Origin of the sequence: Modestobacter marinus (genome assembly GCF_011758655.1) — a bacterium.
GTDB lineage: Bacteria > Actinomycetota > Actinomycetes > Mycobacteriales > Geodermatophilaceae > Modestobacter > Modestobacter marinus.
In genome coordinates this window covers 1823613-1880001 of record NZ_JAAMPA010000001.1, presented here as the reverse complement: position 1 = coordinate 1880001, position 56389 = coordinate 1823613, and the positions used below count along the sequence as shown (strand labels likewise).

The 56389-nt window shown below is 74.2% G+C and carries 52 protein-coding genes (2 of these 52 only partly in view); 22 read left to right on the top strand and 30 right to left on the bottom strand.

The annotated features are described in order from the left end of the window. The 3 genes in view from purL to purS are tightly spaced (at most 42 nt apart) and all read right to left on the bottom strand, a layout consistent with a single transcriptional unit that may run on beyond the window. On the bottom strand, positions 1 to 1493 hold the 5' portion of the coding sequence (gene purL, locus FB380_RS08880) for a phosphoribosylformylglycinamidine synthase subunit PurL (protein WP_229681836.1). It extends 847 nt beyond the left edge of the window; the window shows 1493 of its 2340 coding nt (coding positions 1-1493); it begins with the start codon at positions 1491 to 1493; the stop codon falls past the left edge of the window. Next, positions 1490 to 2161, bottom strand: a complete 672-nt coding sequence (purQ, locus tag FB380_RS08875) for a phosphoribosylformylglycinamidine synthase subunit PurQ (protein ID WP_166754754.1) — start codon at positions 2159 to 2161, stop codon at positions 1490 to 1492. The genes purL and purQ overlap by 4 nt, the downstream gene beginning before the upstream one ends. A 42-nt stretch (positions 2162 to 2203) precedes the next feature. Beyond that, positions 2204 to 2452 (bottom strand): phosphoribosylformylglycinamidine synthase subunit PurS, encoded by a 249-nt coding sequence (gene purS, locus FB380_RS25940; protein ID WP_166754753.1) that lies wholly within the window; start codon positions 2450 to 2452, stop codon positions 2204 to 2206. Between the two features lie 221 nt (positions 2453 to 2673). On the opposite strand from purS, the gene FB380_RS08865 reads away from it, so the two are divergent. Further along, complete coding sequence (locus tag FB380_RS08865) at positions 2674 to 3339, top strand: PilZ domain-containing protein (RefSeq protein WP_166754752.1); 666 nt, start codon at positions 2674 to 2676, stop codon at positions 3337 to 3339. A gap of 255 nt (positions 3340 to 3594) precedes the next feature. After that, the gene (locus FB380_RS08860) at positions 3595 to 4260 is read left to right on the top strand and encodes a PilZ domain-containing protein (protein WP_166754751.1); all 666 of its coding nucleotides are present in this window, start codon (positions 3595 to 3597) and stop codon (positions 4258 to 4260) included. Between the two features lie 16 nt (positions 4261 to 4276). Here the strand turns inward: FB380_RS08860 and FB380_RS08855 are convergent, their stop codons facing one another. Together FB380_RS08855 and purB are read right to left on the bottom strand one after the other, a co-directional pair. Next, a complete protein-coding gene (locus FB380_RS08855; protein ID WP_166754750.1) occupies positions 4277 to 5155 on the bottom strand; it encodes a phosphoribosylaminoimidazolesuccinocarboxamide synthase in 879 nt (292 codons plus the stop codon). Beyond that, positions 5152 to 6459: an adenylosuccinate lyase gene (gene purB, locus FB380_RS08850; RefSeq protein WP_166754749.1), complete on the bottom strand. Its 1308-nt coding sequence runs from the start codon at positions 6457 to 6459 to the stop codon at positions 5152 to 5154. The genes FB380_RS08855 and purB overlap by 4 nt, the downstream gene beginning before the upstream one ends. Positions 6460 to 6551: 92 nt before the next feature. On the opposite strand from purB, the gene FB380_RS08845 reads away from it, so the two are divergent. Next, positions 6552 to 7979, top strand: coding sequence for an AI-2E family transporter (locus FB380_RS08845; protein ID WP_166754748.1), 1428 nt, complete (start codon positions 6552 to 6554; stop codon positions 7977 to 7979). 28 nt (positions 7980 to 8007) lie between these two features. Here FB380_RS08845 and purD read toward each other — a convergent pair whose 3' ends face one another. Beyond that, positions 8008 to 9264 (bottom strand): phosphoribosylamine--glycine ligase, encoded by a 1257-nt coding sequence (gene purD / locus FB380_RS08840; RefSeq protein WP_166754747.1) that lies wholly within the window; start codon positions 9262 to 9264, stop codon positions 8008 to 8010. Between the two features lie 59 nt (positions 9265 to 9323). Next, positions 9324 to 10262: a ribosome small subunit-dependent GTPase A gene (rsgA, locus tag FB380_RS08835; protein WP_229681835.1), complete on the bottom strand. Its 939-nt coding sequence runs from the start codon at positions 10260 to 10262 to the stop codon at positions 9324 to 9326. A 170-nt stretch (positions 10263 to 10432) separates the two neighbouring features. Between rsgA and FB380_RS08830 the strand changes: the two genes are divergently transcribed. Both FB380_RS08830 and FB380_RS08825 read left to right on the top strand, forming a co-directional pair. Further along, the gene (locus FB380_RS08830; RefSeq protein ID WP_166754745.1) at positions 10433 to 11479 is read left to right on the top strand and encodes a glycerophosphodiester phosphodiesterase family protein; all 1047 of its coding nucleotides are present in this window, start codon (positions 10433 to 10435) and stop codon (positions 11477 to 11479) included. A gap of 71 nt (positions 11480 to 11550) precedes the next feature. After that, complete coding sequence (locus tag FB380_RS08825; protein WP_166754744.1) at positions 11551 to 11718, top strand: hypothetical protein; 168 nt, start codon at positions 11551 to 11553, stop codon at positions 11716 to 11718. A gap of 543 nt (positions 11719 to 12261) precedes the next feature. Here FB380_RS08825 and FB380_RS08820 read toward each other — a convergent pair. Then, positions 12262 to 13548, bottom strand: coding sequence for an adenylosuccinate synthase (locus tag FB380_RS08820; RefSeq protein WP_166754743.1), 1287 nt, complete (start codon positions 13546 to 13548; stop codon positions 12262 to 12264). A gap of 76 nt (positions 13549 to 13624) precedes the next feature. Between FB380_RS08820 and FB380_RS08815 the strand changes: the two genes are divergently transcribed. From FB380_RS08815 to FB380_RS08805, 3 genes are all read left to right on the top strand, one after another. Beyond that, on the top strand, positions 13625 to 14242 hold the full coding sequence (locus tag FB380_RS08815; protein ID WP_166754742.1) for a hypothetical protein: 618 nt from the start codon (positions 13625 to 13627) through the stop codon (positions 14240 to 14242). Between the two features lie 72 nt (positions 14243 to 14314). Next, positions 14315 to 15415 carry an ABC transporter permease gene (locus FB380_RS08810; RefSeq protein ID WP_229681834.1) on the top strand — a complete coding sequence of 367 codons (1101 nt, stop codon included), beginning with the start codon at positions 14315 to 14317 and terminating at the stop codon, positions 15413 to 15415. Beyond that, the gene (locus tag FB380_RS08805; RefSeq protein WP_166754741.1) at positions 15412 to 16254 is read left to right on the top strand and encodes an ATP-binding cassette domain-containing protein; all 843 of its coding nucleotides are present in this window, start codon (positions 15412 to 15414) and stop codon (positions 16252 to 16254) included. The genes FB380_RS08810 and FB380_RS08805 overlap by 4 nt, the downstream gene beginning before the upstream one ends. Here the strand turns inward: FB380_RS08805 and FB380_RS25935 are convergent. Continuing rightward, positions 16244 to 17716 (bottom strand): AAA-type ATPase lid domain-containing protein, encoded by a 1473-nt coding sequence (locus FB380_RS25935; RefSeq protein WP_229681833.1) that lies wholly within the window; start codon positions 17714 to 17716, stop codon positions 16244 to 16246. The two genes, FB380_RS08805 and FB380_RS25935, sit on opposite strands and share 11 nt — an antisense overlap. Positions 17717 to 17929: 213 nt before the next feature. Here FB380_RS25935 and FB380_RS08795 point away from each other — a divergent pair, with 213 nt between their 5' ends. The 3 genes from FB380_RS08795 to FB380_RS08785 are packed head-to-tail and all read left to right on the top strand — an operon-like array spanning position 17930 to position 20792. Then, positions 17930 to 18973 carry an amidohydrolase family protein gene (locus FB380_RS08795; RefSeq protein WP_166754740.1) on the top strand — a complete coding sequence of 348 codons (1044 nt, stop codon included), beginning with the start codon at positions 17930 to 17932 and terminating at the stop codon, positions 18971 to 18973. Beyond that, the gene (locus FB380_RS08790) at positions 18973 to 19770 is read left to right on the top strand and encodes an iron-sulfur cluster assembly protein (RefSeq protein ID WP_166754739.1); all 798 of its coding nucleotides are present in this window, start codon (positions 18973 to 18975) and stop codon (positions 19768 to 19770) included. The genes FB380_RS08795 and FB380_RS08790 overlap by 1 nt, the downstream gene beginning before the upstream one ends. Next, entirely contained in the window at positions 19767 to 20792 is a 1026-nt protein-coding gene (locus FB380_RS08785; RefSeq protein ID WP_166754738.1) for an NAD(P)-dependent alcohol dehydrogenase, read from the top strand. Before FB380_RS08790 ends, FB380_RS08785 begins: the two co-directional genes overlap by 4 nt. A gap of 43 nt (positions 20793 to 20835) precedes the next feature. Here FB380_RS08785 and FB380_RS08780 read toward each other — a convergent pair whose 3' ends face one another. The 9 genes from FB380_RS08780 to FB380_RS25410 form a co-directional block, all read right to left on the bottom strand. After that, complete coding sequence (locus FB380_RS08780) at positions 20836 to 20979, bottom strand: GPGG-motif small membrane protein (protein ID WP_166754737.1); 144 nt, start codon at positions 20977 to 20979, stop codon at positions 20836 to 20838. A gap of 104 nt (positions 20980 to 21083) precedes the next feature. Continuing rightward, on the bottom strand, positions 21084 to 21491 hold the full coding sequence (locus FB380_RS08775; protein WP_166754736.1) for a DUF3151 domain-containing protein: 408 nt from the start codon (positions 21489 to 21491) through the stop codon (positions 21084 to 21086). Positions 21492 to 21494: 3 nt separating this feature from the next. Then, entirely contained in the window at positions 21495 to 22529 is a 1035-nt protein-coding gene (gene fbaA / locus FB380_RS08770; RefSeq protein ID WP_166754735.1) for a class II fructose-bisphosphate aldolase, read from the bottom strand. A gap of 86 nt (positions 22530 to 22615) precedes the next feature. Continuing rightward, a complete protein-coding gene (locus FB380_RS08765) occupies positions 22616 to 23977 on the bottom strand; it encodes an FAD-dependent oxidoreductase (protein WP_166754734.1) in 1362 nt (453 codons plus the stop codon). Between the two features lie 28 nt (positions 23978 to 24005). After that, positions 24006 to 25442 (bottom strand): FAD-binding oxidoreductase, encoded by a 1437-nt coding sequence (locus tag FB380_RS08760; RefSeq protein ID WP_166754733.1) that lies wholly within the window; start codon positions 25440 to 25442, stop codon positions 24006 to 24008. A gap of 66 nt (positions 25443 to 25508) precedes the next feature. After that, positions 25509 to 26066 carry an orotate phosphoribosyltransferase gene (gene pyrE, locus FB380_RS08755; RefSeq protein ID WP_166754732.1) on the bottom strand — a complete coding sequence of 186 codons (558 nt, stop codon included), beginning with the start codon at positions 26064 to 26066 and terminating at the stop codon, positions 25509 to 25511. Between the two features lie 48 nt (positions 26067 to 26114). Continuing rightward, the gene (locus FB380_RS08750; protein WP_166754731.1) at positions 26115 to 26804 is read right to left on the bottom strand and encodes a fasciclin domain-containing protein; all 690 of its coding nucleotides are present in this window, start codon (positions 26802 to 26804) and stop codon (positions 26115 to 26117) included. A gap of 310 nt (positions 26805 to 27114) precedes the next feature. After that, positions 27115 to 27807: a fasciclin domain-containing protein gene (locus tag FB380_RS08745; RefSeq protein WP_229681832.1), complete on the bottom strand. Its 693-nt coding sequence runs from the start codon at positions 27805 to 27807 to the stop codon at positions 27115 to 27117. A 123-nt stretch (positions 27808 to 27930) separates the two neighbouring features. Beyond that, the gene (locus FB380_RS25410; RefSeq protein ID WP_208382803.1) at positions 27931 to 29622 is read right to left on the bottom strand and encodes a molybdopterin-dependent oxidoreductase; all 1692 of its coding nucleotides are present in this window, start codon (positions 29620 to 29622) and stop codon (positions 27931 to 27933) included. Between the two features lie 172 nt (positions 29623 to 29794). Here FB380_RS25410 and FB380_RS08735 point away from each other — a divergent pair, with 172 nt between their 5' ends. Further along, positions 29795 to 30283, top strand: a complete 489-nt coding sequence (locus tag FB380_RS08735) for a hypothetical protein (RefSeq protein ID WP_166754729.1) — start codon at positions 29795 to 29797, stop codon at positions 30281 to 30283. Between the two features lie 6 nt (positions 30284 to 30289). On the opposite strand, the gene FB380_RS08730 is transcribed toward FB380_RS08735, so the two are convergent. Next, entirely contained in the window at positions 30290 to 30916 is a 627-nt protein-coding gene (locus FB380_RS08730; protein ID WP_166754728.1) for a hypothetical protein, read from the bottom strand. Positions 30917 to 31095: 179 nt separating this feature from the next. Between FB380_RS08730 and FB380_RS25405 the strand changes: the two genes are divergently transcribed. Continuing rightward, positions 31096 to 31629, top strand: coding sequence for a DUF4190 domain-containing protein (locus FB380_RS25405; protein WP_166754727.1), 534 nt, complete (start codon positions 31096 to 31098; stop codon positions 31627 to 31629). A 45-nt stretch (positions 31630 to 31674) separates the two neighbouring features. Here FB380_RS25405 and clpB read toward each other — a convergent pair whose 3' ends face one another. Continuing rightward, positions 31675 to 34335 (bottom strand): ATP-dependent chaperone ClpB, encoded by a 2661-nt coding sequence (gene clpB, locus FB380_RS08720; protein ID WP_166754726.1) that lies wholly within the window; start codon positions 34333 to 34335, stop codon positions 31675 to 31677. A gap of 230 nt (positions 34336 to 34565) precedes the next feature. Here clpB and FB380_RS08715 point away from each other — a divergent pair, with 230 nt between their 5' ends. Together FB380_RS08715 and FB380_RS08710 are read left to right on the top strand one after the other, a co-directional pair. Continuing rightward, positions 34566 to 35027 carry a MarR family winged helix-turn-helix transcriptional regulator gene (locus FB380_RS08715; protein WP_166754725.1) on the top strand — a complete coding sequence of 154 codons (462 nt, stop codon included), beginning with the start codon at positions 34566 to 34568 and terminating at the stop codon, positions 35025 to 35027. 184 nt (positions 35028 to 35211) lie between these two features. Continuing rightward, positions 35212 to 35646, top strand: coding sequence for an OsmC family protein (locus FB380_RS08710; protein WP_166754724.1), 435 nt, complete (start codon positions 35212 to 35214; stop codon positions 35644 to 35646). A 123-nt stretch (positions 35647 to 35769) separates the two neighbouring features. On the opposite strand, the gene FB380_RS08705 is transcribed toward FB380_RS08710, so the two are convergent. The 4 genes from FB380_RS08705 to FB380_RS08690 form a co-directional block, all read right to left on the bottom strand. Then, on the bottom strand, positions 35770 to 37431 hold the full coding sequence (locus FB380_RS08705) for an MFS transporter (RefSeq protein ID WP_166754723.1): 1662 nt from the start codon (positions 37429 to 37431) through the stop codon (positions 35770 to 35772). A 67-nt stretch (positions 37432 to 37498) separates the two neighbouring features. After that, complete coding sequence (locus FB380_RS08700; protein ID WP_166754722.1) at positions 37499 to 37978, bottom strand: MarR family winged helix-turn-helix transcriptional regulator; 480 nt, start codon at positions 37976 to 37978, stop codon at positions 37499 to 37501. Positions 37979 to 38159: 181 nt separating this feature from the next. Next, positions 38160 to 41078 (bottom strand): FAD-binding and (Fe-S)-binding domain-containing protein, encoded by a 2919-nt coding sequence (locus FB380_RS08695; RefSeq protein ID WP_208382802.1) that lies wholly within the window; start codon positions 41076 to 41078, stop codon positions 38160 to 38162. Further along, a complete protein-coding gene (locus FB380_RS08690; protein ID WP_166754721.1) occupies positions 41075 to 42247 on the bottom strand; it encodes a pyridoxal-phosphate-dependent aminotransferase family protein in 1173 nt (390 codons plus the stop codon). The genes FB380_RS08695 and FB380_RS08690 overlap by 4 nt, the downstream gene beginning before the upstream one ends. A 240-nt stretch (positions 42248 to 42487) precedes the next feature. On the opposite strand from FB380_RS08690, the gene FB380_RS08685 reads away from it, so the two are divergent. From FB380_RS08685 to FB380_RS08675, 3 genes are all read left to right on the top strand, one after another. After that, entirely contained in the window at positions 42488 to 44002 is a 1515-nt protein-coding gene (locus FB380_RS08685) for an SLC13 family permease (RefSeq protein ID WP_166754720.1), read from the top strand. Between the two features lie 169 nt (positions 44003 to 44171). After that, positions 44172 to 45398 (top strand): CaiB/BaiF CoA transferase family protein, encoded by a 1227-nt coding sequence (locus FB380_RS08680; RefSeq protein ID WP_166754719.1) that lies wholly within the window; start codon positions 44172 to 44174, stop codon positions 45396 to 45398. Next, on the top strand, positions 45395 to 46165 hold the full coding sequence (locus FB380_RS08675) for an enoyl-CoA hydratase/isomerase family protein (RefSeq protein ID WP_166754718.1): 771 nt from the start codon (positions 45395 to 45397) through the stop codon (positions 46163 to 46165). The genes FB380_RS08680 and FB380_RS08675 overlap by 4 nt, the downstream gene beginning before the upstream one ends. On the opposite strand, the gene FB380_RS08670 is transcribed toward FB380_RS08675, so the two are convergent. Then, positions 46146 to 46949 carry an IclR family transcriptional regulator gene (locus FB380_RS08670; RefSeq protein WP_166754717.1) on the bottom strand — a complete coding sequence of 268 codons (804 nt, stop codon included), beginning with the start codon at positions 46947 to 46949 and terminating at the stop codon, positions 46146 to 46148. The two genes, FB380_RS08675 and FB380_RS08670, sit on opposite strands and share 20 nt — an antisense overlap. Before the next feature lie 254 nt (positions 46950 to 47203). Between FB380_RS08670 and aceB the strand changes: the two genes are divergently transcribed. The 4 genes from aceB to FB380_RS08650 all read left to right on the top strand — a co-directional run bounded on the left by aceB (position 47204) and on the right by FB380_RS08650 (position 53124). Next, entirely contained in the window at positions 47204 to 48805 is a 1602-nt protein-coding gene (gene aceB / locus FB380_RS08665) for a malate synthase A (protein ID WP_166754716.1), read from the top strand. A gap of 97 nt (positions 48806 to 48902) precedes the next feature. Further along, on the top strand, positions 48903 to 50459 hold the full coding sequence (locus FB380_RS08660; RefSeq protein WP_208382801.1) for an FAD-linked oxidase C-terminal domain-containing protein: 1557 nt from the start codon (positions 48903 to 48905) through the stop codon (positions 50457 to 50459). Continuing rightward, positions 50459 to 51721, top strand: a complete 1263-nt coding sequence (locus FB380_RS08655; protein WP_166754715.1) for an FAD-binding oxidoreductase — start codon at positions 50459 to 50461, stop codon at positions 51719 to 51721. Before FB380_RS08660 ends, FB380_RS08655 begins: the two co-directional genes overlap by 1 nt. Next, positions 51721 to 53124, top strand: a complete 1404-nt coding sequence (locus tag FB380_RS08650) for a (Fe-S)-binding protein (RefSeq protein ID WP_229681831.1) — start codon at positions 51721 to 51723, stop codon at positions 53122 to 53124. The genes FB380_RS08655 and FB380_RS08650 overlap by 1 nt, the downstream gene beginning before the upstream one ends. 77 nt (positions 53125 to 53201) lie before the next feature. On the opposite strand, the gene FB380_RS08645 is transcribed toward FB380_RS08650, so the two are convergent. The 5 genes from FB380_RS08645 to dnaK all read right to left on the bottom strand — a co-directional run. After that, the gene (locus FB380_RS08645) at positions 53202 to 53729 is read right to left on the bottom strand and encodes a MarR family winged helix-turn-helix transcriptional regulator (protein WP_229681830.1); all 528 of its coding nucleotides are present in this window, start codon (positions 53727 to 53729) and stop codon (positions 53202 to 53204) included. Between the two features lie 44 nt (positions 53730 to 53773). Further along, the gene (locus FB380_RS08640; RefSeq protein WP_166754713.1) at positions 53774 to 54205 is read right to left on the bottom strand and encodes a heat shock protein transcriptional repressor HspR; all 432 of its coding nucleotides are present in this window, start codon (positions 54203 to 54205) and stop codon (positions 53774 to 53776) included. Next, positions 54202 to 55443, bottom strand: coding sequence for a molecular chaperone DnaJ (dnaJ, locus tag FB380_RS08635; protein WP_166754712.1), 1242 nt, complete (start codon positions 55441 to 55443; stop codon positions 54202 to 54204). Before dnaJ ends, FB380_RS08640 begins: the two co-directional genes overlap by 4 nt. Before the next feature lie 82 nt (positions 55444 to 55525). Further along, on the bottom strand, positions 55526 to 56290 hold the full coding sequence (gene grpE, locus FB380_RS08630; protein ID WP_166754711.1) for a nucleotide exchange factor GrpE: 765 nt from the start codon (positions 56288 to 56290) through the stop codon (positions 55526 to 55528). Positions 56291 to 56354: 64 nt separating this feature from the next. Next, a protein-coding gene (gene dnaK / locus FB380_RS08625; RefSeq protein ID WP_166754710.1) for a molecular chaperone DnaK crosses the window boundary here: on the bottom strand, positions 56355 to 56389 show its 3' portion. 1852 nt of this gene lie beyond the right edge of the window; the window shows 35 of its 1887 coding nt (coding positions 1853-1887); its start codon lies beyond the right edge, outside the window — the gene reads right to left on this strand; it ends in the stop codon at positions 56355 to 56357.

The following is a 56389-nucleotide window of genomic DNA, read 5'->3' as shown; positions in this document are numbered from 1 at the left end:
AGCCGGGCGTAGCGGGCGTTGCCGTCCAGCGACAGCGCGATGCCCAGGTTGCTGGACTCGTCGATCCGCAGCACACCGGCGTCCTCGGGCTGGGCGAGCACGGTGTTGCCCCGCACGTAGCGGTCGTACTGCTCGGTGACCCAGCTCTTGTCCGCGCCGTCCGGGCTCGACACCACAGCCAGCCAGTCGGCCCGCAGGTCGGCCGAGGACGACGGCGGGGCGTCGGCCTGCAGCGCGTCCAGGTCGGCCGGGCGGGCCATCGGCCGCTCGTAGCGCGGGCCCTCCAGGGCGACCGTGCGCGGCGGGACGTCGACGATCCGCTCGCCGTGCCAGTCGATGGTGAGCCGGTCGCCGTCGGTGACCTCACCGATGACGGTGGCCAGCACGTCCCACTTGGCGCAGACGGCGAGGAACTCCTCGACCTTGGCCGGCTCGACGATCGCGCACATCCGCTCCTGCGACTCGCTCATCAGGATCTCGGCGGGGGTGAGCGTCGAGTCCCGCAGCGGGACGGCGTCCAGGTCGATCGCCATGCCGCCGGAGCCGGCCGCGGCCAGCTCGCTGGTCGCGCAGGAGATGCCGGCGCCGCCGAGGTCCTGGATGCCGGTGACCAGGCCGGCGGCGAAGATCTCCAGGCAGGCCTCGATCAGCAGCTTCTCGGTGAACGGGTCACCGACCTGCACGGCCGGCCGCTTGGCCGGGCCCTCCGCGTCGAAGGTCTCCGACGCCAGGACCGAGACCCCACCGATGCCGTCGCCGCCGGTGCGCGCCCCGAAGAGCACCACCTTGTTGCCGACGCCCTCGGCCTTGGCCAGCTGCAGCTCCTCGTGCCGCAGCACGCCCACGCACAGGGCGTTGACCAGCGGGTTGCCGGCGTAGGTCTCGTCGAAGAGCAGCTCGCCGCCGATGTTGGGCAGGCCCAGGCAGTTGCCGTAGCCGCCGACGCCGGCGACCACGCCGGGCAGCACCCGGGCGGTGTCCGGGGCGTCGGCCGCACCGAAGCGCAGCGAGTCCATGACGGCGATCGGCCGGGCGCCCATGGTCAGGATGTCGCGGACGATGCCGCCGACCCCGGTGGCCGCGCCCTGGTAGGGCTCCACGTAGCTGGGGTGGTTGTGCGACTCGACCTTGAAGGTGACCGCGTACCCCTCGCCGACGTCGACGACGCCGGCGTTCTCGCCCATGCCGACCAGCAGCGCGTCGCTCTTCGGCAGGTCACCGAAGCGGCGCAGGTGCACCTTGGAGGACTTGTAGGAGCAGTGCTCGCTCCACATGACCGAGTACATCGCCAGCTCGGCCGTGGTGGGGCGGCGGCCCAGGATCTCCCGGATCGAGGCGTACTCGTCGTCCTCGAGGCCCAGCTCGGCGAAGGGCTGCGCGGTGTCCGGGGTGCGCCCGGCCCGGTCGACGGTGTCCAGGTCGGGCATCGCACGGACGGCGGCGTCGGCCGGGCCGTCGGCGGGGTGCGGGGTCGCGGTCACGTCGGCGCTCACGCGGCGACCAGCGCGGTCAGCACGGAGGTGAAGAAGCCCAGGCCGTCGGTGCTCGGGCCGGTCAGGCTCTCGACCGCGTGCTCCGGGTGCGGCATCAGCCCGACCACCCGGCCGTCGGCGCTGGTGACGCCGGCGATGTCGCGGGAGCTGCCGTTCGGGTTGCCCCCGACGTAGCGCACCACCACCCGACCCTCGCCCTCGAGCCGGTCCAGGTCGGCGGGTGCGGCCACGTAGCGACCCTCACCGTTCTTCACCGGGACGACGATCCGCTGCCCCTGGGTGAACGACGTCGTCCACGCGGTGTCGGCCCGCTCGACCAGCAGCCCCTGGTCACGGTTGCGGAAGTGCAGGTGGCTGTTGCGGGTCAGCGCCCCGGGCAGCAGCCCGGCCTCGCACAGCACCTGGAAGCCGTTGCAGATGCCGAGCACCGGCAGACCGCCGTGCGCCGCGGCCACGACGTCGGCCATGAGCGGCGAGCGCGCGGCGATGGCCCCGGCGCGCAGGTAGTCGCCGTAGGAGAACCCACCGGGCAGGACGACGGCGTCGACGTCCTTCAGGTCGTGGTCGCCGTGCCAGAGGGAGACGGGCTCGGCGCCGGCCAGCCGCACGGCGCGTGCGGCGTCGACGTCGTCCAGGGAGCCCGGGAAGGTGATGACACCGATGCGCACTGTTCTTCTCTCCGTGGTGGTGCGGCCAGGACGGCGTCCGGCCTAGTCGGCGGTGCGAGCGGGGAGGTGCAGTTCGACGTCCTCGATGACGGGGTTGGCCAGCAGCGTCTCGGCGATCTGGCGCAGCTCGGCCTCGTCGGGGTCGCCGTCGACCTCGAGCACGAAGTGCTTCCCCTGGCGGACGCTGCGCACGCCGGTGTGGCCGAGGCGCCCGAGGGCGCCGAGCACCGCCTGCCCCTGGGGATCGGAGATCTCTGGCTTCAGGACGACGTCGACGACCACCTGGGACACGCCGCTGAGGGTACCGGCTGGGCGATCGGCGCCGACACCACGCCGGTCGAGGGACCGGTCGTGCACAACCGATTCCCGTTGACCAGGGTCCACCGACCTGCGCTCATCCCAACGGGTCACCGACCTGCACCGTTGCGCTGGACGACCCGCCCCGTCCGCAGATGATGGGCCCGGACGCGATCGCCACCGGGCGGTCGGCAGGGCGGACGGAGGAGCTCGGGATGGTCGCGGGAGTGCCGAACGTGGACCACCCGGCCGCCGCCACCGCGCTCGGCGTCCTCCCGCTCGGGCAGGACGACCCGCTCACCGCGCGGGTCCGCCGGGAGGGCGAGTCGTACCTCTACCTCAGCGCACCGCGCAACGCGGTCGGGGAGGCGATCCCCTTCGTCGAGCGCGACGTGCTCGAGCTGTCCTGGCAGGCCGACGACGGGCTCCGGTCCGTCCCTGCCGACGCGGTCGCGCTCGCCGGCGACGGCCTGTGGAAGGTCAGGGTCACCGGCCCGGCCAGCAGGCTCCAGCGCCGCGACGCCGTCCGCGCCCCCCTCGGGCTGTCGGTGACCCTCTCCTGGGACCGGGCGACCCTGACCGGGAGCACCCTCGACCTCAGCGAGGGCGGGCTGCTCGCCGTCTTCCGCCCGCACGGCGACCTGGGCGTCAGCGTCCCGTTCCCGAAGCGGGGACAGCCGCTGGTGCTCTCGCTCGACCTGTGGTCCGACGAGCTCGTCACCGAGGTCGCGCTGGTCCGCCGCCGGCCCCGGCAGGACAACCTGCACGAGTGGTCGCTGCGCTTCGTCGACCTGCCCGACCCGGCCGCCGACCTGATCCGTTCGCACGTCTTCACCGCGCTGCGCCACGCCCGCGCCCGCGGCCTCTCCGCGCTCTACTAGCTGCGCCCGGACCCCCGGGACCTCCGGCTCCGGACGACGTCGAGGGCCACCGGGAGCGCGCCGAGCAGGCGCCCCAGGGATCGTTCCCACCACGGCGATCCGCTCCCGGCGGGTTGCGACACGCCGGTGGTCGCATGACATATCGGCCGAGGCGGTGCCGCTATACCTGTCGCCGACGCCTGTCGGCCCGCCGGGTCGAGCGTCCGCCGCGCGACGCTCCCCGGTCCGGTTCGCGGCACGCCCGAGGAGCGCCGGATGACCACCAGCACCGTGCCCGGTACCGACCACCCCGAGGAACGGGGGATCGTGGACCTGCTCGTCGCCGACCGCGGCGAGGCCCTGATCAGCTGGGTGGAGCGGGTGGAGGGCCGCGAGCTGGTGGTCACCGCCGGACAGGACCGGTCCCAGCGGCGGGTGCGGTTGGAGCCCGGCCAGCGCGTCGAGCTGGTGTGGCGGGGCCCCACCGAGCTCCGGTCCCTGCCGGCCGAACTCGTCGCCAGCGAGGGCGGCTGCTGGCGGCTGCGCCCGACCGGACCGGCCGCCCGCGGCCAGCGCCGTGCCGCGGTCCGCGCCCCGCTCTCCCTGGCCGTGCGGGCCACCGTGGGCTCGACCACGCTGAGCGGCACCACCGTGGACGTCAGCGAGGGCGGCTTCCGGGCCGTCTTCCCCGGGTCACCGACGGGTGCGGAGAGCCGGCGCCCGGGAGGTGACTGGCAGGTCGGGGACGTGGTCGACGTGGTCGTCGAGCTCGACACCGGACAGTTCGGCGCCAAGGTCGAGGTCATCCGCCGTCACCAGCGCACGGACGACCACCACGAGGTCTCCGCCCGCTTCGTCGGGTTGCCCGAACGGGTGGAGGACCGGATCCGGGCCACGGTCTTCGCCGGGCTCCGCGACCTCCGCCGGCGCGGGCTGGTCTGAGCCGCGACCGGCCCGGTCAGCGCCAGGGCAGGCCGGTGAGCTGCTCGTAGGCCTTCACGTAGCGGTCGCGGGTGGCGGCGACGACGTCCTCGGGAAGCTCCGGGGGCGGGGAGACCCGGTCCCAGCCGGACGTGGTCAGCCAGTCCCGGACGTACTGCTTGTCGAAGGAGGGCTGCGGCGCGCCCGGAGACCAGGTCATGGCCGGCCAGAACCGTGACGAGTCCGGGGTCAGCACCTCGTCGGCCAGCACGAGCCGGTCCGCGGCCGTGCCGAACTCGAACTTGGTGTCGGCCAGCACGATCCCGGCCTGCTCGGCGATCTCGGCGCCCCGGCGGTAGAGCGCCAGGGTGAGCGACCGCAGCGCCTCGGCCCGGTCGGCACCGACGGCCTCGACCACCTGGGCGAAGCCGATCGCCTCGTCGTGCTCGCCCACCTCGGCCTTCGTCGAGGGGGTGAACACCGGCTCGGGCAGCCGGGAGCCCTCGACCAGCCCGGCCGGGAGCGGGACGTCGACGATCGCGCCGGTCCGCTGGTACTCGACCGTGCCGGACCCGGACAGGAAGCCCCGGGCCACGCACTCCACCGGCAGCATCTCCAGCCGGCGGACCAGCATCGACCGGCCGGCCAGCTCGGCCGGCACACCGGAGGCGAGCAGCTCGTCGCCGGCGGCCAGCAGGTGGTGCTCCGCGCCGTGCTCGGCCAGCACCGGCGCCAGCTGCTCGAACCACCACACCGACAGCGCGGTGAGCACCCGGCCCTTGTCCGGGATCAGGGTGGGGAGCACGGAGTCGTAGGCGGAGACCCGGTCGCTGGCGACCAGCAGCAGCCGGTCGTCGCCGACCGCGTAGACCTCGCGGACCTTGCCCCGGGCGACGAGGTCGAAGGGGAGGGTCACGAGAGCGCGGCCAGCCGGTCGAACAGCGGGCCCAGGTTGGCCACGTACTGCTCGGGGCGGCAGATCTCGTCCAGCCGGGCCTCGTCGAGCGTCACGCCGTCCTCGGTCGCACGCTCCCGCAGGGTCTGCCGGAACGGGGTGCCGTCGGACCAGGTGCGCATGGCCGCGGACTGCACCAGCGCGTAGGACTGCTCGCGGCTCATCCCGCCCTCGACCAGCTCCAGCAGGACCGAGGAGGTGTAGATCAGCCCGCCGGTGGACTCGAGGTTGGCCCGCATCCGGTCGGCGTCCACGACCAGGTTCTCCACCAGGCCCGCGGTCAGGTCCAGCAGGTAGTCGGTGGTGATCGCCGCGTCGGGCAGGAAGACCCGCTCGGTGGAGGAGTGCGAGATGTCCCGCTCGTGCCACAGCGGGATGCCCTCCATGACCGGGACGATCGCCGCGCGCACCACCCGGGCCAGCCCGGCGATCCGCTCGGAGCGGATCGGGTTCTTCTTGTGCGGCATGGCGGACGAGCCCTTCTGGCCCGCGCCGAACGCCTCCGACAGCTCCCGCACCTCGGTGCGCTGGCCGTGCCGCACCTCCAGGGCGATCGCCTCGCAGACGGTGGCGATGATGCCCAGTGCCGACACCCACTCGCTGATCCCGTCCCGCAGCACCACCTGGGTGGACGCGTCGGCGGCACGCAGGTCCAGCGCCTCGGCCACGGCGACCTCGACCGAGGGGTCGATCAGGGAGTACGTGCCGACGGCACCGGAGATCGCCACCACGCCGACGGCGGCGCGGGCGCGGCGCAGCCGGTCCCGGGACCGGGCCATCGCGAAGGCCAGGTCGGCGACCCGGTGGCCCCAGACGTCGGGCTCGGCGTGCACCCCGTGCGTGCGCCCCACCTTGATCGTGTCCCGGTGGGCGAGCCCGTGGTCGCGCAGCGCGACCACCAGGCGGTCGGCCTTGGCCAGCAGCACGTCGGTGGCGTCGGTGAGCTGCACCGCGAGCGCGGTGTCCAGCAGGTCCGAGGAGGTCATGCCGTGGTGCACGTAGGCCGCGGCCGAGCGCGGCTCGGTGTTGTCGGCCCAGGCGGTGAGGAAGGCGATGACGTCGTGCTGCGTCGTCTCCTCGATCTCCGCGACCCGCTCGGGGGTGGGCGGCGGCGCGTTGCGCACCGGCTCGACGACGTCGGCGGGCACCCGCCCGGCGGCCGCGTGCGCCTCGAGCACCAGCGTCTCGACCCGGCACCACAGGTCGTACTTGTGCTGGTCACTCCAGACCCGGCCCATCTCGGGCAGGGTGTACCTGTCGATCATGCGGGCACCGCTTCGGACCGGTCTGCTCGTCGCACCACGGCCTCATCCTCTCGCACCGCTGGGAGCGGGCCGCCATCAGCTCGGAGGACCGGATGTTGCAGGGCGCCAGGCGCGTGGTCGACCGGGCGCGGGAGCGCATCCGGGCAGCGGCCGAGCACGATCCGCACGGCTGGCCCGACGGCACCGTGCTGGTCCTGGAGGACGGCAGCCGGGCGGTCGTCGACCACGTCGAGGAGCCGCACCCCGGCGAGCCCCACCCCGCCCACGGCCACCCAGCTCCCGGCGTCCCCCACCCCGCCGCCGGGGACGTCGACGCCCCCGGCGGGATCGGTGGCCCCCCGGCACCGGCCGGTCCCCCGCCGGCGCCCGACCGGGACCGCCGCCGGGGCAGCCTGCTGGCCCCGGCCGCCGCTCCCGGGCCCGCCGAGCGGGAGGTGCCCTACGGGCTGCGGGTCGCCGCGGCCTGGTCCTGGCGGGCGGTGGCCGTCGTGGTCGCGCTCTACCTGCTGCTGCGGGCCGCCGGCTACGTCGCCGTCGTCATCGTGCCGGTCATCGTGGCGCTGCTGCTCGCCGCGCTGCTGCAGCCCGGCGCCGCGATGCTGCGGCGCAGCGGCTGGCCGACCTCGCTGGCCGCGCTGACCATGCTCGTCGTCGGCGTGGGCGTGGTCGCCGGGATCGTCACCCTGGTGGTGGAGGAGTTCGCCGCCGGCTACGCCGACCTGGTGTCGCAGGTCGACGAGGGCCTCACCCAGATCCAGGACTTCGCGACCCGCACCTTCCCGGTCACCGACGGGCAGATCACCGACGCGCTGGAGAACGCGAGCCAGACCATCGCGGACAACCGGGACGTGCTGACCTCCGGCGCGCTGACCACCGCCGCGACCGTGGGCGAGGTGCTCACCGGCGCCCTGCTGACCCTGTTCGTCCTCTTCTTCTTCCTGATGGACGGCCGGCAGATCTGGCTGTGGGTGGTCGGGCTGGCCCCGGTGGACTCGCAGGGCTACCTGGACGAGGCGGCCCGCCGCTCGTGGCGGACGCTGATCTCCTACGTGCGGGCGACCGTGGGGGTCGCCGCCTTCGACGCCGTCTTCATCGGCATCGGCCTGGTCTTCCTCGGGACGCCGCTGGTCGTGCCGCTGGCCGCACTGGTCTTCCTCGGCGCCTTCATCCCGATCATCGGGTCGTTCCTGGCCGGCACGGTGTCGGTGCTGGTCACCCTGGTCGCCGTCGGACCGGTCCGGGCGCTGATCGCCCTGGGGATCATCGTGCTGATCATGCAGCTGGAGAGCCACGTGCTGCAGCCGCTGCTGCTGGGCCGCGCGGTCTCGGTGCACCCGCTGGCCGTCGTCCTGGGCATCGCCGCCGGGCTGCTGATCGGCGGGGTCTTCGGCGCGCTCATCGCCGTCCCGGTCATCGCCTGCGGCAACGTGGCGGGCACCTACCTGTCCCGGCGGAACGAGGGCCCCCGGCCGCCCCGACCCGACACCCGCCGAGCCCGCCGGATGGTCGCGGCCGGCTGAGCCGGCCGGTCCTGCCCCACCCGGGGCCTCAGGGGGCGGTGATGCGCCCCTCGACGGCGGCCAGGGCGATGTCGGTGCGCCAGTGCGCGCCGGCCAGCCGGACGGCCGCCAGCCGCTCGTAGACGGTCTGCCGGGCCGCGGCCAGGTCGTCGCCGACCGCGGTGACCGCGAGCACCCGTCCCCCCGCGGAGTGCACGAGTCCGTCGGCGCCCAGCGCCGTGCCGGCGTGCAGCACGCCCTCGCCGTCGGCGCCGGTGACCGGGTCACCCAGCCGCGGCCGCTCCGGGTAGCCCGAGGCCGCGACGACGACGGTGACCGCCGCGCCGTCCCGCCAGCGCAGTGGCGGCTGCTCGGCCAGCGTCCCGGTGGCCGCGGCGTGCAGCAGCCCGGCGAGCGGGGTCTCCAGCAGCGGCAGCACGACCTGGGTCTCCGGGTCGCCGAACCGGGCGTTGAACTCGACCACCCGGACGCCGCGCGAGGTCAGCGCGAGCCCGGCGTAGAGCAGGCCGCTGAACGGCTCGCCGCGGCGGGCCATCTCGTCGATCGTGGGCTGCAGGACGGTCGCGCGGACCTCCTCGACCAGTCCCTCGGGCGCCCAGGGCAGCGGGGCGTAGGCGCCCATGCCGCCGGTGTTGGGGCCGCCGTCGCCGTCGTCCCGGCGCTTGTGGTCCTGGGCGGGCAGCAGCGGCACCACCGTCGTCCCGTCGGACAGCGCGAACAGCGACACCTCCGGGCCGTCGAGGAACTCCTCGATGACCACCGAGTGCCCGGCGTCCAGCACGGCGTGCCCGTGCGCGACGGCCGCCGCGCGGTCGGTGGTGACCAGCACGCCCTTGCCGGCCGCCAGACCGTCGTCCTTGACGACGTAGGGGGCGCCGGCCTCGTCGAGCGCGGTCTCCAGCTCGGCTGCGCCGCCGACGGCCCAGAACTGCGCCGTCGGGACGCCGGCGGCGACCATCACGTGCTTGGCGAAGGCCTTGGAGCCCTCGATCTGCGCGGCCTGGGCCGAGGGGCCGAAGCAGGCGATCCCCGCCTCGCGCACGGCGTCGGCGGCACCGGCGACCAGGGGCACCTCCGGGCCGACAACCACCAGGTCGGCCTGCCACTCGACGGCGAGGGCGCTGACCGCGACCGGGTCGGCGGCGTCCAGCGGGAAGGCCTGGGCCAGGGTGACCGTGCCGGCGTTCCCCGGCGCGCAGGCCAGCGCCGTGACGGCGGGGTCGGACTGCAGAGCCACGCACAGGGCGTGCTCCCGGGCACCGGAACCGATCACGAGGACGCGCACCGGGCGAACCTACCCACCGCCCTCCCGCCACCAAAATGGCCATTTCGGTGGTGGGGCGGTCACCGGTCGGGCCGGGCGCGGAACTGCCGGTGCAGCGCCCGCAGCCGGGCCGACTCCGCCGCGCGGAGCCGGGCGTCGGCGCGCAGCTCCTGCCGGTGCGCCTCGGCCTGCAGCTTGCGCCAGGCGAGGAAGCGCGCCGGGTCCAGGTCGCCGCGGTCGATCGCGGCCGCCACCGCGCAGCCGGGCTCGGTGCGGTGGGCGCAGTCCCGGAAGCGGCACCCGGCCGCCCAGTCGGCCACGTCGGCGTAGGTCGCCGACAGCCCCTCGCCGTCGGCCAGCGCCAGCTCGCGCATCCCGGGGGTGTCGATCAGCAGTCCCCCGCCGGGGAGCAGGTGCAGCTCCCGCGCCGTGGTGGTGTGCCGGCCCCGACCGTCGGCGCGGATGCCGGCGACCGCGGCCACCGGCCGGCCGGTCAGGGCGTTGACGAGGCTGGACTTGCCGACGCCGGAGGGGCCGACCATGGCCGCGGTGCACCCGGCCGGGACGAGCGCCCGGACGGCGGCCAGCCCGCTGCCGGTGACCGCGCTGACCGGCAGGACCTCGACGCCGACGGCGTCCTCGGCGACCTGCGCCACCGCGGCCGGCACGTCCGTGCACAGGTCGGCCTTGGTGAGGACGACGACCGGCGTCGCCCCGCTGGCCCAGGCCACGGCGAGATAGCGCTCGATCCGCCGCAGCCGCGCCTGCGCCCCCAGCGCGTCGACCACGAGCACCACGTCGACGTTCGCGGCCACCACCTGCTCCGCCGACCCCCGGCCGGCCGCCGTGCGGACGAAGGCGGTGCGCCGCGGCAGCACCCGCACCGCCTGCTCCCCGCGGAGCGCGACCCAGTCCCCGACCGCGGGCCCGGGCCCCAGGTGCAGCGCGCCGCCCCAGCTCACCCGCCGCTCCCCCTCGGCGGTGAGCACGGTGAGCCGGCCGCGGTCCACCCGCGCCACCCGGGCCACCTCCTCACCGTCGGAGACCTGCCCGCCTCTACCCGACCCTGCTGAGACATCCCTCACACGGGTCATGCTCGTCTCCAGGTGAGCGCGCTGTCCCCCGATTTGTCCTCATGACGTCGGCGCGCGTTCAGCCCCCGGACAGGGAACTGGGTTTCCCTGGAGACATGCAGGAGACCGGCCTGAAGGCCGTTCACTCGCCCCGCCAGCAGCGCTCCCCGCGCATCATCGGGCACCGCGGTGCCCCCAGCTACCGCCCCGAGCACACCGTGGCCAGCTACGAGCTGGCGATCGACCTGGGCGCGGACCTGGTCGAACCGGACGTCGTGGTGACCCGGGACGGCGAGCTCGTGGCCCGTCACGAGAACGAGCTCTCCCGGTCGACCGACGTCGCCCACCACCCCGAGTTCGCCGGCCGCCGCCGCACCCAGGAGGTGGACGGCGAGGAGCTGACCGGCTGGTTCAGCGAGGACTTCACCCTCGCCGAGCTGCGCACCCTGCGCGCGGTCGAGCGGCTGCCCGGGATGCGGCCGATGAACACCGCCTACGACGGCCGGTTCGGCATCCTGACCCTCGCCGAGGTCGTGGAGGTGGCCCGGCGCCGCTCCACGCCCGAGCACCCCGTGCGGGTGCAGGCGGAGCTGAAGTGCCCGTCCTGGTTCACCGCGCAGGGCCTGCCGATGACCGAGCTGGTCGCCGCGGAGCTGCGCCGGCTGGACGCCGCCCGGGCCGACGGCTCGGTGGTCGTCATGGCCTTCGAGCAGGCGGCGCTGCGCGAGCTGCGGGACGACCTCGGCAGCGACGGCCCCCGGCTGGTGCAGCTGATCGAGGAGGAGGGCATCCAGGACGCCCTGGTCACCCCCGCGGGCCTGCGCGAGGTCTCCACCTACGCCGACGGGATCGCCCCGCACAAGGGGCGGATCCTGCTGCACGGTGCCGACGGTGGGCTGGTCGGCGTCTCGGACCTGATCACCCAGGCGCACCGGGCCGGTCTCACCGTCGAGCCGTGGACGCTGCGGCCGGAGAACGTCTTCCTCCCCAGCCACCTGCGCCGCGGCGGCGACCCACGCGGGTTCGGTGACGCCCAGACCGAGGCCCGGCTGCTCTTCGCCCTCGGCGTCGACAGCGTGATCACCGACGCGCCGGAGACCGCCCACCGGGCCCGCGCGGAGCTCTCCGCCGCCGCCATGGCCCCGGTGCGCCCCCGGGTCTGACGGCTCCACCGGCCCGATCGGGCCGGCCGCGGTCGATGGCGGAGGCGATCATGCGCTGGTTGACTCGCGGCATGACGTCGATCCCGGAGCCGGACTCCCCCCTCGACCCGGACCAGCCCGTGCCGGACGACGCGGGCGAGCTCCTCCCCGACACCCCGGAGACGCTGCCGCCCCCGCCGATCGAGGCGACGCCCGACGACCCCGGCGGCGACACCGGCGGCGTCCCCGAACCCGCCTGACGCCCACCCACGAGCACGCCGGGCAGCCAGGGACGGTCGAACCAGCCGACGACGCACGTCGGGGACGCGCGGGTGAGCCGACCCGGACCGCGACACCACGAAGCGAACCACCGAAGCCGGGGACGGCTCGGGTGAGTCGACGCCGGAACGCAGCCACGGTGTCGCCGCCAGGCGACTGTGGGAGGGCGGCACGGGGGCCGGAGGCCTCCTGCCGTCATCCCACGAAGCGGCTCACCCCGAGTCGGGCACGGCTCCTGGCCGCGGTGCGGCCCGGAGGGTCGCCATGAGCATCGCCGCCGTGAGACGACTGTGGGAGGACGGCACGGGGGCCGGAGGCCTCCTGCCGTCATCCCACGAAGCGGCTCACCCCAAGTCGGGACGGCTCCTGGCCGCGGTGCGGCCCGGAGGGTCGCCATGAGATCGCCGCCGCGAAGCGGCTGTGGGTCGGGGACGCGGGGGCCGGAGGCTCCCCGGCCCCGCCCCACGAAGCGGCTCACCGCAAAGCCGGGAACGGCTCCTGGCCGCGGTGACGTCCGGAGGACGTCAGATCAGATCGTGCAGGACCACGTTCTCGTCCCGCCCGGGGCCGACGCCGATGACGCTGACCCGGGCGCCGGAGAGCTCCTCGAGCCGGCGCACGTAGGCCTGCGCGTTGGGCGGCAGGTCCTCGAAGCGGCGGCAGGCGGTGATGTCCTCGAACCAGCCGGGCATCTCCTCGTAGATCGGCTTCGCGTGGTGGAAGTCGGTCTGCGTCATGGGCATCTCGTCGTGCCGCACGCCGTCGACGTCGTAGGCGACGCAGATCGGCACGGTCTCCAGGCCGGAGAGGACGTCGAGCTTGGTGAGGAAGTAGTCGGTGATGCCGTTGACCCGGCTGGCGTAGCGGGCGACGACGGCGTCGAACCAGCCGCAGCGCCGGTCGCGGCCGGTGGTGACGCCGACCTCGCCGCCGTGCTTGCGCAGGTACTCGCCCCACTGGTCGTGCAGCTCGGTCGGGAAGGGGCCGGAGCCGACGCGGGTGGTGTAGGCCTTGAGGATGCCGACGACCCGCTCGATCCGGGTGGGGCCGACGCCGGCGCCGACGGCCGCGCCGCCGGCGGTCGGGTTGGACGACGTCACGAACGGATAGGTGCCGTGGTCGACGTCGAGCAGGGTGCCCTGCGAGCCCTCCAGCAGCACCCACTCGCCGGCGTCCAGGGCGTTGCCGAGCAGCAGCCGGGTGTCGACGATGCGGTGCTTGAGCGCCTCGGCGTAGCCGGCGTACTCCTCGACGACCTCGTCGACGTCGATGGCCTTGCGGTTGTAGACCTTGACCAGGACCTGGTTCTTCTCCTGCAGCGTGCCCTCGAGCTTCTGCCGGAGGATCGAGAGGTCGAGCAGGTCGGCGACCCGGATGCCGTTGCGGGCGACCTTGTCGCCGTAGGCCGGCCCGATGCCGCGGCCGGTGGTGCCGATCTTGCGGTTCCCGAGGAAGCGCTCGGTGACCCGGTCCAGGGCGCGGTGGTGCGGCATGATCAGGTGCGCGTCGGCGGAGATGACCAGGCGCGAGGTGTCCACGCCGCGCTCCTCGAGGCCGGCGAGCTCGCCGATGAGCACCTCGGGGTCGATGACCACGCCGTTGCCGATGACCGGCGTGCACCCCGGGGTGAGGATGCCGCTGGGGATCAGGTGGAGGGCGTACTTCTCGCCGTCCGGCGTGATCACCGTGTGCCCGGCGTTGTTGCCACCCTGGTAGCGGACGACGTACGGGACGCGGCCGCCCAGCAGGTCGGTCGCCTTGCCCTTGCCCTCGTCGCCCCACTGGGCGCCGATCAGCACGACTGCCGGCATCGGGGGGTTCTCCTCGTTCGTCGCGTCTGCCCAAGACACCGGCGGTTCCCGGCTGGCCAGGTGGCAGGGTATCGGCATGCCCGCGACTCAGCTCGACCTGCGCGGCCTGGCGGCGGTCCAACCGCCGTCGCGCCGGCACGTCGCCTCGGTGGTGGACGGCGCCGATGCGGTGCACGTGCTGGGCCCGGTGCCCGCGCTGTCGGCGGTCCTGACCCGGCTGTGGAAGACCGAGCGGCTGCCCGCGGTGCCGGTGAGCTGGCAGCCGGCGGACGACCCGGCGTCCACCGGGCTGGCCCGCTCCCTGGGTGTCGGCACCGGCACCGAACGGGAGCTGCCGCTGGTCCGCGACGACCACGGCGGGGTGCTGCTGCACACCGGCCTGGTGACCGCGTACGGCCCCGCGCGCCGTCCGCTGGCCCGCCGGTTCGGTGCCCGGGCGTACTGCGACGACACGATGGTCGCCGACGGCTCGATCACCCGGATCGACGTGCGACCGGACTGGACGGCGGTCGACCGGATCGGCGTGGCGGTGGTGACCCTGCCGCTGCGCCCGGTGCGCCGGGCCGTCGGCCGGGCCCTGCAGATGGCCTCCGACCCGGCGCAGGTCAGCCGGGACGGCGTGCCGTTCGACCGCCAGGTGACGAAGTGGACCTGGTACGCCGACGACCGGGTGCGCTGGCGCCTGCACCCCTGACGGCCGGGGATCCGGCTGCCCGGATCGTGGACACTGGGGTCTCCGCCCCGCTCGAGGAGGTCCCGCGTCGCCGTGCCACCCCTGCACCCCTTCTCGGCCGCGCCCCCGTCGACCAGCGAGCGCCTGCCGGGCTTCGGCCCGGCGGCGCCGGCCGTCCCCCGCTCGGCCGGGCGCCGGGTGCTGGACCGGCTGCTCGCCCGCCCGGGCGTCGGTGCGCTGTTCGGGGTGCTCGTGCTCGCCGTCTTCTTCGGGCTGCAGGCACCGGAGCTGATCAGCTCCGGTGGGCTGGCCACCGTGCTCGACGTCGCCGCTCCGCTGGGCATCGGGGGCGTGGCGGTCGCGATGCTGCTGGTCGCGGGCCAGTTCGACCTGTCGATCGGGGTCGTCGCGGTGGGCAGCAGCCTGGTCACCGCCCTGCTGGTGACCCAGCTGGGCCTCGGCGTCTGGCCGGCGCTGCTGCTGTCGCTGCTCGCCGCCCTGCTGGTCGGGGCGGCCAACGGGCTGCTCGTGGTCACCACCGGCCTGCCCAGCTTCCTGGTGACGCTGGCGACGTTCCTGGTGCTCCAGGGCGCCTCGCTCGCCGGGGCCGCGGCGATCGCCGGGTCCTCCCGGGTCAGCGGGCTGGCGGACGCACCGGGCTGGGAGTCCGCGCAGGCGGTGTTCGGGGCCACCGCGCAGCTGGGTGACGGACGGTTCCGCATCTCGCTGCTGTGGTGGCTGCTGGCCACCGCCGTGACCACGTGGCTGCTGTGGCGGACCCGCTTCGGCAACGCCGTCTTCGCCAGCGGCGGCGCCGGCCAGGCCGCCCGGGAGCTCGGCGTCCCGGTGGCGCGCACGACGGTGCTGCTGTTCCTGGGCACGGCCACCGCCGGCTGGCTGATCGGCACGCTGGCCCTGGTCCGGCTGGGCGGCGTGCAGGTCGACCCGGCGCTGGGCACCGAGATCGAGTTCATCGTTGTGGCGGTGATCGGCGGGTGCCTGCTCACCGGCGGGTACGGCTCGACCGTGGGCGCCGCGCTGGGGGCGCTGCTGTACGCCGTGGCCCGGGAGGGCATCTCGCTGACCGACTGGGACCCGCGCTGGTTCCAGGCCTTCCTCGGGATGATGCTGCTGGTGGCGCTGCTGGTGAACGGCGTGGTCCGCCGCCGGCTCCGCTCGGTGCCCCGCTCATGAGCACGGCCGCCTCCCTGTCCGCGCACGCCTCTCCGCCGCCGGTGCTGGAGCTGCGCGGGGTGACGGTGCGCTTCGGCAGCGTGCCGGCGTTGTCCCGGGTGTCGCTGCGCCTGCGGGCCGGCGAGGTGGTCTGCGTGCTCGGGGAGAACGGGTCGGGCAAATCGACGCTGGTCGCCGTCCTCTCCGGCCTGCAGCAGCCGGCCGAGGGCGAGCTGCTCGTCGACGGCCGGCCGGAGCGCTTCCGGTCGCCGCAGCAGGCCCGCGCCTGCGGGATCGCCACGGTCTGGCAGGACCTGGCGATCGCGCCGCTGATGTCGGTCTGGCGCAACTTCTTCCTCGGCGCCGAACCCATCCGCGGGGTGTGGCCGTTCCGGCGGCTGGACGTCGGGCGGGCCGAGGAGATCACCGCCCGGGCGATGGCCCGGGTGGGCGTCCCGGGGCTCGACCCGGGTCAGGCCGCCAGCGCGCTGCAGGCCGGGGAACGGCAGAGCCTGGCGATCGCCCGCGCCCTGCACTTCGGTGCCCGCGTGCTGGTCATCGACGAGCCGACCGCGCCGATGACGGTGGCCCAGCGGGCGCTGGTGCTGCAGTCGGTGGTGGCCGCCCGCGAGGCGGGACTGACCGTGCTGTTCGTGACCCACAGCCCGCAGCACGCCCACCTGGTCGGCGACCGGTTCCTGCTGCTCGGCGGTGGGCGGGTGGCCGGCGACCTGACCCGGGAGGACGTCGACGTGCACGACCTCACCCGGCTGGTGGCCGGCGGCGACGAGCTCTCCCAGCTGGGCGACTCGCTGCGGGCCGCCCAGCGCGACCGCGGGACCGGGCCGGCTACACGCTGATCCGGTACTGGGCGATCTTGCGGTAGAGGGTGGCCCGGGACAGGCCGAGCTCGGCGGCGGCGTGCACCACCGTCGTCCCGGGGCGGCTCAGGCAGCGCACGATCTCGTCCCGTTCCAGCTGCTCCAGCCGGCCCAGCGTCCGGCTGCCGTCCGAGAGCACCTCCGGCGGCAGGTGCGCCACGTCGACGAGGTCGGTGCGGGCGGCGGCGGCCCGCACCACCGCCCGCAGCTGGCGCACGTTCCCCGGCCAGCCGTGGGCGGCCAGCGCCCGCAGCGCCCGCGGGGTGAACTCGACGTCGCGGTGCCGCAGCTGCCGGGCGAACGCGCGGGCCAGCGGCTCGACGTCGGCGGACCGGTCGCGCAGCGCGGGCACCTCGGCCACCGCCTCCACCAGGGCGGCCAGCGGGGCGGGGAGTGCGGTGTAGGAGGAGCCGGTGAGCACCAGCGGGCCCGGCGCACCCACGGCGGCCGGGACGGCGGCGACCTCCGCGGCCAGCTGCTCGGCGGCCCAGACCGGGAGGGTGTCGGCCTCGGCGACGACGACGCAGGTGTCCGGCGCGTGCAGCTCCGGCGTCCACAGGGTGAGCCACTCGCCGACCTCGGCCGGCTCGGGTGGCCGGGCGACCAGCACGCGTTCCCGCAGGCCGGTGGCGCGGCGGGCCAGCGAGGCCGCGGTCGTCCGCCCGGCGCCCGGCTCGCCGACGACGGCGACCAGCCGGCCGCCGGTGACCGCGTCGCGGACCGTGCGCACGGCCGCCTGCCAGGCCGGGGACACGCACGGGTCGTCGGCGACGCCGTCGACCAGGCGCCCGGTCAGCACGTGGAACACCTCCCCGCGCGGGGCCGCGCGGAGCAGCTGCCCGCCGGCCCGCACCTGCATCAGCGCCGCGGTGTTGCCCGCGGCGGCCTGGGCGAGGGCGAGCAGCAGGTCCGAGGAGGCGTCGGACCAGGTGGTGAGGTTGATGCTGCCCACCAGCCCGCCGGTGCGCGGGTCCAGCACCGGGACGGCGGCGCAGGTGTAGCGGCGCAGCGGCGCGACGTAGTGCTCGGGGCCGTGCACCAGGGTCGGCACGCGGTCGGCGAGGGCCAGGGCGAGCCCGTTGGTGCCGGCGGTCTGCTCGCCGAAGTAGAAGCCGGGCGCCAGGTGCACCCGGTCCAGCGAACGGTTGATCGTCTCGTCGTCGCACCAGCGCGCCAGCACCAGGCCCTGCGGGTCGGTGAGCATGAAGCCGACCGGCTCACCGGCCAGCGTGCCGTGCAGCCCGCGGACCACCTCGGCGCCGCACTCGTAGAACAGGGAGTCGGTCGGCACGCCGTCCACGTAGACCGGCACGACCTCCTCGGGGGTCACCCCGTAGCGCTCGCTGCGCTGCCAGGAGGCGCGCACCCGGGCCGGACTGCTGGGCGCCACACCCGCGGGCGGCACCGTGCCGGGCACCGGCACCACCGGACCAGCGGGCACGGCTGCCTCCCCGGGACGCTCCGATGCGTACCGACGAATGTAGGCCGCACCTGTGACCCCGGCCACGACCTCGTCCGTCCCGACACCCGGCGGCCGGGTGTCTCAAAGTGAGACACCGGTCCCCTGCCCCGGCGTCCCCCGCGTCCCTAGCGTCGTCCTCGGATGTGATCCACCTCGCAGTGTCGCGGGGGGACGGAGTCGAGGAGGACCCCGATGTACAGCAAGGACGGCGTCGACTACTTCGTGGTCGACTCGCACATCGCCCTGTGGGACGCACGGCCGGAGAACCAGCGGAACGTGCACGGCAAGCAGTTCATCGACTGCTTCTACGACTACCACCGCAACCTCAGCCCGGAGTCCGAGGTCTGGCCCTACGAGGAGTACCTCTACCAGGGCGGCGAGCGGCTGATGCGCGACGTCTTCGGCAACGGCGTCGTCGACCACGCGATCTTCCAGCCCGCCCGGCTCGGCGAGTTCTACCACCGCGGTTTCGGCCAGACCGAGGAGGCGTTCGCGCTCGCCCAGGAGCACCCGGACAAGCTCACCTACAACCACTGGTGGGACCCGCGCGACGGCGAGAACGGGCTGGACCAGCTGCGGGCCGACGCCGAGCGCTTCGGGCTCAAGGGCGTGAAGCTCTACACCGCCGACTGGCACGGGGAGTCCCGTGGCTGGAAGCTCACCGACCCGATGGCCTACCGGTACTTCGAGGTCTGCCGGGAACTGGGCATCAGGAACATCCACATCCACAAGGGCCCCACGATCCGCCCGCTGGACCGGGACGCCTTCGACGTCGCCGACGTCGACCACGCGGCCACCGACTTCACCGACCTCGACTTCATCGTCGAGCACTGCGGCCTGCCCCGGCTGGAGGACTTCTGCTGGATCGCCACCCAGGAGCCCAACGTGCACGCCGGCCTGGCCGTGGCGATCCCCTTCATCCACACCCGGCCGCGGTACTTCGCCCAGATCATGGGCGAGCTCCTCTACTGGCTCGGCGAGGACCGGATCCTCTTCTCCAGCGACTACGCGCTCTGGACGCCGACCTGGCTGGTCGAGCGGTTCGTGGACTTCCAGATCCCCGAGGACCTGGCCGAGTACGCACCGCTGACCACCGAGGTGAAGAAGAAGGTGCTCGGCCTCAACGCCGCGAAGCTCTACGACCTCCCGGTGCCCGAGCGGCTCCGGCTGCCCGACGCCGACGAGACCGCCACCGGCCCCCGCCAGCCCGGCGCCGCCGACCTGGCGATGTCCTGATGACGACGACCCTGCTGGCGGTCCCCACCGAGAGCGACGTCCGCCGCGCGCTGGGCGCAGTGGTCGATCCCGAGCTCGACGAGCCGATCACCGACCTGGGCTTCGTCCGGTCGGTGGCGGTCCGGGGGGCGGACGTGACGGTGCACCTGCGGCTGCCGACGTCGTTCTGCGCACCGAACTTCGCCTGGCTCATGTGCGCCGACGCCCACGACGCGGTCTCCGCCGTCCCCGGGGTCGGGCAGGTGGTGGTCGAGCTCGACGACCACCACGACTCCGACCTGATCAACCGCGGCCTGGCCGCGGGCGCCGGGTACCGGGGCACCTTCGGGCACGAGGCGGAGGAGTCGCTCGACGAGCTGCGGGCGACCTTCTCCCGCAAGGCGCACACCGCGGCGATGGAGCGGGCACTCACCGCCCTGCTGCGCGCCGACCGGTCGCTCACCGAGGCCGACCTGCGGCACACCACCCTCGGTGACCTCCCCGCGGACGAGCCGACCACCGGTGCGCTGCTGCGCCGGCGGGCCACGCTCGGCCTGCCCACCGACCCGGGGGCGGCGGTGCTGGTCGCCGCCGACGGCACCCGCCCGTCACCGGCCGAGGCCGCCCTGTTCCTCCGGCGGGCGCGGTCGGTGCGCATCTCCGTCGACGGCAACGCGCACTTCTGCCGCGGCCTGCTGGCCACCCGCTACCCCGGCGCCGAGGACGACCAGACGCCCCGGCCCAGCATCGATGATCGCCCGCCCGTTCCCCATCCCGACCCGGCCCGCCCCCTGATCCCCCTGGAGGTCCTGTCATGAGAGCCGTCCGCGTCACCGGGTACCACGAGCCGCTCCGGATGGACGACGTCCCGAAGCCGGAGGTCACCGGCCCGCACGACGTGATCCTCAAGATCGGTGGCGCCGGGGTCTGCCGCACCGACCTGCACATCCTGGAAGGGCAGTGGGCGGAGAAGTCGCAGGTCACGCTGCCGTACACGATCGGGCACGAGAACGCCGGCTGGGTCGAGGCGGTGGGCAGCGCGGTCAGCCACGTCGCCGAGGGCGACAAGGTGATCCTGCACCCGCTGGTCACCTGCGGGCTGTGCCGCGCCTGCCGGTCCGGGGACGACGTGCACTGCGAGAACTCGCAGTTCCCCGGGATCGACAGCGACGGCGGGTACGCCGAGTACCTCAGGACCACGGCTCGCAGCGTGGTGAAGATCGACGACTCGCTGGAGCCCGCCGACGTCGCGGCCCTCGCCGACGCCGGCCTCACCGCGTACCACGCGGTCGCCAAGGCGGCCCGCCGGCTGCGGCCCGGCTTCCGCTGCGTGATGATCGGCGCCGGCGGTCTCGGGCACATCGGCATCCAGGTGCTCAAGGCGCTCTCCCCGGCCGAGCTGATCGTGGTCGACCGCAACCCGGAGGCGCTCAAGCTGGCCGAGTCCATCGGCGCCGACCGCACGGTCCTGGCCGACGGCAACCAGGTCGAGCAGGTCCGCGCGCTCACCGGCGGGCACGGCGCCGAGGTGGTGATCGACTTCGTCGGCGAGGGCGGCTCGACGAAGGAGGGCCTGGCCATGACCCGCCGGGCCGGGGACTACCTGGTCGTCGGGTACGGGGAGAACGTCGACGTCCCGACGATCGACCTGGTCTCCGCGGAGATCAACGTGCTGGGCAACCTGGTCGGCAGCTACGACGACCTGGTCGACCTGATGGCGCTGGCCGCGCAGCAGAAGGTCACGCTGCACACGGCGGAGTACGCGCTGGCGGACTTCCAGTCGGCGATCGACGACCTCGACGCCGGGCGGGTCCGCGGCCGCGCCATCCTGGTGCCCTGACCCCCGGTGGGGCCGAGTCGGTGACTCGGCCCCACCGGGCGGCTCAGGCGAAGAAGCTGACGCCTCCCGGGCCCACGAGCAGCCCGACGACGATCAGCACGATGCCCCACAGGAGCTGCTTCCGGACGATCGCGAAGATCCCCGCGACGACCAGGATGACAGCCAGGATCCACAGCAACGTGGCCATGAGCCCACCTCACCTCTCGAGATGACGCCCTGATGGCGCCGACCGGGAGCAGACGCTACGGCCGGATGATCATCGCCGCGATCCGGGCGAGCCCACTCACCCGTTCAGGTGATCAGGGTCGGGTCGCAGTCGCGCAGCAGCTGGGTGCAGCGCTCCTGCTCGTCGACCTCGCCGATCCGCCCGGCCGCGGTGGCCAGCACGGTGACGCAGCGCAGGAAGCCGCGGTTCGGCTCGTGCGACCACGGCACGGGGCCGTAGCCCTTCCAGCCGTTGCGGCGCAGCGCGTCCAGCCCGCGGTGGTAGCCGGTGCGGGCGTAGGCGTAGGCCTCGATGGTGCGGCCGGCTTCCAGCGCCGTCTCGGCGAGGGCGGCCCAGGCCGCGCTGGACGTGGGGTGCCCCGCCGCGACCTCGGCCGGGTCGGTGCCGGCGGCCAGCGCGTCGTCGGCCGCGGGGATGCCGGGCAGCAGGGTGGCCGGCGGCTCGCCGAGCAGGTTGTGGTGTGCGTGGGTCACGGCTCAGCCCGCCTGCGACTGGCCGGCGGACAGCAGGTGCTCGCAGGCCTCCACGATCCGGTCGGCCATGCTCGCCTCGGCCAGCTTCATGTAGGTGCGCGGGTCGTAGGTCTTCTTGACGCCGACCTCGCCGTCGACCTTCAGGACGCCGTCGTAGTTGCTGAACATGTGGCCGGCGATCGCCCGGGTCAGCGCGTACTGGGTGTCGGTGTCGACGTTCATCTTCACCACGCCGTAGGACAGCGCCTCGCGGATCTCCTCGAGCGCGGAGCCGGACCCGCCGTGGAAGACCAGGTTGAACGGCTTGGCGCCGTCCCCCAGGCCGAACTGCTCGGCGACGACGGCCTGCCCGCGCTGCAGCACGTCGGGGCGGAGCTTCACGTTGCCCGGCTTGTAGACCCCGTGCACGTTGCCGAAGGTCGCCGCCAGCAGGTAGACGCCCTTCTCCCCCAGCCCGAGGGCCTCGGCGGTGCGCACGAAGTCGCCGTCGGCGGTGTAGAGCTTCTCGTTGATCTCGTGGGCGACGCCGTCCTCCTCGCCGCCGACGACGCCGATCTCCACCTCGAGGACGATCTTGGCCGCCGCGCACTTCTCGATGAGCTCCTGCGCGATGGACAGGTTCTCGGTGAGCTCGACGGCCGAGCCGTCCCACATGTGCGACTGGAACAGCGGCGCCTGGCCGGCGTCGACCCGGTCCTTGCTGATCGCGATCAGCGGGCGGACGTAGTCGTCCAGCTTGTCCTTGGGGCAGTGGTCGGTGTGCAGCGCGACGTTGACCGGGTACTTCTCCGCGACGACGTGCGCGAACTCGGCCAGCGCGACGGCGCCGGTCACCATGTCCTTGACCCGGGTGCCGGAGCCGAACTCCGCGCCACCGGTGGAGAACTGGATGATCCCGTCGCTGCCGGCGTCGGCGAAGCCGCGCAGGGCGGCGTTGATCGTCTCGGACGAGGTGCAGTTGATCGCCGGGTAGGCGAACCCGCCCTCCTTCGCCCGGGTGATCATGTCGGCGTAGACCTCGGGGGTCGCGATGGGCATGCGGTGCTCTCCTGACGTCGGGACCGGCGCTCTGCTCGCGGTCAGTATCGTGCCGGGCGGTCACCCGTGGCGTGCCCGCCCCCCGGTCAGCCCTGCTCGATGCGGCTGACGGCGCGGGCGGCCACCACCACCGGGTCGTAGGTGGGCGAGAACGGCGGGGCGTAGGAGAGGTCGCTGCCGGCCAGTTCCTCCGCGGTCAGGCCCGCCCAGATGGCGGTGGCGAGCACGTCGATCCGCTTCGCCGACCCCGGCCCACCGACCACCTGGGCCCCGAGCAGCTGCCCGGAGCCGGCCTCGGTGACCAGCTTGACGGCGATCTCCTCCGCACCCGGGAAGTAGCCGGCCCGGGTGGTGGCCTCGATGACGTCGGTGCAGTACTCGAACCCGGCCTCCTCGGCCTGGGTGGTGCACAGGCCGGTCCGCCCGATCTCCAGCTCGCCCACCTTGGTGATCGCCGTGCCCAGCACCCCGGCGAACCGGGCCGGCCGGCCGCCGATCACCGAGCCCGCCACCCGGCCCTGCTTGTTGGCGTGCGTGCCCAGCGCGACGTGCGCGACCTCGCCGGTGACCCGGTGGAACGTCTGCGCGCAGTCACCGGCGGCGAACACCTCCGGGTGGTCGCGGCAGCGCTGGCTCCGGTCGACGTCGACCGCGCCGGTCGGCCCGATGGCGAGCCCGGCCTCGGCGGCCAGCCGCGCCTCGGGACCCATGCCCAGCCCCAGGACGATCAGGTCGGCCGGGTAGCTGCCGACGTCGGTGCGCACCCCGCAGGCCCGGCCGTCGGCGTCCACGAGCACCTCCCGCACCGCCTGGTCGGCGTGCACGGTCATCCCCATCGCCGTCAGGCCAGCCCGGACCCGCTCGCCCATGTCGGCGTCCAGCAGCTGCATCGGCAGCGGGTCGGCCAGGACGACGGTGACCTCCAGCCCCCGGTCCTGCAGGGCCTCGGCCATCTCCAGCCCGATGTAGCCACCGCCCAGGACCAGTCCGCGCCGCGGCCGGTCGGTGGGCAGCTGCTCGATCGCCGCCAGGATGGCCGCGCCGTCGTCCAGTCGGTGCACGCCGAACACCCCGGGGGCGTCCAGGCCGGGGATGGGAGGACGGGTGGGCCGGCCGCCGGTGGCGACGACCAGCCGGTCGTAGCCGAACCGGGTGCCGCCGCGGGCGTGCACCACCCCGGCGTCCAGGTCGATCGCCTCGGCCCGGGTGCCGGTGTGCACGGTGATGTCGGCTGCGGCGAACTCGGCCGGCGTCCGGGCGATCAGGTCCGCCCGGTCGGCCACCTGCCCGGCGACCCAGTAGGGGATGCCGCAGGCGGAGTAGGAGACGACCTCGCTCTGCTCCAGGACGACGATCTCCAGCTCGCCGGCCGGGCGCAGCCGGCGGGCCTGGGCGGCCGCCGACATCCCGGCCGCGTCCCCGCCGATGACCAGCAGTCGTTCGGTCATGCCCCGCTGCCGCCCACTCCCGGCCGCCTCAGGCGCCGAGGAGGCCGGAGACGGCGGCCAGGTCGCCACCGGAGGCCCGGCGGAACATCTTCCCCGGGTTGAGGATCCCCGCCGGGTCGAGCGCGTGCTTGATCGCCTGGTGGACCGAGAGCGAGACCGGGCCGATCTCCCGTTCCAGCCAGTCGGCCTTGATCGTGCCCACCCCGTGCTCTCCGGTGATCGTGCCGCCGAGGGACAGGCCGAGCTCCAGGATCGCGTCGAAGGCGGCGTAGGCCCGGGTGCACTGGTCGGGGTCGGCGCCGTCGAAGACGACGGTGGGGTGCATGTTGCCGTCGCCGGCGTGGCCGACGACCCCGACCACCAGGCCGGCGGTGGCGGCGATCGCGTCGCAGCCGTCGATGAACGTGGCCACCCGCGACCGGGGGACGGCGACGTCGTCGAGCAGCAGGCTGCTGCCCAGCCGCTCCAGGGCCGGCAGCGCCATCCGGCGGGCGGTCATCAGCAGGTCGCCCTCGGCCGGGTCGTCCGTGGAGTGCACGAAGTCGGCACCGGCCTCCTCGCACAGCCGGGTCAGGGCGGCGATCTCGGCGAGGGCCACGTCGCCGCCGCTGTCGGACTGGGCCAGCAGCAGGGCGGCGGCGTCGCGGTCCAGGTCGGCCCGCATCAGGTCGTCGACCGCGCGGATGCAGGTCCGGTCCATCACCTCGAGCATGCTCGGCACCAGGCCGCTGGTGACCACCCGCTCGACCACCTGGCCGGTCTGCGCGCTGGTGCCGAAGCTGGCGACCAGGGTGACCGGCGGCTGCGGGGCCGGGCGCAGCGCCAGCGTCGCCTCGGTGATCACGCCCAGGGTGCCCTCGGAGCCGACGAACAGCCGGGCCAGGTCGTAGCCGGCGACGCCCTTGACGGTGCGCCGCCCGGTGCGCAGCACCCGGCCGTCGGCGAGCACGACCTCCAGACCCAGCACGTAGTCGGTGGTGACCCCGTACTTCACGCAGCACAGCCCGCCGGAGTTCATCGCCAGGTTGCCGCCGAGGGTGCACCAGTCGTAGCTGGCCGGGTCCGGCGGGTAGAACAGCCCGTGCTCGCGGACGGCGTCGCGCAGCGTCTTGTTCACCACGCCGGCCTGGACGACGGCGAGCCGGTCGGCCGGCGCGACCTCCAGGACGGCGTCCATCCGGGTCAGGGCCAGCGTGATGCACCCGTCGACGGCGTTGGCCGCGCCGACCAGGCCGGAGCCGGCGCCCCGCGGCACCACCGGCACCCCGTGCCGGCCGGCCAGCCGCAGCACCGCCGACACCTCCTCGGTGCTGCGCGGCAGCGCGACCGCGGCCGGCAGCCCTGCCTCGGCGAGCATCGCCTGGTCGCGCGCGTAGGCGGCGGTGACGTCGGGGTCGGTGAGCACGCTGTCCGGGCCCAGGGCGTCCTGGAGCTCGCGGACCCACGTCGTCGTGAGGGCGGTCACGCCGTCACCGTACGTCCCTGTCGCCGTCCGGCCCCGCTCCGGGCGGGCGAGGGACGGGGGGCTCCGTCAGGAGAGGCCGAGGTCGGCCAGCTCGAACGCCGCGCGGTACTCCAGGCCGGCCGCCTCGACGGCCGCGCGGGCGCCGCGGTCGACGATCACGGCCACCCCCAGCACCTCGGCACCGGCCTCCTGCAGCGCCTCGACGGCGGTGAGCGGGCTGCCCCCGGTGGTGGACACGTCCTCGACCACCAGCACCGTGCGGCCGGCGACGTCGGGCCCCTCGATCCGCCGCTGCATCCCGTGCTCCTTGGTCGCCTTGCGCACCACGCAGGCGTCCAGGTACCCCTCGCCGTCCGCGGCGGCGTGCAGCATCGCGGTGGCGACCGGGTCGGCGCCCAGGGTGAGCCCGCCGACCACGTCGTAGCGCAGGTCGCCGGTGAGCTGGCGCATCACCCGGCCCACCAGGGGAGCGGCCTCGTGGTGCAGCGTCACCCGGCGCAGGTCGATGTACCAGTCGGCCTCCTGCCCGGAGGACAGCGTCACCTTCCCGTGCACGACGGCGAGGTCGACGATGAGCTCGAGCAGCCGGTCGCGGTCGGGGTGGGCCGGAGCGGGGGCGTTCATGGGCGCGACCCTACTGAGGCCGGCGGACGGTCACCCCCGGCGCACGGGTCAGCCGGCCGGGGCGAGCACCTGGTCGATGACGTAGACGGTGGCGTTCGCCGTCGGCACGTTGCCGCAGACGACGGTCGCCGGAGCGGTGCCGGCCACGGTGCCCTCGACGGCGACGGTCGGCGCCTCGGCCGTCCCGGTCACGGTGATCGGGTCGCCGTTGAGCGTGACGTGCTCGCCGACGAGGTCGGCCGGGGCCAGCCGGCCGGGCAGGACGTGGTGGGTCAGCAGCGAGGTCAGCTGCGGGACGTCGCCGAGCAGCGCGGGCACCGCGTCGGGGCCCAGCGCGTCGAAGGCGGCGTTGGTCGGCGCCAGCACGGTGACCTCCTCGCGGGTGTTGAGCACGTCGACCAGGTTGGCCGCGCCCACGGCGGCAGTGAGGGTGCTCAGCTGCGGGTTGGCGCCCACCGCCGCGCTCACCGGCTGGGTCGCCAGGTCCGCCGGGGCACCGCCGGCCGCGGCCGGGAAGACCTGCTCGCAGCCCGGTCCGATCGGGCCGGTGGGTGCGGCAGCCGCCTCCGAGGTCGGGGCCGCGGCGCTGGTCTCGGCGGCCGTGGCGCTGGGGGTGGCGCGCGCGGTCGGTTCGTCGTCGGACCCGCTGCAGCCGGCCAGCCCGGCGAGGATGACCGGGACGGCGAGCAGCCCACCGATCCGGGACGGGACGACGGATCGGGTCTGCCGGGGGGCCATCACTGCGGCTGTCCTCCTGGTCTCGGTCCACCCGCGCCCGGGACCAGCTGGCCCCGGGGGCGTCCTGGCCCGCTGGCCGGGAGCCGCCAGCATGACATCCGTCCGCCGGATGACCGGGCTGCCCGCTCCGGGGCCCGGGGGCAGCGGTCCCGGCCGGGGCCGCCGTCCGGGCGCCGCCGTCGTCCCCACCCGGCCGGCTCCCGTGCCACGGCCGCCGGGCGGCCGTCCAGGACCGGACGACGACCCGGCGACCCCTCGCCGTCCCCCCGCCGCGGGTCACCGCAGGCGGGGAGCGGCCGGGGCCCGTGGGTCAGGCGGAGGGGGCCAGCACCTGGTCGACGATGTAGACGGTGGCGTTCGCCGTCTGCACGTCGCCGCAGACGACCGAGGCCGGGGAGGCGCCCAGCACGGTCTGGTCGGCGGAGAGGGAGAAGTCCTCGCCGGAGCCCTCGATGGTGACCGTGGCACCGGAGAGCGTGGTGTGCTCACCGGCCAGCTCCGACGGGCTCAGCCGGCCCGGGATGACGTGCGAGGTCAGCACCTCGGTGAGCTGGGCCTGGTCGGCCAGCAGGCCGTTCAGCGCATCGGCCGGCACGGCCTCGAACGCGCTGTTGGCCGGGGCCAGCACGGTGATGTCCTCGGCGGAGTTGAGCGTGTCGACCAGCCCGGCCTGGGTGACGGCCGTGACGAGGGTGGACAGCACGGGGTTGTTGCTGGCGGCGGTGGCGACCGGGTCGTCGGACATGCCCTCCACGCTGCCCTCCCCCTCGGTCGGCACCAGCGAGCACGCCGGGCCGAAGGGCCCCTCGGCCATGGCCTCGGTGGTCTCCATGGCCTCGGTCTCCTCCATGGCGTCGGTCTCCTCCATGGCCTCGGTGGTCGGGGACGCGCTGCTGTCCCCGCTGGCGGTGGACGTGTCGTCCGAGCCGCAGGCGGTCATGGTGAGCGCGAGGCCGGTGAGGGCGCCGGCGACGACGAGGCGGTTCAAGCGGGTGCTCTTCACGGTGGTCTCCTGGGGTGGTGCGAGGGTGGGTCCGGCACCCGGACCGTCGGCCCGGGCAGCGCCGCCGGCCGGTGGCCGTCGACGAGCGTGTGGGGTGCCGGGCGGTCGCCCGGCACCTGCGTGTCAGGTCGCGATGACCCGGATGGAGTGCCAGCCACTGGCCCCGGCAGGGAAGGGCGGCACGCGCTGGTCGGTCTGGACGGTCCCGGCCCGGTCGGTGGCCCGGACGGTCAGCTGGTGCTGGCCGGGCGTCAGCTCGACCGGCAGCACCCACTGGCGCCACAGGTCGGCGTCCACCTCCGGTGAGAGCTCGGCGTCGACGAAGTCCTCGTCGTCCACCCGCACCTCGACCCGCGCGATGCCCCGGGTCTGCGCCCACGCCACCCCGGCGACGGGATGGCGGCCGGCCGGCAGCTGCCGCAACGGGGCTGGGGTGTCGATCCGGGCGAAGACCTTGATCGGCCCGTCGACGGCCCAGTCGCGCTCGGTCCAGTAGGCGTCGAAGGCGTCGTAGGTGCTGGCATCGATGCCGGTGAGCCACTTGCACGCCGAGACGTAGCCGTAGAGACCGGGGACCAGCATCCGCACCGGGAAGCCGTGGGCGACCGGCAGCGGCTCGCCGTTCATCCCGATCGCCAGCATGGCGTCCTCGACCTCGAGCGCGGACCGGGTGGGCGTGCCGATGGTCATGCCGTCGCTGGACCGGCAGACGAGCTGGTCGGACCCGGACTGCACGCCTGCCTCCCGGAGGAGGGCTCCCAGGGGGACGCCGACCCACCGGGCGGTGCCGGCCAGCTTCCCGCCCACCTCGTTGGAGACGCAGGTCAGCGTGATGTCCCGCTCGATCAGGTCGTCCCGGTCGTACAGCTCGGCGAGGGTGAAGGAGCGCGGCGAGTCGAACATGCCGGTGAGGCGGAGGGTGTAGTCCGACGGGCTCAGCTGCGGGACGGTGAGCGCGGTGTCCACGCGGTAGAAGTCCCGGTTGGCGGTGAACAGCGGGGTGAGCCCCGGGATGCGCTCGGCCAGGTCCGCACCGGCGGGCAGCGCCGGGGCCGGGGACGACGGCACGGGCAGCGCGAGCTCGGACCGGGCACCGGCGACGGCGAACCGGCGTTGCAGCAACCGGCCCCCACCACCGGCGACCGCCGCGGCGCCGAGCGCGACGCCGCCGGACACCAGGAACGCGCGGCGGTCCACGGCCGTGCCGCCCCGGTCGCCGGAGGCCAGCGCCTCCCGGAGCCGGCCCAGCAGCCCGTCGTCGGCCCGGTCTGCCTGCGTCGTCCCGGCCGCAGGCGCCGGCACCGCGCCGGGCTCGGCGTCGTCGTGCCCGGCGACCGCTCGCCGGCTCAGCGTGCCCAGCAGGGCGCCCAGGACGGCGATGCCGACCACCGCGCCGACCACCGACGGGACGCCGTCCAGCAGGCTCCCGGCGGGCCGGGTGGCCGCCGCGACGAACCCGACGAGCCCGAAGAGGGCGACCCCGGCGGCACCCAGGAGACGGGACCGCAGGCCGACGAGCCCCACCAGGGCGGCGTAGCAGGCGATGACGACGAGGGTCCCGACGACCAGCGCGATCTTGTCGTCCTCACCGAACGTGCGGATCGCGAAGGCCTTGACCGGCTCGGGGGTCAGCGGGATCGCGGCGTTGCCGACGGCCACGACCGGCGAGGAGGCGGGACCGATGAGGCCGGCCGCCAGCTCGGCGGCCCCGAGGGCGGCCGCGGCCGAGATCAGCCCGGCCAGGGCACCCGCCGCCCAGCGACCGGTGCGGCGGGCGGGGCCGGGCGTCGCGCCGTGTCGTGGTGTGTCGGTCACGGTTGGTGTTCGGCACGCGAACGCCGTGCGGATGCCCGAAACGAACATCGGTTCGTCACGATCAGGTCACGGGCAACTCGATCGCCTGCGATGTGTCTGGATCGTGGCCCCCGACCCACCGGGTGGCAGCGCGCCGCCGACCGAGGGTCCACCGACATGTCAGGCTGGCGCGGTGCCCGCCCGCCCGTCGTCGTCCGGCCCGCTCGACCCGGCGCAGCCCCGCCCGGGCATGCCACCGTCGGCCCGGGTCGCGGTGGGCCTGCTCGTCGGACTGGCCCTGCTCCTGCTGCTCAACGCGCTGCTCACGTCCCTGACGCGGGAGGCGGTGGTCGACGCCCTCGCCGCCGCACAGCCGGACTCACCCCGGTCGGACGCCGAGCGGGTCGTGCTGGCCAACCTCGTCCAGGCCGTCGTCTTCGGGGGGCTGGCGGCGGTGTCGGCAGCCGGGCTGGCCCGGAGGCACGGCTGGGCACGGTGGTCCGGGCTCGCGACCACCGCGGGGCTGGGGGTGCTCACGCTCGTGGCGACGCTCCTGGCCGGCGGTGTCGCCGTCTCGACCTTGCTGGTCCTGGTGCTGTGCGCGGCCGCCGTCACCAGTCTGGCCGCCCGCACGACGGCTGCGTGGACCTCGTCCGGCCCACGCAGCCGCGCCACCCGGTGACCGGGGTCAGTAGCGGTTCCGGCGCTGCGCCTGGGCGCGGTACCAGTCGTTGGACGGCTTGAGGGCCAGCAGCACGATGCCGGCCAGGACCAGCAGCAGCTGCAGCGTGGACAGGAGACCACTCGTCCCCGCCGTGCCGGTCAGCGCCGAGATCACGGTCAGCCCGCCCAGCACCCAGAGCACGATGCGCGCCCAGTTGCGGCCCTGCCAGGCGAACCAGAGCACCGCCAGGAACGCGGCGATGAACAGCAGGCTGATGACGACGCCGACCGTCACCGCCGTGGAGACCTGGTCCTCGGTGAGGCCACCGATCTCGGCCAGGTCGGCCCGGTAGCCGTCCATGTCGGTGAAGAGCAGGATCGTGCCGAGCGCGTTGAGCAGCGTGTTGACCAGGAAGGCGGCGATGCCGGCCGTGACGGTGGTGGGCCGCTCCGTGGGTGCGCCCACCTCTCCGCCGGGGGAACCGGCGGGCGCGGCGGGGTAGGAGCTGTAGCCGGGCTCTCCCGGGCCCCCCTGCCCCCACGAGGGCTGGCCGCCGTACTCGCGGCCGTCCGCCCCGTACCGGGGTGGCCCGCCCTCCGGCGGCTGCTGCCCGTACCCGCCCTGGTGCGGGTCCTGCGGTCCTGACGTCATGACGGCTCCTCGGCGACCTGCGTGGGTGGACGTCCCCGATCGTCGCGCATCCCCACCTCCCTGGCACCGGATCCGCCCCGGTGAGACGCCCGTCCTCACCCGCTCGGGGCACCCCGCTCCGGGTGCCACCGGCGGCCGTCGCGGCCGCCGTCCCCTCGCCGACGCCTACGCTCGAGAGGGTGACGACGCCTCCAGCACCGCCGCCCGAGCCCTCTCGTCCCGGCGACGACCGCCCAGGGCAGGGTGGTGCCTACGGCCGACCCGGACCCGGCGCCTACGGGGAGCCGGCTGCCTACGGTCAGGCGGCGGCCTACGGGCAGCCGATCCAGTACGGGCAACCGGACCCCTACGGGCAGCAGCCGGGCGGGTACGCCGCACCCCGGAAGTCCAACGGACTCGGGATCGCCTCCCTGGTGCTGGGCCTCCTGTCCGTGCCGGGGGCCTTCTTCCTCGGCGTCCCCGGCATCGTGCTGGGCCTCCTGGCGATCGTCCTGGGGATCGTCGCGCTGCGCCGGGTCAAGGCCCGGCGGGCCGACAGCCGCGGCATGCCGATCGCCGGCATCGTGACCGGGGTCGTCGGCCTGGTGCTCGGCGCGATCGTCCTGGCCGCGGCGGTGTTCTTCGTGAACACCGCCGAGACCTGCATCGACGACTTCAGCCAGACCGGTGACCAGGCCGCCTACGAGCAGTGCCTGCAGGACGTCACGAGCTGACCCGCCGGGACCGTGCCCGCCGTCACCGACGGCGGGCACGGGACGTCACCCGCCGGTGCCGGGCTCGATCGACCGCGGGGCCGGACCGGGCTCAGCGGCCTGCTCCCCGGGGGTCGCCCCCCGGGTGACGGTGAGCCCGGCGTCGCCGTCGGCCACGTCGGCCGCCCAGTCGACGAGGACGTCGTCGCCGTCGCGGATCTCCCCGGCCAGCAGCGCCCGGGCGAGCTGGTCGCCGATCGCCGACTGCACCAGCCGGCGCAGCGGCCGGGCCCCGTAGACCGGGTCGAAGCCGTTGAGCGCCAGCCACTCCCGCGCCGCGTCGGTCACCCGCAGGGTGAGCCGGCGGGCGGCCAGCCGGCGGGCGAGCACGCCGACCTGGATGTCGACGATCCCGACGAGCTCGTCGGAGCCCAGGGCGCGGAAGGTGACGACGTCGTCGAGCCGGTTGAGGAACTCCGGCTTGAAGTGCGCCCGCACCACCTCCTGCACCGCCCGCTGCTTCTGCTCGTCGGGCACCGACTGGTCGGCGATCACCTGCGACCCGAGGTTCGAGGTCAGCACGAGCAGCGTGCTGCGGAAGTCGACGGTGCGGCCCTGCCCGTCGGTGAGCCGGCCGTCGTCGAGCACCTGCAGCAGCACGTCGAAGACGTCGGGGTGCGCCTTCTCCACCTCGTCGAGCAGCACCACCGTGTACGGCCGGCGCCGCACCGCCTCGGTGAGCTGGCCGCCCGCCTCGTAGCCGACGTACCCGGGCGGGGCGCCGACCAGCCGGGCCACCGAGTGCTTCTCGGAGTACTCGCTCATGTCGATGCGGACCATCGCCCGCTCGTCGTCGAACAGGAACTCCGCCAGCGCCTTGGCCAGCTCGGTCTTCCCCACCCCGGTGGGGCCCAGGAAGAGGAAGGAGCCGGTCGGCCGGTCCGGGTCGGCGACACCGGAGCGCGCCCGGCGAACCGCGTCGGAGACGGCGCGGACGGCGTCGGGCTGGCCGACGACCCGCTTCCCGAGCTCGTCCTCCATCCGCAGCAGCTTCTGCGTCTCCCCCTCCAGCAGGCGGCCGGCCGGGATCCCGGTCCAGGCCTGGACGACCTCGGCGATGTCGTCGGCGCCGACCTCCTCCTTGAGCATCGACTGGCTGGCCGCGACCGACGCCTCGGCCTCGGCCAGGGCGCGCTCCAGCGCGGGCATGCGGCCGTAGCGCAGCTCGGCGACCCGGGCCAGGTCACCGTCCCGCTCGGCCCGCTCGGCCTCCAGGCGCACGCCCTCCAGCTCCTCCTTGGTGTGCTGGATCCGGTCGATCGCCGTCTTGTCCTGCTGCCACCGGGCGGTCAGCTCGCCGAGCGCCTCGCGGCGGTCGGCCAGCTCCTCGCGGAGCGCCGCCAGCCGCTGGAGGGACGCCGGGTCCTCCTCCTTGGCCAGCGCCATCTCCTCGATCTCCAGCCGGCGGACGACCCGCTCCACCTCGTCGACCTCGACCGGCCGGCTGTCGATCTCCATCCGCAGCCGGCTGGCGGCCTCGTCTACGAGGTCGATCGCCTTGTCCGGGAGGAACCGGGCGGTGACGTACCGGTCCGACAGGGTGGCCGCCGCGACGATCGCGCCGTCGGTGATCCGCACCCCGTGGTGCACCTCGTAGCGCTCCTTCAGGCCACGGAGGATGCCGATCGTGTCCTCGACCGACGGCTCCCCGACGTAGACCTGCTGGAACCGCCGCTCCAGCGCCGGGTCCTTCTCGATGTGCTCGCGGAACTCGTCGAGGGTGGTCGCACCGACCATCCGCAGCTCGCCGCGGGCCAGCATCGGCTTGATCATGTTGCCGGCGTCCATCGCGGAGTCACCGCTGGCACCGGCGCCGACGATGGTGTGCAGCTCGTCGATGAAGGTGACGACCTGACCCTCGGCCTCGGTGATCTCCTGGAGGACGGCCTTGAGCCGCTCCTCGAACTCACCGCGGTACTTGGCCCCGGCGACCATGGCGCTCAGGTCCAGTGCCATGAGCCGCTTGCCCTTGAGGCTCTCCGGCACGTCCCCGGCGACGATCCGCTGGGCCAGGCCCTCGACGATCGCGGTCTTGCCGACGCCGGGCTCCCCGATCAGGACGGGGTTGTTCTTGGTGCGCCGGGAGAGCACCTGCACCACCCGGCGGATCTCGGCGTCCCGGCCGATGACCGGGTCCATCCGGCCCTCCCGGGCCCGGGCGGTCAGGTCGACGGCGTACTTCTCCAGCGCCTGGAAGGTGCTCTCCGGGTCGGGGCTGGTGACCTTGCGGTTGCCGCGGACGGTGCGGAACGCCGCGACGAGGGCGTCGCGGGTGGCCCCGGAACTGGTCAGGACGGCGCCGGCCTCACCGTCGGTGCTGGCCAGGCCGACCAGCAGGTGCTCGGTGGAGACGTACTCGTCGCCCAGTGCGCTGGCCTGCTCGCCGGCGGCGTTGATCGCCCGGAGGAGCTCCCGGGACGGCGCGGGGGCGGCCACGGTGGAGCCGCTGACGCTGGGCATCCGGCGCAGCGCGGCGTCCGCCTTCGCACGCACGTCGGCCGGGTCGGCGCCGGTGGCCTGCAGGAGCGGCCCGGCGATGCCGTCGGCCTGCTCGAGCAGGGCGACCAGCAGGTGCAGGGGCTCGAGGGCGGCCTGGCCCCGGTCGACCGCCAGCCGCTGAGCGGCGGCGACGGCCTCCTGCGAACGGGTGGTGAGCTTGCTCTGCATGGCGGGTGGGTCTGTCCTCTCCTGCGACACGGGACGGTTCGTCGACTCCAACGGAGCAGGACTTGAGTCTGTTCCACTCAACCTGAGCCGTCCAGTGCCGACCGGCCATGGGCCCGGGGCCTCCGACCCTGGCCAGGAGAGCGGCGCGGCAGGAGACGGGACCGGCCAGAAAAGCTGACGCGACAGACCACATGGATGCTCGCGGTCGTATCGCGCCCTACTCTTGCTGCATGACAGACACCCCGTCGCCGAGCGTCGCTCTCGACGATCAGCTCTGTTTCGCGCTCTACGCCGCCTCGCGGGCCGTCACGGCCCGCTACCGGCCCCTGCTGGACGAGCTGGGGGTCACCTACCCCCAGTACCTGGTCCTCATGCTGCTGTGGGAGCAGGACGGGCAGACCGTCGGCCAGCTGGGCACCCGCCTCGCGCTGGACTCCGGGACCCTGTCCCCGCTGCTCAAGCGGCTCACGGCCGCGGGTCTGGTGACCCGGCACCGCCGGGCCGACGACGAGCGGTCCGTCTCCGTCCGGCTGACCGACGAGGGCCGGGCGCTCCAGGCCCCAGCGTGCGCGGTCTCCGCGGAGATGATCGACGCCCTGGCGCTGAACCAGGAGCAGTTCGACGAGCTGAAGAGCCAGCTGCGGCTGATCACCGACCGGGTCGCCGACACCCGCGCGAGCGCCCCGGCCTGAGGGAGCGCCCCGTCCTCCTCGGGGACGGGGCCGCACCACGCCACCACCCGGCCGTCCCGGCAGCGGGCCACCGCGGGTGCGGTGGCGGGAACACCGCCGGCCCGGAACGGTTGACCTCGTCAGAACCGGTGTCCGGTCACGGCGCAGACCCGCGTCGTGGCCGCACCGACGAGGAGGAGGTCCGATGCCCACCCGCACCGCACGCACTGCCTGGAACGGCTCCCTGCAGGAGGGCTCCGGCCAGGTCGAGCTCTCCAGCTCGAAGGTCGGCACGTTCGACGTCAGCTTCCCGAAGCGGGCTGCCGAGGAGGCCGGGGGCACCACCAGCCCCGAGGAGCTCATCGCCGCCGCGCACTCGTCCTGTTACGCCATGGCGCTGTCCAGCGAGATCGGCAAGGCCGGCGGCACGACGCAGTCGCTCGAGGTGAGCGCCGACGTGACCCTGGGCCAGCAGGACGGCGCCCCGACGATCACCGGCATCGCGCTCACCGTGCGTGGCGAGGTCGACGGGCTCGACGCCGCCGGGTTCGACAAGGCCGCCCAGGCCGCCAAGGCCGGGTGCCCGGTGAGCAAGGCGCTGGCCGCCGTCGACATCACCCTCGACGCCTCGCTCGTCTGAGGAAGGGCCCCCCTTTCCCCCACTCTTCGCAGGCTCAGGGTGGGCCCCTGGAGGGGGGCCGTGACACAACAGAGGCCCGTCTCCCCCGGTGGGGAGACGGGCCTCTGTGCGTCCGCGGTGCGGTCAGCCGCGCCGCCCGGCGAGCTGCTCGTCGACCTCGGCCGTCGGGTCCGCCGCCGGGGTGCGCTCGGCCTGCAGCCGCTCGTCCCCGGTCTCCGTGCGCAGCGCGACCTCCCGGATGAACAGGATGGCCACGATCGTGACGATCGACAGCAGCGCCGCGATCAGGAAGACCCGCCCGGTCGCGTCACCGTAGGAGACCTGGATCAGCGCGCGGATCGGCGCCGGGGCGTCGGCCAGGTCGGCCAGCCCGATGTCCGGGGAGCTGCCGGCGGCCGGGGCGCCGGGGACGTCGGCCAGCCCGGACCGGATGAGCGTGCCGACCCGGCTGGAGAGCACCGCGCCGAGCACCGAGACGCCGATCGTGCCGCCCAGGCTGCGGAAGAAGGCCACCGCCGAGCTCGCCGCCCCCAGGTCGGTGGCGGCGACGGTGTTCTGCACGGCCAGCACCAGGTTCTGCATGGTCATCCCGATGCCGATGCCGAGCACCGCGAGGAAGACGCCCAGCACGACCATGTTCGTGGCGTGGTCGATGGTGGCCAGCAGGCCGAACCCGATCGCCACGAGCAGCGAGCCGGCGACCAGGTAGCGCTTCCAGAACCCGGTGCGGGTGATCAGGATCCCGGAGACGGTCGAGGAGACGAGCAGGCCACCGACCATCGGGATGGTGAGCAGCCCGGCCGCCGTCGGCGAGTAGCCGCGGGAGATCTGCAGGTACTGGCCGAGGAAGACCGTGGAGCCGAACATCGCGACACCGATGGCGACGCTGGCGATGATCGCCAGGGTCGTCGTCCGGTCGCGGAACAGCCGGAGCGGGACGATCGGCTCCGCCGCCCGCAGCTCGGTGACGACGAACGCCACGACGGCGAGCACACCGCCCCCCACGAACAGCACCGTCTCCAGCGAGGCCCACGCGAAGCTGTCCCCGGCCAGGGTCACCCAGATCAGCAGCGCCGAGACGCCGGCGGTCAGGAAGGAGGCGCCCAGGTAGTCGATGGTGACCGCGCGCCGGGTCACCGGCAGGTGCAGGGTCCGCTGCAGGAGCACCAGGGCCACCGCGGCGAACGGGACGCCGACGAAGAAGCACCAGCGCCAGCCCAGCCAGCTGGTGTCGACCAGCAGGCCACCGATCAGCGGGCCGCCGACGGTGGCGACCGCCATCACCGAGCCGAGCAGGCCGGAGTACCGGCCGCGCTCACGCGGGCTGATCATCGCCGCCATCGCGATCTGCACCAGCGCCTGCAGGCCACCCAGCCCCAGGCCCTGCAGCACCCGCCAGCCGATCAGCGTCGGCAGCGACTGCGAGAGCCCGGCCAGCATCGAGCCGACGATGAAGACGACGATCGCGATCTGGATGAGCAGCTTCTTGCTGAACAGGTCGGCGAGCTTGCCCCAGATCGGCGTGGAGGCGGTCGAGGCCAGCAGGGTCGCGGTGACCACCCAGGTGTACTGGCTCTGCGTGCCGCGCAGGTCGGTGATGATCGTCGGCAGGGCGTTGGAGACGACGGTCGAGGACAGGAACGCGACGAACATCGCCAGCAACATCCCCGACAGCGCGCTGAGGATCTGCGGGTGCGTCATCCGGCCCTGCTGCTCGGCCGGGCCGAGCGCCGATGGGCCGGCGGTCGCCCCGGCGTCGGGCCGGGTGGGTGCGGTGCTGCTCATCTGTGGTTCTCCTGGCATCACGGGTGCGAGAGGGTGCGAAGGGGTGGCGGGTGCGGGCCGGGGACGGTCAGCCCGCCCCGGCCGGGGACCGGTGGGTGCGCCCACCCGCGCGGTCGAGCCCGTCGGCGAACTTCTCCAGCAGGCGGTCGAACTCCTGCGCCTCGGCCTCGGTCCAGTCGGCCAGCGCCTCGACCGCCCACCGGCCACGGACCCGGCGGGTGTGGGCCAGGGCGGCCGACCCGGCGGCGCTGAGGCTGATCAGGCTGGCCCGGCCGTCGAGGGGGTCGGGACGCCGCTCGACGTACCCGGCACGCTGCAGGGCCGCGACCTGCCGGCTGGCCACCGAGACGTCGACGCCGGCGCGGTCGGCCAGGGCGCTGCACCGCTGGTCACCGTCCTGCTCCAGCGGCACGAGCAGCGCCCAGCCGAAGGAGGGCAGGTCACCGTAGAGGTCGGCCGCGGCCCGGGGCCCCAGGTGCTTGATGCTGCGCACCAGCCGGGCCACGCCGGCGGTGAGCCGTTCGGAGGTCTCCCGGGTGAGGTGCACGACGCGCCCCCTGCTGTTCCGCCGCCGGGCACCACGCCCGGTACATGTAGACAGCAACCATCATGTCCCTGTTGGTTGCGACATGCAACCGTGACTCTCGTCTCCCGGACGCACGGACGGGCGGCGACCGGACCTCGGGGTCCGGTCGCCGCCCGTCCGGCGGTCCGCGCTCAGCCTGGGGTCAGGCCGGCACCTGCAGTGCCTCCAGCACCAGCTCCGCCGGGTGCCAGGCGGTGCGCTGGGTGCCGTGGAAGATCTGCTGACGGCAGGAGACCCCGGTCGCGGCGATGACCGCGTCCGGCGCGGCGGCCCGCACGGCCGGGAACAGCCGGTCCTCCCCCACCTGCAGGGACACGTCGTAGTGCTCGGACTCGAAGCCGAACGACCCGGCCATGCCGCAGCAGCCGGCATCGAGCTCCTGCACGGTGACGCCGGGGATCCGCGACAGCAGCGCGACCGTGGCCGCCGTCCCGGCCTCGGCCTTCTGGTGACAGTGGCCGTGGAACACCACGGTCCGCCCGGCCAGCCAGCTGTCCTCGCGGAGCTGCAGCCGGCCCTCGTCGATCGCCTCGACCAGCAGCTCCTCGGGCAGCTTCACCCGCGCCGCGACGTCCCGGACGTTCGGGTCGTCGGGCAGCAGCTCCACGTGCTCGGCGCGCAGCGTGAGGATGCAGGAGGGCTCGCAGCCGACGATCGGCGAACCGGGCTCGGAGCCCTCGCAGAGGTTCGCCGCCAGCTTCTGCGCCTTGCCCCGGGCGTCGTCCAGCAGGCCCTTGGAGATGCTCGCGCGGCCGCAGCAGCCCTTGCTCTCCAGCCGCACCGGGTGCCCGGCGGCCTCCAGCAGCCGGACGACGGCCTGCCCGATGCCCGGCTCGGTGTAGCTGGTGAACGAGTCGGCCAGCATCGTGACCGGCTGCTGGGTCAGCGCCGCCGGCGCCTCGTGCCGCTTGAACCAGCGCATCAGCGTCGTCCGGTGGAAGACCGGCAGGTCGCGCTGCCGGGCGATGCCCAGCCGGGCGTCCATCAGCGCCCGCAGCGGCTTGATCTTCAGCGGCAGGTTCGACAGCGGCGCCGTCGCCGAGCCCAGCCGGTTGAGCGTCCGGATCGCGCCGAACGCCCGCGACCGCAGCGGCGTGCCGTGCACGTCGTGCTTGGCCGCCAGCGCCTCGCTCTTCATCGCCGAGACGTCGACGCCCAGCGGGCACTCGCTCTTGCACGCCTTGCACATCAGGCACAGGTCGAGCACCTCGTGCAGCCGCTCGTCGGCCAGCGCGGTGTGCGGGTCGCCCTCGCTCAGCGCCTTGACCAGCGCGCCGGCCCGGCCGCGGGTGGAGTGCTCCTCCATCCGGGTGGCGATGTAGGACGGGCACATCGCCCCGGTCGTGGACTTGCGGCACAGCCCGATGTTCATGCAGCGGTCGGCGGCGCCGAACATCCCGCCGACGACGTCGAACTGCAGCCGGGTGCGCAGCGGGCCGGGCTGCGGCGGGTTCGCGTCCCGCAGGTGCTCGGTCATCGCCGGCGAGTCGACGATCTTGCCGGGGTTCAGCGTGCCCTGCGGGTCGAAGATCGCCTTGACCTGGCGCATCGCCTCGTAGAGGTCGTCGCCGAAGAGCTCGCGGTTGAACTCGCTGCGGGCCAGCCCGTCGCCGTGCTCGCTGGAGTTCACCCCGCCGTACTCGCGGACCAGGTCCTTGATCTCCACCGCCACCGAGCGCATGACCTCGACCTGGCCGGGCTGGCTCAGGTCGACGAAGGGCCGGATGTGCAGGCAGCCGACCGAGCAGTGCCCGTAGAAGCCGGCCTCCAGCTCGTGCCGGTCCAGCACGTCCTTGAACCGGGCGGTGTACTCGGCCAGGTGCTTCGGGTCGACCGCGGTGTCCTCGATGAACGCCAGCGGCCGGCGGGCGCCCACCGAGTTGGCCATCAGCAGGCCCAGCGCGGACTTGCGCACCTTGAGCAGCGCCCCCTGCTGGGCCGGGGTGACCGCCCGCAGGGTGTGGTAGCCGTGCCCGTTGCGCTCCCAGAGCTCGACGAGGCGGTCCATGGACTCGACCAGCTGGGCCTCGTCGTCCCCGGTGAAGGAGACGAACAGCAGCGCGTCGGGGTCGCCCTGCAGGATCTTGCCCAGCCCGGCGTACTCGATCTTCTGCCGGGAGAGGTCGAGGATCGTGCGGTCCAGCAGCTCGACCTGCGCCGGGTCGACCGACAGGGCGTCCTCGGTGGCGTTGATCGCCGCCTGCACCGTCTCGAAGTGGCCCACCGCGAAGACCTGCTTCGACGGCTTGGGCACCAGCCCGACCCGGGCTGCGGTGATGATCGCCAGCGTGCCCTCGGAGCCGACCAGGAACTTCGCCAGGTCGAAGGGCTGCCCCTCGGCCAGCCGGTCCAGCCGGTAGCCACCGGCCCGCCGCCAGAAGGAGGGGAACCCGGTGGCGATCGCCTCGGCGTTCGCGGCCACCAGCTCGGGCAGCCGGCGGTAGATCTCCGCCTCGAGCGTGTCGCCCTGCGCCCGGCGGGCCCGCTCGGCCTCGTCGACCACGCCGAACGTCGCCGTCGACCCGTCGGCCAGGACGACGTCGACCTCCTCGACGTGGTCGATCGTCATCCCGAAGCGGACCGAGCCGCTGCCGGCGGAGTTGTTGCCGATCATCCCGCCGACGGTGGCGCGGTTGGACGTCGAGGTGTCCGGGCCGAACATCAGCCCGGCGGCCGCGGCGGCCCGGTTGAGGTCGTCCTGGACGACGCCGGGCTCGACCCGGGCCGTGCGGGCCTCGGGGTCCAGCTCGGTGATCCGGTGCATGTGCCGGGAGAGGTCCAGCACCAGGCCCGGGCCGACGGTCTGCCCGGCCAGGCTGGTGCCCGCGCCCCGGGCGAGCACCGGGATGCCGGCCTCGCGGGCCAGCCGCACCGCGGCCACCACGTCGGCGGTGTGCGCCGGGTAGGCGACCCCGACCGGCGTCATCGTGTACATCGAGGCGTCCTGGCTGAACAGGTGCCGGGTGTAGTCGTCGAAGGCGACCTCGCCGTCCAGCGCCCGGGTCAGCTCGCCCTCGAGGTCCGCCACCCCCATGCGGGGGCGCTCCGGGGCCGCCGTCATGCCTGCTGCAGGCGCTCGAGGGCCGCCTGGATCCCGTTCGGGTCGATGTCCACGCCGCTGCGGACCAGGCCCATCTGCACACCACCGAGCGTGCCGACCAGGGTCAGGTCGTTGAAGTGGCCCAGGTGCCCGATCCGGAACACCTTGTCGGCGAGCTTGCCGAGGCCGGCGCCCAGGGACATGTCGTACTCCCGCAGGATCGTGGCGCGGACGGCGTCGGCGCCGCCGTCGGGCATGTAGATGGCGGTCAGCGAGCCGGAGTACTCCCGCTCGTCGAGGGCCAGCACCTCCAGGCCCCAGCCGCGGACGGCGGCCCGGGTGGCCTCGGCGTGCCGGGTGTGCCGCGCGTAGACGTTGGCCAGGCCCTCGTCGTCGAGCATCTCCAGCGCCACCTTCAGCGCGTACAGCAGGTTGGTGGCGGGCGTGTACGGGAAGAAGCCGCGCTCGTTGGCGGCCAGGATCGGCTGCCAGTCCCAGAAGGACCGCGGCAGGCCGGCCGTCTTCGACGCCTGCAGCGCCTTGTCGCTGACCGCGTTGAAGCTCAGCCCCGGCGGGAGCATGAGCCCCTTCTGGGAGCCTGCGACGGTGACGTCGACGCCCCACTCGTCGTGCCGGTAGTCGATGCTGCCCAGCGAGGAGATGGTGTCGACCAGCAGGAGGGCCGGGTGGTCGGCGGCGTCGATGGCCTTCCGCACCTCCGCGACCCGGCTGGTGACGCCGGTGGAGGTCTCGTTGTGGACGACCATGACGGCCTTGATCTCGTGCGCAGTGTCGGCGGCGAGCCGCTCCTGGGCCGCGGCCGGGTCGGCGCCGTGCCGCCAGTCACCGGCCACGAACTCGACCTCCAGCCCCAGCCGGGTGGCCATCTCCTGCCACAGGGTGGCGAAGTGGCCGGTCTCGAAGGCCAGCACCTTGTCCCCGGGCGAGAGCGTGTTGGTCAGCGCCGCCTCCCAGGCACCGGTGCCCGAGGCCGGGTAGATGACCACCGGCTGGGTCGTGCCGAAGACCGGCTTGACCGCCTCCAGGACCTCCAGGCCGAGCGCGGCGAACTCCGGGCCGCGGTGGTCGATGGTCGGGGCGGCCATCGCCCGCAGCACCCGGTCGGGCACGTTGGTCGGCCCCGGGATCTGCAGGAAGTGGCGCCCGCCGGTCGTCGTCGTCACTGACATTCCCGTGCCTCCATGGGTGTGGCCTCTCGTCTGGATCCCCGACCCGTCGCCGGAACTCCACCATGCGGGAGACTACTACCGGCAGGCGGATCATCGCTGAGACATCTCGGACGTCCTGTGAGCCTTGACACTGGCCCGGCCAGACCTTCTAATCCCCGCTAGCGAAAAGGCGGTTCCGTATCGCGGAAGCGCTTGACCGGCGGGTGGCCCACCCGCCTCGACCAACCCCTGGGGACGCCGGTGTCCGTACAGCTCGTCTTGATCTCGATCTTGTTGGTGGTCTTCCTGATCGCCACGGTCCTGCCCGTGCACATGGGGGCGCTGGCCCTGGTGGCGGCGTTCATCGCCGGCTACTTCATCTACGGCACCGACGGCGACCCGACGTACGACGACGCGGTCTTCGGGTTCTTCCCCGGGTCGTTGTTCGTCGTCCTGGTCGGGGTGACGTACCTGTTCGCCATCGCCAAGAACAACGGCACCGTCGACTGGCTGGTGCACGCCGCGGTCACCGCGTCCGGCGGCCGGCTCGCGGCCATCCCGTGGGCGATGTTCACCGTCACCGGCGTGCTCACCGCCATCGGCGGCGTCGTCCCGGCCGTGGTCGCGATCATCGCCCCGGTCGGCATGTCCTTCGCGCGGCGCTACCAGATCAACCCGGTGCTGATGGGCCTGTTCATCATCAACGGCGCCACCGCCGGCGGGTTCTCGCCGCTGTCGATCTTCGGTGTCATCACCAACACCGTGGTCGCCGACAACGGCCTCGAGGGCAGCCCGCTGTTCCTCTGGGGCGCCTCGATCGTCATCAACATCCTGCTCTCCATCGCCGTCTTCTTCCTGTTCGGCGGCCGCAAGCTGCTCGGCGGTGGGCGGGTCGACATCACCGACCGGCGCGACGACGACTTCGTCGCGGCCACCGTCGCCGGCGACGCGACCGAGGACACCGGCGAGGACATCCCCGGGGGCGGCGCCTCGGCGTCGCGTGCCGCGGTCGGCAGCACCGGCACCGGCGGTGCCGCGCTCTCCGGCGGCCAGCTGGCCGAGCCCCGGCACGGGCAGCCCGGCCACCACCACCCCACGGCCGGCGAGCGCGCCGACCAGCGGTCGCTGCAGACCACCGCCCTGGCCACCGAGGACCACGGCGCGGTCACCACGCTCGACCGGGACCGCACGCTGACGCTGATCGGCCTGGTCATCCTGGTCGTCGGGTCGCTGCTCCCCCTGGACCTCGACATCGGCCTGATGGCCATCACCGTCGGCGTCATCCTGTCGGTCATCGCCCCCCGCGGCGCCAAGGGCGCCGTCGGCCAGATCGCCTGGCCGACCGTGCTGCTGATCTGCGGCATCGTCACCTTCGTCGGCCTGATGCAGGACCAGGACGTGCCCGGCTGGCTCGGGGACAACGTCGCCCAGATGGGCCTCCCGCTCATCGCCGCGCTGCTCATCTGCTACATCGGCGCCGTCGTCTCGGCCTTCGCCTCCACCACCGGCATCCTCGGTGCGCTGATCCCGCTGGCCGTCCCCTTCCTGCAGGGCGACAACGCGATCGGGGCGATCGGCCTGATCACCGCACTGGCGATGTCCTCCTCGATCGTCGACTCCAGCCCGTTCTCCACCAGCGGGGCCCTCGTGGTCGCCAACGCCACCGAGGCCGAGCGGGAGCGGACGTTCAAGAACCTCACCGTCTGGGGCTTCTCGATGGTCGCGCTCATCCCGCCGGTCACCTGGCTGGTCCTGATCGTGCCCGGCTGGCTGTGAGCCGCCGGCCCTGGTGAAGGACCCCGTCCCCCCACCCCTCGCATGCTCGGGGCGGGACCCGGGACGGGGCCGAACGAGCAACTCACGACCGCGCCCCGGACGGCGACCCGCCGCCGGGGCGCGGTCACGTCCGGAGCACGACGAGACGACCACCACCGCGGAGGCAGACGTGAGCACACCCGCACCACCCGACCAGCCGCCCCTGACCGGCATCACCGTGCTGGAGGTCGGCGTCTTCATGGCGGCGCCCTACGCCGCGATGCAGCTGGCCGACCTGGGCGCCCGGGTGATCAAGGTCGAGGACCCCCGGTCCGGCGACCCGGTCCGGGCCAGCGGGCCGTTCGTCGACGGCGAGAGCTCGCCCTACCTGCGGCTGAACCGGAACAAGGAGTCCGTCGCACTCGACCTGAAGTCGCCCGCCGGCAAGCAGGCGTTCCTCGACCTGGTCGCCGCCGCCGACGTGGTGATCGAGAACCTGCGGCCCGGCGCGATGGCCCGGCTGGGGCTGGACGCGGCCGGGATCCGGACGGTCAACCCGCGGGCCGTGTACGCCTCCGGGTCCGGCTGGGGGCAGGACGGGCCGCTCGCCCCGCTCCCCGGGCTGGACATCATGGCCCAGGCGCGCAGCGGGATCATGAGCATCACCGGCACCCCGGGCGGCGAGCCGGTCAAGGTCGGCGTCCCGGTCTGCGACCTGGTCTGCGGCCTGTACCTGGCGCTGGCGGTCACCGCGGCGCTGCGCGAGCGGGACCGCACCGGCGTCGGCCAGTCGATCGACGTCTCGCTGTTCGAGGCCGGGGTGAGCCTCGCGGTGTGGGAGGCCGGCAAGTGGTTCGCCACCGGCGAGGTGGGCGGGCCGCTGGGCTCGGCGCACCAGAGCCAGGCGCCCTACCAGGCGTTCCAGACCGCCGACGGCTGGATCACGATCGGCGCGAACACGCCCAACACCTGGACCGGCCTCTGCGCGACGCTGGACATGGCCGACGAGCTGGCCGACCCCGGCTACGCCGACGCGAGCCGCCGGCACGCCCGCCGGGGCGAGCTGCTGGACGTCGTGGAGAGCCGCACCCGGGCCCGCACCACCGCCGACCTGCTCGCCGCGCTCGGGGCGGCCGGGGTGCCCTGCGCCCCGATCAACGACTACGGCGAGGTGTTCACCGACGAGCACCTGAACGCCCGGCAGTTCTTCTGGGACGCCCCGCACCCCACGCTCGGGCCGGTGCGGCAGATCGGCTCGCCGATGCGGTTCTCCCGCACCCCCGCCGTCCGCGGCGTCGCCGGCCCCCCGCTGGGCGCCGACACCCGGGCGGTGCTCACCCGGTACGGCGTCCCGGCCGACGTCGTCGACGCCGTCGCGCCCGCCACCGCCCCGACCACCGCAGAGGACCGGACATGAGCGAGCTCGAGGTCACCCAGGACGGCGCGGTGCTGACCGTGCTGTTCAACCGCCCGGAGGCCCGCAACGCGATGACCTTCGCGATGTACGAGGGGCTCGAGGAGGCCTGCGCCCGGGCCGACGCCGAGGAGTCGGTGCGGGTGCTGGTGCTCCGCGGCGCCGGTGGCCGGGCGTTCGTCGCCGGCACCGACATCGCCCAGTTCCTGGAGTTCACCAGCGGGGACGACGGGATCGCCTACGAGGCGCGGATCGAGCGGGTGGTCAACCGGCTGGAGGACGTCACCGTGCCGACCGTCGCCGCGGTCGAGGGCGCGTGCGTCGGTGGCGGGCTCGCCCTGGCCGCCGCCTGCGACCTGCGGGTGGCGACGGCGTCGTCCCGGTTCGGCGTCCCGATCGCCCGCACGCTGGGCAACTGCCTGTCGATGAACACCTACTCGCTGCTGGTGCACCACCTCGGCCCGGGCCGCACGCTGGACATGCTGCTGCGCGCGAAGCTGCTGTCCGCCGCCGACGCGGCCGCGGCCGGCTTCGTCGGCGAGGTGGTGCCCGACGGCGAGCTGGACCCGGCGCTCGCCTCACTGGTGGAGACGCTGCTGGGGCACGCGCCGCTGAGCATGAAGGCCGCCGGCCAGGCGGTGGCCCGGCTGCGCCGGGCGGGCCTGCCGGACGGGGACGACCTGGTGCGGGAGGTGTTCGGCAGTGCGGACTTCCGGGCCGGCGTGCGGGCCTTCGTGGACCGTGGGCAGGTCAGCTGGACGGGCCGCTGAGCGCGCGGCCGCTGTCGTCGCGCAGCTCGGCGGCCAGCCCGGCCGCGGCCTGCTGCAGCAGCGCCACGATCTCCGGCACGCTCTCCATCGGCACCCGCCCCTCGGGGCCGGAGACCGAGATCGCCGTCTGCGCCGGGCCGCCGGGCACCGGGACGGCGACGCACCGCACGCCGATCTCCTGCTCGCCGTCGTCGAGCACATAGCCCTGCTCGGCGATCTGCGGCAGCAGGGCGAGCAGCTCGTCGGGGTCGGTGATGGTCTTGGCGGTGCGGCGCGGCATGCCACCGCGCTCCAGCAGCTCCCGGGCGGTGCCGGGCGGCAGCTGGGAGAGCAGCGCCTTGCCCACGCCGGTGCAGTGCAGGTGAACCCGCCGGCCGACCTCGGTGAACATCCGCATCGAGTGCTTGGACGGCACCTGGGCGACGTAGACCACCCGGTCGCCGTCCAGCATCGCCAGGTTCGCCGTCTCGCCGGTGGAGTCGACCAGGTCGCTCAGGTGCGGCCGGGCCCAGGTGCCCAGGGTCCGCGAGGAGCTCTCGCCGAGGTGGATCAGCCGGGGGCCCAGCACGTACCGCCGGGAGGGGAGCTGACGCACGTAACCGCGGGCGACCAGGGTGCGGACCAGTCGGTGGATGGTGGACAGGGGCAGGCCGCTCTCGACGGCCAGCCGGGACAGCGCCACCTCGCCGCCGTCCTCGGCCATCAGCTCCAGGAGGAGGAACGCACGCTCGAGGGACTGCACACCCCCATCGGAACTGCCGATCGTGCCGCTGGTCCCGGCCATGCCACTCCTCCGTCGTCCTGTGCGCCCGGGGCCGGCTCCCGTGCTCGTCCCCCGAGCGCCCGGGGCCGGACGCCCGCCGGGTGCCGGAGCACCGGTGATCGTCTTGACCCCGCTGGTGACCGAGGATACGTTTTCCGCATCACAGATGGAACCTTCCGCTTCTCGGAAGGTGACAACACATCTACGGCCCGTCCCGCCGGCCCGGGGAACGCCTCGGCACCGTCGCCGGAGGGCACCGACCCCAGGGGAGAGCAATGAGCACGGTCGACGGCGTGGAGATCACCGGCCCGATGGGCCCGCGGTTCGACGAGGTCCTGACGCCTCAGGCCCTGGGGCTCATCGCACTGCTGCACCGCGAGCTCAACGGCCGCCGGCTGGAGCGGCTGCAGGCGCGCTCGGAGCGGGTGCAGGCGCTCGCCGACGGCGGCACCCTGGACTTCCTGCCGGAGACGGCCTCGATCCGCGAGGACGACTCCTGGCGAGTGGCCCCGCCGGCCCCCGGCCTGGTCGACCGCCGGGTGGAGATGACCGGCCCGACCGATCGCAAGATGACGATCAACGCGCTGAACTCCGGCGCCAAGTGCTGGCTGGCCGACCAGGAGGACGCCAACTCCCCGCTGTGGGAGAACGTCGTCAACGGCCCGCTGAACCTGATGGACTCGATCGACCGCACCATCGACTTCACCAGCCCGCAGGGCAAGTCCTACGAGCTGAAGCCGGACGACGAGCTGCCCACGATCATCGTGCGCCCGCGCGGCTGGCACCTGCCGGAGAAGCACATCACCGTCGACGGTGAGCAGACCTCGGGCAGCCTGGTCGACTTCGCGCTGTACCTCTCCGCCTGCGGGCAGAAGCAGATCGACCGCGGCCAGGGGCCGTACTTCTACCTGCCGAAGATGGAGAGCCACCTCGAGGCGCGGCTGTGGAACGACGCCTTCGTGCTCGGCCAGGACCACCTGGGCATCCCGCGCGGCACCATCCGGGCCACCTGCCTGATCGAGACCTACCCGGCGGCCTTCGAGATGGAGGAGATCCTCTACGAGCTGCGCGAGCACTCCTCGGGCCTCAACGCCGGCCGCTGGGACTACCTGTTCAGCGTGATCAAGACCTTCCGGACCCGCGGTGAGGACTTCACCCTCCCCGACCGGAACTCGATCACGATGACCGTGCCCTTCATGCGGGCCTACACCGAGCTGCTGGTGCGCACCTGCCACAAGCGCGGCGCGCACGCGATGGGCGGCATGTCCGCCTTCATCCCGAGCAAGGACCCGGAGAAGAACGAGTTCGCGTTCAACAAGATCACCGAGGACAAGACCCGCGAGGCCAACGACGGCTTCGACGGCTCCTGGGTGGCCCACCCGGGCATGGTCCAGACGGCGATGGACGCCTTCGACAAGGTGCTCGGCGACAAGCCCAACCAGCTGGACAAGCTGCGCGAGGACGTGTCGGTCAGCGCCGCCGACCTGCTCAACGTCAAGGCCACCCCCGGTGAGGTCACCGAGGCGGGCCTGCGGGCGAACGTCAGCGTCGGCATCCAGTACGTGGAGTCCTGGCTGCGCGGCTCGGGCGCCGCGGGCATCAACGGCCTGATGGAGGACGCCGCCACCGCCGAGATCAGCCGCAGCCAGGTCTGGCAGTGGCTGAACAACGGCGTGACCCTCAGCGACGGCCAGCCGGTCACCACCGAGCTCGTGCAGCGGGTGATCGAGGAGGAGGTCGCGGCCATCGCCGAGGCCAAGGGAGATGCGTACGCCTCGGGCCGGTGGGACGATGCCCGTGCGCTCTTCACCGAGATGGCACTGGGCGACGAGTACAACGACTTCCTCACCGTCCCGGCCTACGAGCGCATGCCCTGATGCACTCCCCGCTGACCACCGAAATGGCCATTTTGGTGGTCAGCGGGTCGCACCATCCCGAAGGAACCTGCAGGTCCGGCAACGAAGGCGGAACCTCATGAGCGGCACGCACGGCACCGAGACGACGGCCGGCCCGGTCCTCGGCGACACCCCACCCGAGGCGACCTCGGCCACCGGTGAGGCGGGGGACAACGCCGCCGGCATCGCAGCCGTGGGCCGGGTGGCCCGGGAGCTGATGCCCGAGACCGGGGTGATCGCCGACCCCACCCAGCTGCGCACCTACGAGTGCGACGGCCTGGCCCACTACCGGGTCACCCCCGCGCTCGTCGTCCTCCCGGAGACGACCGAGCAGCTGGCCGCGGTGGTCAAGGCCTGCTCGGAGCACGGCGTCCCGTTCGTCGCCCGTGGCTCGGGCACCGGGCTCTCCGGTGGGGCGCTCCCCCGGGCCGACGGCGTCCTGCTGGTCACCTCCCGGATGCGGACGATCCGCGAGGTCCGCCGCGCCGACCAGCGCGCGATCGTGGACCCCGGCGTCATCAACCTCGACGTCACCCGGGCCGCCACGCCCGAGGGCTACTACTACGCCCCCGACCCCAGCAGCCAGCAGATCTGCTCCATCGGCGGCAACCTGGCGGAGAACTCCGGCGGCGCGCACTGCCTGAAGTACGGGTTCACCAGCAACCACGTGCTCGGCACCGAGCTGATCACCCCGCAGGGCGACGTGGTCCAGCTCGGCGGGCTGGCCCCGGACGCCCCCGGCTACGACCTGCTCGGCACCGTCGTCGGCTCCGAGGGCACCCTCGGCATCGCCACCACCGCCACCGTCCGGCTGGTGCGGCTGCCCGAGGAGGTCCGCACGCTGCTCGTCGGGTTCCACACCACCGACGACGCCGGCGCCGCCACCTCGGCGATCATCAGCGCGGGGGTCCTGCCCGCCGCCATCGAGATGATGGACGCCCTGGCCATCGAGGCAGCCGAGGCCGCGGTGCACTGCAATTACCCCGCCGGCGCCGGGGCGGTGCTGGTCATCGAGCTCGACGGCGCCGCCGCCGAGGTCGAGCACGAGTACGCCCTGGTCGAGCGCTTCTGCCAGGAGAACGGCAGCTTCGAGCTGCGGCTGGCCACCGACGCCACCGAGCGCGCGCTGATCTGGCGGGGCCGCAAGTCCGCCTTCGCGGCGGTGGGGCGGATCAGCCCCGACTACATCGTCCAGGACGGCGTGATCCCGCGGACCGCGCTCCCCGAGGTGCTCCGCGCGATCGCCGAGCTGTCGGAGTCCTCCGGCGTCCGGGTGGCCAACGTCTTCCACGCCGGCGACGGGAACCTGCACCCGCTGGTGCTCTTCGACGGGGAGAAGGAGGGCGCCACGGAGGCCGCGGAGAAGGTCAGCGGCGCGATCCTGGACCTCTGCATCACCCACGGCGGGGCGATCACCGGCGAGCACGGGGTGGGCGTGGACAAGGCCGCCTACATGCCCAAGATGTTCACCGACGACGACCTGGACACCATGCAGCTGGTCCGGTGCGCCTTCGACCCGGGCAACATCTCCAACCCCGGCAAGGTGTTCCCCACCCCGCGGCTGTGCGGCGAGGTGCCCGGGAAGCGGAAGAAGGCGCACCCGCTGGTCGAGGCCGGCCTGGCGGACGCGTTCTGATGACGACCGTCGACCTGGACACCGCCCGCACCGCCCTCTCCGACGCCTGCGGGGACGTCACCGACGCCACCCCCGCCGACGCCGTCGACGGGGTGCCGGCCGCGCTCGTCGCCCGGCCGGGCTCCACCGAGGAGACCGCCGCCGTCCTGCGCGCCGCGACGGCCGCCGGGCTCACCGTCGTGCCGCGCGGCCAGGGCACCAAGCTCAGCTGGGGCCGGCCGCCGGAGTCCGCCGACGTCGTGCTGGACCTGAGCCGGATGAACCGGGTCCTCGACCACGCCGCCGGCGACCTCATCGTCGACACCGAGGCCGGCGCGCTGCTCTCCGACGTCCAGCAGACCGCGGGTTCGGCCGGGCAGCGGCTGGCGCTGGACGAGCCGGTCCCCGGCGGCACCATCGGCGGCATGCTGGCCACCAACGCCAGCGGCCCCGGCCGGGTCGCCGTCGGCACCGCCCGCGACCTGCTGATCGGCGTGACCGTGGTGCGCGCCGACGGCGTGGTCGCCAAGGCCGGCGGCCGGGTCGTGAAGAACGTGGCCGGCTACGACCTGGGCAAGCTGGTCATCGGCTCGTTCGGGACCCTCGTCGTCGTCACCCGCGCGGTGTTCCGGCTGCACCCGGTGCCGGCCGCCCGGCAGTTCGTCACGGTGCCCTTCGGCACCCCCGAGGACGCCGCACGGCTGGTCCAGTCGGTCGTGCACGCGCAGGTCGTGCCGGCCGCCGTGGAGGTGGAGTGGCGCGTCGACGGCGCCGGCACGGTCGGCGTCCTGCTGGAGGGCACCCCCGCCGGCGTCTCGGCCCGGACCACGACCACCCGCCGGCTGCTCGGTGCCGGTTCGGACGCCGCCGAGGCCGCACCGCCCGGCTGGGGCGTGCTGCCGTGGACCGACGAGCCCGGGTCCACCGGCCTGAAGCTCACCTGCGCGCTGTCCGGCCTGGCGCCGGTGCTCACCGCCGTCCGCCGGGCCGCGGCGGACGCCGGGGTCGCCCTCACGGTCCGTGGTTCCGGCGGGGCCGGCGTCCTCTACGCCGCGCTCGGCGCCGACGCCCCGGTCGACGCCGTGGCCGACGTGGTCGCCCGCACCCGGGCGGTCTGCACCGAGCACGGCGGCGCGCTGGTCGTGCTCGACGGCCCCCCGGCGGTCAAGGCGGCGGTCGACACGTGGGGCCCGGTACCGGCGATCGACCTGATGCGCCGCGTGAAGGAACAGTTCGACCCCGAGCGCCGCCTGGCGCCCGGCCGGTTCGTCGGAGGCATCTGATGGTCGAGTCCACCCGCGCCCGTTCCGACGAGCCGCAGAGCGACCCCCGCAAGACCGACGCCCTCAGCGCCGGTCCGGTGCCCGTGGGCACCCCGACCGTGCGCTCGGCCTTCGACGAGGACCACCCGCCCTCGGCGGAGCTGATCAGCGACTGCGTGCACTGCGGCTTCTGCCTGCCCACCTGCCCCACGTACACGCTGTGGGGCGAGGAGATGGACTCCCCGCGCGGCCGCATCGACCTGATGAAGGCCGGGCTGCAGGGCGCGCCGCTCAGCGACACGATGGTGCAGCACTTCGACGCCTGCCTGGGCTGCATGGCCTGCGTGACCGCCTGCCCCTCCGGCGTCCAGTACGACAAGCTCATCGAGGCCACCCGGGTGCAGGTCGAGCGGCACCACACCCGCAGCCCGGGCGACCGGGCGATGCGCGCGGCGATCTTCGCGCTCTTCCCCTACAAGAAGCGGCTGCGGGCGCTGCGCGGTCCGCTGCGGGCCTATCAGGCCAGCGGCCTGCCGAAGGTCGTGCGGGGCAGCGGCCTGCTGGACCGGCTGGCCCCCAAGCTGGCGGCCATGGAGGGCCTCGCGCCGGTGCTGGAGAAGCGGGAGAAGCTGCCCGAGCGCGTGCCGGCCACCGGCACCCGGCGGGCCGTGGTGGGCATGCTGACCGGCTGCGTGCAGGGCGAGTTCTTCCCCGGCGTGAACGCCGCGACCGCCCGCGTCCTCGCCGCCGAGGGCTGCGACGTGATCATCCCCCGCAAGCAGGGCTGCTGCGGGGCGCTGTCGGTGCACAACGGCCGCCAGGAGGAGGCGGAGTCCTTCGCCCGCGCCACCGTCGACGCGTTCGAGGCCGCCGGCGTCGACACGGTCGTGGTGAACGCCGCCGGCTGTGGCTCCAGCATGAAGGAGTACGCCGACGTCCTCGCCGACGACCCGGACTACGCCGACCGGGCGAAGGCCTTCTCCGCCAAGGTCCGGGACGTCTCGGAGTTCCTCGCCGAGCTCGGCAGCGTCGCCCCGCGGCACCCGCTGGAGGTGACCGTCGCCTACCACGACGCCTGCCACCTCGGGCACGCGCAGGGCATCCGCAGCCAGCCGCGCAGCCTGCTGCGGGAGATCCCCGGCCTGCAGCTCCGGGAGATCGCCGAGGCGGAGGTGTGCTGCGGCTCGGCCGGGATCTGGAACGTGCTGAACCCCGAACCCGCCCGCGAGCTCGGGGACCGCAAGGCCCGCAACATCGCCGGCACCGGCGCCGAGCTGCTGGTGACCGCGAACCCGGGCTGCCTGATGCAGGTGTCCTCCTCGCTGGAGCGGCAGGGCACCCGGATCGGCCTGGCGCACACCATCGAGGTCATCGACGCCTCGATCCGGGGCCTCCCGGTCACCACCCTCGGCCCGCAGCACTGAGGAAGGGCCCCGTTCCCCTCACCCCTCGCACGCTCGGGGCGAGCCTCGGAACGGGGCCTGAGCGGGCCGTTCGGCGGTCACTCGGTCTGGCTGGTGACCTCGGCCTCGTGCGCCTCGCCGAGCCGGTTCAGCCGGCCCAGCAGCACGGCGAGCGTGGCGACGTCGGAGGTCTCCCAGTCGGCGAGGTCGGCCTCCCAGCGCGCCCGGCGGGCGTCGCGCAGCCGGCTCAGCCGCCGGTGCCCCTCCTCCGACGTCGACAGCACCTGGGCCCGGCCGTCGTCGGGGTCGGCGACGCGGTCGACCAGGCCGAGGTCGACGAGCGAGGCGACCTGACGGCTGACCGTGCTCTTGTCCAGCCCCAGCCGCGCGACCACGTCACTGGCGCGCAGCGGGCCGGCGTCGTCCAGCAGCACGAGCAGGCCGTAGGCCGCCCCGTCCAGGTCCTGGTGCAGCTGGCCACCCAGCCGGCCGGAGATGGCTCGGGACCGGCGCAGCAGCAGGGCCACCTCCCGCTCGAGCGCGACGTAGGCGGCGTGCGGGTCCTGCCGGTCGCGATCCACGTCGGATCCGTCCGGGGTGGCGCGGGCGGCGCTGTCGACGGTCACACCGTTCTCCACGTCCGAGGCGGACCCGGCGTTCCCGGGAGCCGTCATGACCGGCCGGCCGGCCGCCACACCACCAGTGCCGAGCTGGCGGTGCGGGGGACCAGATCGCGGCGGTAGGCCGCCGCCACCGCGGACTCGGCCGCGATCCGGTGGGCCTCGGAGAGCTCCAGCTCGTCGAGCAGTTCGGCCACCCGCGCCTGCAGCGCCTCGACCCGGGACTCCAGCTCGATGATCCGCTTGATCCCGGCCAGGTTGACGCCGTCCTCCTGGCTCAGCCGCTGCACCTCGCGCAGCAGCGCGACGTCCCGCGGGCTGTACCGGCGGCCGCCACCGGCCGTGCGACCGGGGCTGACCAGGCCGAGCCGGTCGTACTGCCGCAGCGTCTGGGCGTGCATGCCGGCCAGCTCGGCGGCCACGGAGATGACGAAGACCGGGGCGTCCTCGGCGAAGGAACGCCCGGGGTCGGGGAGCGTCATCGTCCCGCTCCGTTGCGCAGCGCGGCGGTGACCTCCGGTCGGGGGTCGTCGGGCAGCTCGGCGGCGAGCTTCTCGATCGCCTCGCGGGCACCGGGGGTCAACCGGCTCGGGACGGCGACCTCCACGGTGACCAGCAGGTCGCCGGTGGTGGACTTGCCCGGCACGCCCCGCCCGCGGACCCGGAAGGTGCGGCCGCTGGAGGTGCCGGCCGGGACCTTCAACGAGACCGACCCGTCCAGGGTGGGCACGGTGAGCGTGGTGCCCAGCGCCGCCTCGGCGAAGGACACCGGCACGGTGAGGGTGAGGTCGTTGCCGCTGCGCCCGAAGAGCTCCGAGCCGCTGACGTGCACGACCACGAACAGGTCACCCGCCGGGCCACCGCGCCGGCCGGGCGCGCCCTTGCCGGGGAGCCGGATGCGCTGCCCGTCCTTGACCCCGGCCGGGATGCGCACGGTGATGGTGCGGGTCTGGGTGGTGACGCCGTTGCCCTTGCACTCCGGGCACGGGTCCTCGACCACCGAGCCGGTGCCGCGGCACTCCCGGCACGGCTCGGAGAAGGCGAAGGCACCCTGGCTGCGGCTGGTGACACCCGCACCGTGGCAGACCGGGCAGGTGTGCGGGCTGGTGCCCGGGCGGGCACCGCTGCCGGCGCAGGTCGGGCACGTGCCCGGGCTCTGCATCCGCAACGGCACGGTCACGCCGAGCACGGCCTCGTCGAAGGCGAGGGTGGCCTCCGTCTCGACGTCCTGCCCCCGGGCCGGACCGGACGCGGCCTGGCTGCGGCCACGCGCGGCACCACCGGGGCCGGCGGCACCGCCGGTGAACAGGCCGCCGAACAGGTCGCCCAGGCCACCGGCCCGTCCTCCGGCGCCGGGCGCACCGGACGCGCCACCGAAGAGGTCGCCGAGGTCGAACGGCTGGCCCCCGCCGGCACCGCCGCCGGGGAAACCCCCGGGGAAGCCGCCGGGCGCCCCGGCCCCGGGCCGGAAACCACCGGCGCCGAAGAGCCGGCGGGCGTCGTCGTACTCCGCGCGCCGCTTGGGGTCGGACAGGACGTCGTAGGCCTCCGAGACCTCCTTGAAGCGGGTCTCGGCCTGCGTGTTGCCCGGGTTCTTGTCCGGGTGCAGCTCACGGGCCAGCTGCCGGTAGGCCTTCTTGATGGCCGCGGCGTCGGCGTCCTTGGCGACGCCCAGGGCCGCGTAGTAGTCCTTCTCGATGAAGTCCCGGGTGCTGCTCATCGGGCGCCTCCTCTCTGCTGGGCGGGGGACGGGCCGGTCCGGTCTCCTGGGACGGGAGACCGGACCGGCCGGGGGGTCGGGCTCAGCCGGCGGCCGGGCCGGAGCCCGGCTGGTCGGCGTCCGGCCGGCCGGCGTCGGCAGCGGTGTCGACCACCTCGGCGTCCACGACCTCCGGTGCCGCCGCCGCGGGCGCGACCGGGGTCTCCGGCTCGCTCACGCCGACCATCGCGGTGCGCAGCACCCGGTCCCCGCGCTGGAAGCCCGGCCGCAGCACCGTGGTGGCGGTCGGCTCGGTCACCTCCGGGGAGGTGTCGTGCAGCACCGCCTCGTGCAGGGCCGGGTCGAACGGGTCGCCCGGCTTGCCGAACGAGGTCACCCCGAGGCCGTCGAGCAGCCCCAGCACCCGGTCGGCGACGACCTTGAAGGCGCCGGTCAGGTCGCCGTGGTCCCGGGCGCGCTCGATGTCGTCGACGATCGGGAACAGCTGCCCGGCGAAGCGCTCGGCCGCCTGGTCGACGACGAGGACCCGGTCACGCTCCACCCGGCGCCGGTAGTTGGCGTACTCGGCGGTCACCCGCTGCAGGTCCTCGGTCCGCTCGGCCAGCTGCCGCGCGGTGTCGTCGGCCCCGCTCTCGATCCCGCCGGTCGGCGGTGGTTCGACGACCGGCCCTGCTCCGTTCCCGGAGCTGCTCGTGTCGTTGTCGTGCTCGCTCATCTGCTCTCCCTGCTCCGGCGTGGCACCGGCCGGCTCCTCGCCGGCCGGCACGCGGACCGTGCCGCTGGTCGGGTCGATGCGCCGCTCGTCGCCGATGACGACCCGCGGCGCCTGCTCGTCCTGCTGGCTCATCGTCTCCCGCCAGGTGCACCGGCCCGGTCACCCGGGCCGGTGCACCTGCGCGTCGACGGTGAGGTCAGCGCTTGTCGGAGTCGTCGTCCACGATCTCGG

Excerpts from the sequence above, each read along its gene's own strand:
- FB380_RS08865 (WP_166754752.1), top strand. The coding sequence starts at position 2,674 with ATGGTCGCGGGAGTGCCGAACGTGGACCACCCGGCCGCCGCCACCGCG.
- FB380_RS08860 (WP_166754751.1), top strand. The coding sequence starts at position 3,595 with ATGACCACCAGCACCGTGCCCGGTACCGACCACCCCGAGGAACGGGGG.
- purB (WP_166754749.1), bottom strand. The coding sequence starts at position 6,459 with ATGATCGACAGGTACACCCTGCCCGAGATGGGCCGGGTCTGGAGTGAC.
- FB380_RS08845 (WP_166754748.1), top strand. The coding sequence starts at position 6,552 with ATGTTGCAGGGCGCCAGGCGCGTGGTCGACCGGGCGCGGGAGCGCATC.
- FB380_RS08830 (WP_166754745.1), top strand. The coding sequence starts at position 10,433 with ATGCAGGAGACCGGCCTGAAGGCCGTTCACTCGCCCCGCCAGCAGCGC.
- FB380_RS08825 (WP_166754744.1), top strand. The coding sequence starts at position 11,551 with ATGACGTCGATCCCGGAGCCGGACTCCCCCCTCGACCCGGACCAGCCC.
- FB380_RS08820 (WP_166754743.1), bottom strand. The coding sequence starts at position 13,548 with ATGCCGGCAGTCGTGCTGATCGGCGCCCAGTGGGGCGACGAGGGCAAG.
- FB380_RS08815 (WP_166754742.1), top strand. The coding sequence starts at position 13,625 with ATGCCCGCGACTCAGCTCGACCTGCGCGGCCTGGCGGCGGTCCAACCG.
- FB380_RS08805 (WP_166754741.1), top strand. The coding sequence starts at position 15,412 with ATGAGCACGGCCGCCTCCCTGTCCGCGCACGCCTCTCCGCCGCCGGTG.
- FB380_RS08795 (WP_166754740.1), top strand. The coding sequence starts at position 17,930 with ATGTACAGCAAGGACGGCGTCGACTACTTCGTGGTCGACTCGCACATC.
- FB380_RS08790 (WP_166754739.1), top strand. The coding sequence starts at position 18,973 with ATGACGACGACCCTGCTGGCGGTCCCCACCGAGAGCGACGTCCGCCGC.
- FB380_RS08785 (WP_166754738.1), top strand. The coding sequence starts at position 19,767 with ATGAGAGCCGTCCGCGTCACCGGGTACCACGAGCCGCTCCGGATGGAC.
- FB380_RS08780 (WP_166754737.1), bottom strand. The coding sequence starts at position 20,979 with ATGGCCACGTTGCTGTGGATCCTGGCTGTCATCCTGGTCGTCGCGGGG.
- fbaA (WP_166754735.1), bottom strand. The coding sequence starts at position 22,529 with ATGCCCATCGCGACCCCCGAGGTCTACGCCGACATGATCACCCGGGCG.
- FB380_RS08765 (WP_166754734.1), bottom strand. The coding sequence starts at position 23,977 with ATGACCGAACGACTGCTGGTCATCGGCGGGGACGCGGCCGGGATGTCG.
- pyrE (WP_166754732.1), bottom strand. The coding sequence starts at position 26,066 with ATGAACGCCCCCGCTCCGGCCCACCCCGACCGCGACCGGCTGCTCGAG.
- FB380_RS08750 (WP_166754731.1), bottom strand. The coding sequence starts at position 26,804 with ATGGCCCCCCGGCAGACCCGATCCGTCGTCCCGTCCCGGATCGGTGGG.
- FB380_RS08730 (WP_166754728.1), bottom strand. The coding sequence starts at position 30,916 with ATGACGTCAGGACCGCAGGACCCGCACCAGGGCGGGTACGGGCAGCAG.
- clpB (WP_166754726.1), bottom strand. The coding sequence starts at position 34,335 with ATGCAGAGCAAGCTCACCACCCGTTCGCAGGAGGCCGTCGCCGCCGCT.
- FB380_RS08715 (WP_166754725.1), top strand. The coding sequence starts at position 34,566 with ATGACAGACACCCCGTCGCCGAGCGTCGCTCTCGACGATCAGCTCTGT.
- FB380_RS08710 (WP_166754724.1), top strand. The coding sequence starts at position 35,212 with ATGCCCACCCGCACCGCACGCACTGCCTGGAACGGCTCCCTGCAGGAG.
- FB380_RS08705 (WP_166754723.1), bottom strand. The coding sequence starts at position 37,431 with ATGAGCAGCACCGCACCCACCCGGCCCGACGCCGGGGCGACCGCCGGC.
- FB380_RS08695 (WP_208382802.1), bottom strand. The coding sequence starts at position 41,078 with ATGACGGCGGCCCCGGAGCGCCCCCGCATGGGGGTGGCGGACCTCGAG.
- FB380_RS08690 (WP_166754721.1), bottom strand. The coding sequence starts at position 42,247 with ATGTCAGTGACGACGACGACCGGCGGGCGCCACTTCCTGCAGATCCCG.
- FB380_RS08675 (WP_166754718.1), top strand. The coding sequence starts at position 45,395 with ATGAGCGAGCTCGAGGTCACCCAGGACGGCGCGGTGCTGACCGTGCTG.
- FB380_RS08670 (WP_166754717.1), bottom strand. The coding sequence starts at position 46,949 with ATGGCCGGGACCAGCGGCACGATCGGCAGTTCCGATGGGGGTGTGCAG.
- aceB (WP_166754716.1), top strand. The coding sequence starts at position 47,204 with ATGAGCACGGTCGACGGCGTGGAGATCACCGGCCCGATGGGCCCGCGG.
- FB380_RS08660 (WP_208382801.1), top strand. The coding sequence starts at position 48,903 with ATGAGCGGCACGCACGGCACCGAGACGACGGCCGGCCCGGTCCTCGGC.
- FB380_RS08655 (WP_166754715.1), top strand. The coding sequence starts at position 50,459 with ATGACGACCGTCGACCTGGACACCGCCCGCACCGCCCTCTCCGACGCC.
- FB380_RS08650 (WP_229681831.1), top strand. The coding sequence starts at position 51,721 with ATGGTCGAGTCCACCCGCGCCCGTTCCGACGAGCCGCAGAGCGACCCC.
- FB380_RS08640 (WP_166754713.1), bottom strand. The coding sequence starts at position 54,205 with ATGACGCTCCCCGACCCCGGGCGTTCCTTCGCCGAGGACGCCCCGGTC.
- dnaJ (WP_166754712.1), bottom strand. The coding sequence starts at position 55,443 with ATGAGCAGCACCCGGGACTTCATCGAGAAGGACTACTACGCGGCCCTG.
- grpE (WP_166754711.1), bottom strand. The coding sequence starts at position 56,290 with ATGAGCCAGCAGGACGAGCAGGCGCCGCGGGTCGTCATCGGCGACGAG.